This is a genomic window from Deinococcus misasensis DSM 22328, assembly GCF_000745915.1.
Classification (GTDB): Bacteria; Deinococcota; Deinococci; order Deinococcales; family Deinococcaceae; genus Deinococcus_C; species Deinococcus_C misasensis.
The window spans coordinates 1-55,316 of the sequence record NZ_JQKG01000021.1; the positions used below are offsets into that span (position 1 = coordinate 1).

Genomic DNA, 55,316 nt, shown 5'->3' on the forward strand with positions numbered 1-55,316 from the left:
CGGACCGTCAACGAGAAAACCAGCCATGAGAGACGTTTTTACCTGAGCAGCCTTGCAGGTAGACCTGAACAGATCTTGGCAGCGGTTCGTCAGCACTGGGAGGTGGAAAACAAGCTGCACTGGATGTTGGATGTGGTGTTTGGGGAAGATGATCACCGTTATGCGAAGGATCATGGGCCAGAAAATCTAGCGGTGTTGCGGCACATGGCGTTGAATCTGCTGAATCGCGAACCGTCCAAAGGGGGAATGAAGCGCAAGAGGAAACGAGCTGCGTTGAGTGATGAGTTTCGCTCCACCCTCCTGATGCTTCTCCTTCAGCCTTAACGTGCGTCACCCCTGCCGCCACCCACCGGGACACTTGCTCATCTGCGTTCCATGGTGTATACTTAACAGGTTGCCCAGAAGATGTAACAGCAGAAGCTGTTGCCATGTCAGGCAGTGGGTAAGATTGTCCCTTGATTTCTTTGCTTTCTTGGGGAAGCACTTACCCAAGAAAGGACACAACCGAATGCTTTTTACCGATTTCGACCTCCAATCCGAGGTCATTGTACGTTTGACCGCTCGCGGCATCGTCACCCCCAGCCCCATCCAATCCGAAAGCCTCCCACACACCCTCAACGGGAAAGATGTGATTGGACGGGCCCGGACGGGCACTGGCAAAACCCTTGCCTTTGCGCTTCCCATCATTGAAGGTGTGGCTCCCAGCAGAGAATATGGTCGCGCTCCCCGCGCACTGGTGCTGGCCCCCACCCGCGAACTCGCCAAACAAATCGCTGAAGAATTCAACCAGAGTGCCCCCGGGCTCTCCATCGCCACCATTTACGGTGGATCCAGCTATGTGCTTCAGGAAAAGGCCCTGACCCGTGGCGTGGACATCGTGGTGGGCACCCCCGGACGCATCATTGACCACCTGGAGCGCAAAACCCTCGTGCTGGATGAAGTGCAGTTTGCTGTGCTGGATGAAGCAGACGAAATGCTCAATGTGGGCTTTGCAGAGGCAGTGGAAACCATCCTGCGCCACACCCCAGAGGAACGCCAGACGTTGCTGTTCAGCGCCACCCTCACCCCATCGGTGATTCGACTGGCCCGCAATTACATGCAGAGCCCCGTCACCGTGGACTTGATTGGTGAAAACACCTCCAAGGCTTCCCAGACCGTGGCCCACATGGCAGTCAAAGTGGGACGCAACCGCACCAAAATCCTTGTAGACCTGCTGAGCGTGTACAACCCCGAGCGTGCCATTGTCTTCACCCGCACCAAGCGTGAAGCCGATGAACTCGCCCTTGAACTGGTGGGCCGTGGCATCGAAGCCGAAGGCCTGCACGGCGACCTCGCGCAAGCCCAACGTGAACGCGCTCTGGCTGCCTTCCGCAGTGGGCGCACCCGTGTGCTGGTCGCCACCGACGTGGCTGCCCGTGGCCTCGACATTCCTGAAGTGGACGTTGTGGTGCAGTACCACATTCCTCAGGACCACGAGTCTTACGTGCACCGCTCTGGACGCACCGGACGCGCCGGACGCAATGGTGTGGCCATCGTGATGTACACCCCCAAAGAGCAGTACGCCATCCGCCAGCTGGAAAATGCCACCGGAGCCCAATTCAAAAAGATTGAGCCCCCCACCCAGCAGGAAGTCAACGCTTCCAACATGCACAATGTGGCGAACATGATCAAAAACGTTCCTGATGAAATCTCTGGCATGTTCATGGCGCAGGCACAGGAACTGCTCGCTGAAATGGGCGTCGAAATTCTGGCGAAAGCCCTTGCCCGCATTTCTGGCGTGACTGAAGTGCCCCGTGGCGTCAGCCTCTTGAGTGGCGAAGAAGACTTCGTGACCGTCACCCTGCGTGCTCCCCGCATGAGTGTTCCCAGAGCCGTGGCCCTGATTGCCCGCAGCCTGAACATCGAATCCCGCGCTCTGGGCAGGGTGCGCCTCTTTGAAGGTGGCGCAGTGGCAGACATCCCCACCAACCGTGTGGAAGAACTGCTGGCCCTGAGCCCTCTGGATGAACAGGTGCAGGTCGTGAAAACCCAGGAGCTGCCCGAGTTGTTCGAAGCTCCTCAGCGTGAAGACCGGGGTCCCCGTCAAGACAGAGACCGTGGTGGCTACAGGGGCAACAACGACCGTGGGGGTTCACGTGAAGGTGTCTATGCGGGTCGCGATGGTGGCAACCGCCGTCCACAGGGCCGCAAGCGTTACTGAAGTCCCACCGTTCTGGTCAAACAGAAAGCCTTGATGACCCAGGCCGGTCCAAAACCAAAACACCCCGCCCATGTGATGGGCGGGGTGTTTTGCTGCTGTAAGAGTGAGCGTGTGGGACCTCTGGGGAACAGGGCAAATCAGACCTGTGGAGTGTTGCACCTGACTCCAGAGGTCAGGGTGCTTTAGGAACTGGACCTGTGGATGCCCGCACCATCAGTTCAGGCATCACCCGGGCCAGACGCACTTCTCGGCCTTCCATGAGTTGCAAAAGGGCACGCCCAGCCCGGCGTCCCAGTTCATGCATGGGTTGCCGGATGGTGGTGAGGGGTGGAACTGCGAAAGCAGCGGCCACCGTGTCATCAAAGCCCACCAGAGACACCTGGTGGGGCACCTGTATCCCAAGTTCATGCAGGGCCAGCCTTGCCCCGAGCGCCATCTGGTCGTTGGCCGCGAAAAGGGCGGTGTACTGGACGTGCTGTTCATGCCAGTGCTGCACGGCTTTCAGCCCGGTGGCTTCCTGAAAATCTCCGGTGTAGACCCAGTCCGGGTCTGCATTCAGACCTTCATTGAGCATGGCGTCCTGATAGGCCCGCAGCCGCTCTTGACCGTCCACATGGCCTTGTGGGCCACTGATGTGCACGATCCTCTGGTGCCCGAGGGAGAACAGGTGGTCCATCAGTTGCCGGGTGCTGTGGTACTGGTCCACCTGCACGCACTGGTGCTCGAACTCGGGGATGCTGCGTCCCAGTGCAATGAGGGGAATCTGGCGGGCAATCTGTTGCAGGCGGGTTTCGCCCAGCAGTCCCCCCATCACCATCAGGCCGTCCACCCTGCCCAAGAGGCGCTGGATGGCGCGCTCTTCAAGGTGTTTGTCCCAGTGGGCGTCCAGAAAGATCGGCATGTATTCGGTGCCTTGCAGGGCTTCTTGCAGGCCTTGCAGGGCCGGACCGAAGTAGGGACATCCAAGGTCATGGGTGACCACCCCCACCGTGAGGGTTTTGCCCTGCACCAGACCTTTGGCACTCACATTGGGCTGGTAGGACAGGGCCACAATGGCCTCCTGCACGGTCTGTCGGGTTTGCTGGGTGACCCGGGCGGTGCCGTTGATGATGCGTGACACGGTGCTGGGGGAAACCCCAGCACGCTCTGCCACATCGGCCAGAGTGGTCTTTTTGGGCATGGCGCCTCAGGATTCCACCGGAATCCGCAAAAAGTCACGGTACCAGTTCCCGGACGTTTTGAGGGTGCGCTGCTGGGTGGAGAAGTCCACGTGCACCATCCCGAAACGTTTGTCGTACCCTTCGGCCCATTCGAAATTGTCGAGCAAACTCCACGCGAAGTAACCCTCCAGAGGAACACCAGCCTGGACCACGTTCAGGCATTCTTGAATGTGGTCTTCCAGAAATTGCCTGCGGTCCTCATCGTCCACTTGACCATCCACCATTTCTTCCTCGAAGGTGGCTCCGTTTTCGGTGATGTAGATTTTCTCTGGGGCGTAATCCTCGTGGATGCGTTTCAGAAGCGCGGTGAGGCCTTCAGGGAACACCTCCCAGTCAAAGTGGGTGCGTTTGACGTTCTCAAGGTGGATTTCACGGGCATCGAACAGGCCATGTCCGGGGCTGTCTTCCACCACTTCCCGGAAGTAGTAATTCACCCCGAGGAAATCCAGTTTCGCGCTGATGGTGTCAAGGTCGCCGTCTTGCACGTCGGGCACGTGCTGGCCGTAGCGCTCCCACACGTCCTGCGGGTAGCCTCTGCCGTACAGGGGATCGAGGTACCAGCGGTTGCGGAAACCGTCGTGGCGTCTGGCTGCAAGGATGTCTCTGGGCTGTTCGGAGTGCGGGTAAACCGGGTGGAGGCTCAGGGTGATGCCCACTTGCGCGTCAGGTCGGCTGTGTTCGCGCAGCACCGGCACAGCAAGACCGTGTGACAGGTACACGTGGTGCAGGGCTTGCAGGGCCGAGTGCAAATCCTGAATGCCGGGGGCGTGAGCGCCGTACAGGTGACCCATGATGGCGGTGCAGAACGGTTCGTTGTGGGTGATCCAGTTCGTGACCCGGTCCCCGAGTTTTTCGGCCATGGTGCGGGCATAATCCGCGAAGTGGTAAGCGGTGTCTCTGGAGACCCATCCCCCCTGGTCTTGCAGGGCTTGCGGCAAATCCCAGTGGTAGAGGGTCACGAACGGTTCGAGGTTCCTTTGCAGCAAGCCGTCCACCAGACGGTCATAGAAATCCAGACCCTTGGCGTTCACGGCTCCGGTTCCGGCAGGAATCACCCTTGGCCATGAGATGGAGAAGCGGTAACTGTTGAGGCCCAGGTCCTGCATCAAATCGAGGTCTTCTTGCCAGCGGTGGTAGTGGTCGCAGGCCACATCTGCGTGGTCTCCCCCTTTGATTTTGCCGGGGGTGTGGGAGAAGGTGTCCCAGATGCTGAGGCCTTTGCCGTCTTCGAAGGCCGCCCCTTCAATCTGGTGGCTTGAGGTGGCAGAACCCCACTTGAAGGTGGATGGAAAGAGGTCACGTGAAAGGGTCATGTCAGGCTCCTTGGAATGGATTTATAAGGGTGGCTGCCAGTGGAAGGTCGCCACGGACTGTGCAGGAAGGCTGTACTGGAAATGCTGTCCGGCATTCACCTGGAAAGAGAGCGGAGTGTTCTGGGGGTTCATCACGATGAGGGCCAGAGAGCCGTCAGGGTTCTGGAAGGCCACCGATTCCCACTCGCCGGGCTTGGTGGTGGACTCAATGCGTTTGGCCCCTTTGCGCACCACCTTGCCGTAATGGGAGAACAGGTACGTTTCCACGTTCTTTTCGAGGGTGCCGTCTTTGTGCAGGGTGATCACCCCGCGGCAATTCCCGCAGCCTCCATTGGTGGGGCCGTGTTCTTCGTCGAGGGCCAGATTCCACATCAACACCGTTTTGGCCCAGTTGCGGGTCGCGCCGATCAGCAGGTTCTGGGTGGTCCACATCAGGTTGTTGCTGAACTGCGGGGACCACTCCCCTCCCGAGCATTCGGTGAAGTAGGTGCCGAGCTCCGGGTACCGGTCGTGCACAATGGACTGGTTGCTGACGTCTCCGCCGTAGCAGTGCCATGCGGTGCCCGCCACACTCTGGCGCACTTTTTCGCTGGAGAGCACCGCCAGAGGGTAGTCGGGTTCATTCCAGTTGTGGTCCCACACCAGAATTCCGGTTTTCAGGCCCGCCTGATCCAGTGCAGGTCTCAGGTGCTCCGAAACAAAGCGCCCCTGCTGGTCGAATTCCATGCGCATGGTGGGGTAGCCGTAACTTTCGTGGTGTGGTTCGTTCTGCACAGTCACCAGATGGATGGGAATCCCGGCTTCCCAGTAACCCTGAATGAATTTCACGAAGTACTGTGCGTAGCTGCTTTCAAATTCTGGGTTGAGGCGACCTTTGCCAAGCCCATCTGCCGCGGTGCGGGAGTTGCCGACTTTCATCCACGCCGGGGCGCTCCACGGTGAGGCCACCACGGTGAGGTCCTTGTTGATGCCCAGAGCCTGTTGCAGGGTGGGAATCACCGCCTGCTGGTCCCTTTGCAGGCTGAACTTTTTCAGCTCAGGGTCAGTTTCCCCCCACGGCAGGTCGTTGTGGGTGTAATTCCCGAGAGCAAAGTCACTTGCCCCGATGGGGAGCCGCACCACATCCATGCCGATGCCTTTTTGGGGGTCAAAGAAACCCTCCAGCACCTCTTTTTGTTTTTCGGGGCTGAGCGAGTGGATCAGGTGGGCGCTGGATTCGGTGAGGGCTGCACCCACCCCTTCCATGGTCTGGTACTCGACCTCTTTGTTCACTTCGATGGTGGTGGTGAGGTTGGGGTCTTGAGGGGTGAAGTTGAGTTGCTCTGGGGTCAGCAGGTGGCTCTGGTCTCCGGTGGTCAGCAGCACCTGCACGCCGTTCATGGCACCCGCCTGTGGGTAAAGCAAGGCCAGAGTGAGGAGAAAGGCTGAGGCTTTCAACTGTCTTTCCCCGTGGAGAGCACGATGCCGTCGATGATGCGCCGCTGGAAAATCAGGAACATCACCATCACCGGGATGGTGGCAATCGCGGAGGCGGCCATGATCAGGTTCGGCTGGGGCACCCGGCTGTTGGCCAGCAAGGCCAGAGCCAGTGGAACGGTGTAATTCTCGGGGCTGGAGAGGATCACCAGAGGCCAGGTCAGGTCGTTCCAGTGCCAGATCAGGGCGGAGATGGCGACCACCGAAATCACCGGGCGGGCCAGAGGCAGGTTCACCCGCAGGAAGGTGGTGAAGCGGCTCGCACCATCCATCATGGCGGCTTCTTCCAGCTCTTTGGGTTGCGACATGAAGTACTGGCGCATCAGAAACACATCGAACACCGAGATGCACATCGGCACGATCAGGCCCCACAAAGAGTCGTACATCCCGAGCGATTTGGTGACCAAAAGGCGGGGGACCAGCAGGGCCACCCACGGAATCATCATGGTGGACAGCAGCACCATGAACAGTTGATCGCGGCCCCAGAAGGGAATGCGGGCAAAGGCGTAACCCGCGAGGGCTGCAAGGAACACTTTGAGGGGCACCACCACCAGCACCACCACGAGGCTGTTCACAAAGGCTTTTTTGAGGCCACTGGTTTCCAGCACCTGTGTGAAGTTGTCAAATGTGGCGTAGATTTTCCCGGTGGCTTGATCGGTGGGCAGGAATTGGGGCACCGCAGAGAACACATCTTGAGGGTGCTTGAGGGCGGTGGAGACCATCCACACGAAGGGTGACACCATGATGAGGGTGATCACGAGGAGGAGGGCGAACAGCACCACCTGCAAGAGGCGGCGTTTCTGGGCCTGGGGGGTGGTTTTTTTCTTCTGGTTTCGGATTTCATGGATCATGGGGTCCTCCGCTGCCGTGGGGGTGGTTCAGCTCTGGCGTTGGGGCAAAAAGCGGAACTGCAAGAAGGTGATGATGAAGATGACCACGAAGAGCAGGAAGGACATGGCGCTCGCTGCACCCATGTCGTTGTAGCGGAAGGCGTGGTTGTACAGGGAAAGCACGTAAGTCAGGCCCGACTGCTGGGGTCCGCCCAGTCCGCCTCCGGCTGCCCCAAACAGCACATACACCACCCCGAACACCTGAAAAGCACCGATCAGTCCGGTGACAGAAAGGTAGAAGGTGGTGGGGCGCAACATCGGCAGGGTGACGTGCAGGAAGCTCTTCCAGCCGTCTGCGCCGTCAATGGCGGCAGCTTCGTAGGTTTCTCTGGGGATGCTTTTCAGGCCGGACATGAAAATCAGCATCGCTGAGCCCGACTGCCATGCCGAGATGATCGCCAGAGCAGGCAACACCAGATCCGGCTGTCCCAACCAGTTCTGTCCGGGCAAACCGACTTTTTCGAGTCCAGCGTTGAAAAGCCCGTAAAGGGGGTCGTACAGCCAGCGCCACACGGTGGCCACAGCCGCTTCAGCAGTGATGACCGGCAGGTAAAAGGCCGCCTGAAAGAAACGTTTGCCTCTGGGGGCAGCGTCCACCAAAAGGGCCAGACCCAGAGCGGTGATCAGTCCCAGAGGGACAGCGATCAGGGTGTATTTGGCGGTGACCATCATGGAATGCCAGAAGTATGGATACTTGGTGCGGTCGGAGAGGAGTTCCTGATAGTTTTGCAGGCCCACCCACACCGGTTCGGTGCGCATGTCCCAGTGGGTGAAACTGTAATACAGTGCGGCGACGGTGGGGTACAGCAGGAACACCACGAAGTAAATCAGGACCGGCAGCACAAAAAGCAGTCCTGTCAGGCCATCGATGTTCTGGTGTCTGCCAAGCCACGGTTTTGAGCTTGGCTTTCTGGAGGTTTTGGAGTTCACAGTCATGGTGTCCTCTGGGGTGCATTTGGGCGGAGGGGGGTCCCTCCGCCCGGGTGGGTTCAATCGTTCAGCACAGGGGGAAACAGGGGTTCAGGGGGCAAATCACCAGCCCAGGACGGTTTTGGCTTTGCTGGCAGCGTCCTTGAGGGCTTTTTCGGCGCTTGCGCCTCCATCGAGGGCCTCTTCAAGGGCTTTGGCGACAATTTCATCGTTGACTTTGATCCAGTCTTTGACGGTAGGACGGGCCTGCGCGGTTTTCATTTGCTGAATGAACACGGCAAGGTCCTTGTCCCCTTTGAGCCAGTCGCCTTTGGCGGTTTTGACGTTGATGGGGAAGTTGCCCATCACTTGCGTGGCCAGCTTGGTGTTCTGCTCGGGCTGGGTGATGAACTTCAGCCATTCCCACGCGAGGGCTTTGTTCTTGGCTTTGGCGTACACCACAGCGTTGTCCCCGCCGATGTTGCTGCCGTTGGCTTTGCCTTTGGGGATCAACGCCACCCCGAAGTTGAGTTTGGGCCAGTTGGTTCTCAGTCCGTTCAGTTCCCATGGACCGCTGATCATCATGGCGACCCGTCCGGTCTGGAAGGCGTTCTGGCTGTCGGTGATCATGCGGGGGGAGTAAGCCAGCAGGTCCTTCCAGAGGTTCAGGGCGTCAATGGCGGGTTGCTCTCCGAAGGAAACGGTTTTGGTTTTGGCATCGAGCATCTTGCCGCCTGCGGTGGCCACGAAACCGGGGAACAGCCATGCGCCCCAGCCGTCCCCTCTGGGCACAGCGAAAGCGGCAATTTTCTTCTGGGGATCGTACACTTTTTTGGCCACGGCCAGCAGTTCATTCCAGGTTTTTGGGGGGTTGGGCACCAGATCCTTGTTGTAGTACAAAGCAACGGTGGTCTGGGAGAGGGGCAAGCCGTACAGTTTGGATCCCACCATGTTGGTGTTGAGGGCACCGCGGTAGTAATCGGCTTTGTTGATTAGTTTGGCAGGCATGGCGTCCAGCAGTTTGTCAGAAGCGAAACGGGCCACCAGAGGCTGATCGAGGTAGGAGGCGTCAGGGGCGTTTCCTGCTGCAATGGCGGTGTTGATTTTGGTGTTGAAGTCGTCTTTGGGCACCGGAACGATGTTGATGGTGGTGCCGGGGTGCAGTTTTTCGAATTCAGCTTTCAGGCCGGTCAAAACGCCCATGGCCCCGTGCTCGGGCTGGTACACCCAGAAGTCGATTTTTCCTGTGACGTTCTGGGCAAAAGCGGTGGAAAGGCCGAGGGTGATGAGGGTTGCAGCAACTTTTTTCATGCGTGACTCCTTCGACAGGAAGGGGGCATCCTGTCTGTTTGGGGATCTGGATTGAAGTGCTCGGGTTTGGGGCGTGTTTGCCCGGGGCAGCACCCGGTTGGGCCTGCCTGAGGAAAAGGTTTTTTAGGGGTTACCCGGATCTGGGGGTGATTTCGGCTTTGCTGGACTCGAAATCGAAAAAGTGCTCCACAGCGAGGCTGGCCGCCCCGCGGGTCCATGCATCAGGCCGGTGTTCAACCACAGTGATGGGGAGGTGGAGGGCGTCTTCGGCGTACACCCCTTGCTGGTAGGCTTCCCGCATGGGTCGGAAGAAAGGCTCTCCCCACGCGGTGCCTTCACCGCACAGGATGACTTGCTGGGGGGCCAGCAGGTTCACGTAAGAGGCGATGGCTTCCCCGAGGCGCTTTCCGGCTTCAGCGAGCACTTCACTGGCGGCTTCATGGCCGTTTTCGGCCAGTCGGACCAGTCCGGTGATGTTGGCACCCCTCTGCATGCCAGTGAGGGATTGGTAGTGTTCCAGAATGGCTTTTTCGCTGGTGTAGGCTTCGAGGCACCCGAGGCGACCACATTCACAGGGTCGCCCGTTCCTCTGGACGAGGGTGTGCCCGAATTCTCCAGCAGCCCCGTGCAAGCCGCGGTGGATTTTGTTGTCGATGACGATGCCGCTGCCAATCCCTCTGCCGATGCTGACGACAATGAAGTGGGAGAGGTGCCGGGCCTGTCCGTACAGGCGTTCAGCGGTGGTGTAAGCGTTGACATCATTGTCCACCCACACGGGGAGTTGGGTGTGCTGGCTGATCAAGGAGCTGAGGGAGATGTCCAGCCAGCCGAAGCGTGCGGATTTGATGCAAACCCCACGTTCAGCATCGATCAGGCCGGGCAGGCCCAGTCCGATGCCGACAATGCGCTCAAAAGGGGTGTTGGTGAGGATGGAGAGCTGGGTTTGCAGATGGTGAATGGCGCGGGCCACGGTCAGGGGATCGTGGTTGGGCAAATCCAGGGTGATCTCCTGGATCACCTGGGTGGAGAGGTCGGTGAGCACCCCTTCCAGCCGGTCCTCAAGCAATTTGACACCAATGGCATGGTGTTTTTTGTAGTGGATGTCGAGGGGAACCGGGCGTTTGTGGCCCACTTCGGTGAGGAGTTCTTCTTGCAAAAGTTCGGTGGTGACGGCAGTGATGGCTGCAGGACTGAGTCCGGTGTGTTCGCTGAGTTGACCGCGACTGGACGCGCCGTTTTTGCGGATGTGGTTGAGGATCAGGCGGCGGTTGAGAAGACGGGTGGTGCTCTGGTCTCCTTTCAGCACGGTCATGGTTGTTTCACCTCCCTGAGGTTTTTTTGGGGGTTGGTTTTGATGGGCATACTGTAACACCGCCCAAAAGCGAAGTCAATTCACTGAATGAACAACTGAAGGGGGTCTGAAGGTGGGTTTGCGCTCCTCTTCCACAAAAAAACCAGAAATTTATACTGGGTTCAGATATAAAAAATGTACGCGCCTACATTTTTGATTGACATGACAAATTCGATGCAAAATCCAGCGTTCCATACAAACAATTTACAATTCTGAAAGAAACAGAGGTCGATTCTCCCTCTTCCCACCCATCCCAGAAACCGCCAAACCGTTTGCGCCACCAAAGATTTCTCTGCTGCAACCAAATCCACTGTTTGAAACAGCTTTCCATTGCAGAACCCAAATGCTTGGCTCCAGTTCCGCCACAGAACATGGATTGAGGACCATCAACGTTCAAATCCATGTAAGGCTTTACAAAATCAGAACTTTGATGATCACTCCTGCCTGAAATGCATTTTTTCTTCTTGCCTCAAACAGAACCCGCCCCACTCTGTCCAACACGCCTGACAAGCACCACAAGGCACCACAAGGGCCTTCAAGAACATCATCCCTCCGTACAACTCTTTCCTTCCCTCGAAGGCCGAGGAAGGCCATAAGGCTCCTCAATTGACCAAGCTTGTAAGGCTTTACAAATGCGTACAGAATCAACTTTTTGAGTGGGATCAACCTTGTTCAGAAACCGAAGCAGTCAAAAACCACCCCTTTGGGTTCACTTTCCTCTGGGTGGACAGGTGGACTCCCTGAGCACCAGACGCACCGAGAACTCTGGTGAAACGAATTCCCGGCCAGAGAGCATGTCCAGCACCCCCTGAACAGTCACTTTTCCCATTTCCAGAGTCGGTTGGTGAATGGTGGTGAGCGGAGGACGGCTGTAAGCACTGGAAGGCAAATCATCAAAACCCACCACCGAAACGTCCTGTGGGACCCGCAAACCCTGACGGTAAAGCGCAAGTTGCGCCCCTTCTGCGGCCTGATCGTTGCCAGCAAAGATGGCTGTGAAGTGCACCTCACTGGCCAGCAGCCTTTCGGTGGCGTCCAGAGCGTCTTTCTCGTTGAAGTATCCCTTGACCACCAGATCTTCCTGAACAGGCAACCCGGCTTCCTGAAGGGCCTCACGGTACCCTGCCTCCCGGTCACGGGCATCGATGTGGTCGTCTGGTCCGGCAAGGTGCACGATGTGCTGGTGGCCCAGAGCAATCAGGTGTTTGGTGGCCAGATGCCCACCCCGGAAATTGTCGATGTAAATGCAGTGTTTTTCATGTCCTGGAACTTCTCTGCCCACCACCACCACAGGGACATGGCGGGCAGCCTGCAACACCTGCTCGGTGCGGGGATCGCTGTCCAGCACGATGATGGCGTCCACGCGTCGGGACATCAGGTGGTCGATGGCCTGATAGTGCTGGTCGATGCGCCACTCCTCCGAAACAATGATCGGATGGTAATGGGTGCCCTGCAAGCCCTGCTCGATGCCCTTGAGGATCCTGCCGTAAAACGGAGAACTGATGTCCTGGGTGATCACCCCGATGGTCATGCTCTGGCCTTTCACCAGTGTCTGGGCCAGAGAATTTGGGCTGTAACCCACCTCCTCAATGGCTTTGAGCACCGCCTGACGGCGTTCTTCGCTGACCTTGCCTGTGCCGTTGATGATTCTGGAAACGGTGGCGGTGGACACCCCTGCTTTGCGGGCGACGTGTTCGAGGGTGACGTTCTCTTTCATGGGGGTTGTCTCTACCCTACCCGAGTCCATCGGGTGGGTCAAGAGGCAAGCGCTTGCCTGAAAAGCCCACTGGCCCGGTGCTCCAGACCGGATGAACCGGCATCTGGGACTCCGCATTCCAGATTTGAATGCGCTTACATTTTTTGAACAAGTCCATGCAAAATTCCATTCTGTGAAATTTTGCCCTGACTCTGGACAAAAAACAAAAGCTTTGCAGGCGAAGGTGCATGATCCATCCCACCCAGCAAGCCGTGGATGCTTCCGATCCACACTGAAGGGCAAGAAAAAACCTGCATCTTTGGATGCAGGTTGACGCTCAAACAGGAAAGCTCACCAGAAAACCGTGGCCACCCCTTTGGCAGGCAAAGTCTGCTGGATCGATTTGCCGTTCCAGACCATCTTGAAGGTGGCGGTGCTGCTGCTCTGGTTCAGGACCACCAGGGCTTTGCTGCCGTTGGTGTTGCGGAAAGCCACCCCGGTGAATTTGCCGTCGCTGGAGTCGGTGCTGCCAATCCGGACTGCTCCGGGCCACACAAAACGAGCAAAGTGGGCAATGGAATAGAATTCTTCATTCAAAGTCACTGCGCCATTGGACTGGTTGATGGTGACCACCCCACGGCAGTTGCCGCATCCACCCAGATGGGGGTTGCCGTAAGGGTCCTGTGCAAGGCTCCAGAGCGCCACCGTCTTCGCCCCGTTTTTGGTGCCTCCGATGAACAGGTTCTGCATGTTCCACTTCAGGTTGTCGCCAAAGTTGTTGTGTTCAAATGTCCCCGAGCATTCGGTGAAGAAAATCCCTTTGTTGGGGTAGGTGTTGCGGAAGTAAGTCGTGGTGGAGACCATGGTGGAGGTGTCTCCGGCATAGCAGTGCCAGGCGGAGCCTTCATAGTACGCAGAGCCTTCTCTGAGCACCGCATCTGCATACCAACCGAGGTCCCAGTTGTGGTCCAAGGTAAGGAATTTCACTCCAGTGCCGTTGAATGTGGGAGCCACATTGTAGCGCACCAGATTGAGTTCGTCGTACCACTCATACTTGGTGCCCGGGTAACGCTTGGCAGGGTCTGGATCCAAACCGGGTTCAAAACGGGGCTCGTTCTGCACCGACATGTAATTGAACCTGATGCCCTGCGCATTGTAAGCATCGTAGGTTTTCTTGAGGTAGTTGGCGTAGGTCTGGTAATACTCGGGCTTCAACTTGCCGTAATTCAGGCTGCCAGAGTCTTTCATCCATGCTGGAGGGCTCCAGGGGGTGCCCATGTAGCGGATGCTGCTGTTGATGGTTTTGGCCTGTCTGGCAATCGGCACGATGTAAGTCAGGTCATGCCCGATGGAGAAACGGGACAGGCTGGGATCTGCCGTGCCATCGTTGTAGGTGTAGTGTGTCACGGCCATGTCACTGCCACCCAGAGGAATCCTCAGGAAGCTGATCCCGGCGTTTCCGTCGTTGAAGCCGAACAGGCTCTGGATCAGGTTGTTGCGCTGGGCGGCACTCATTCTGTACCACATCAGCCAGCCTGCGCTGTCTGTGAGGGACGCCCCGAAACCTTCCATGGTCTGGAAGGTCTGGCCTTCATTGATGGTGAGGGTGGAGGCCGTGACATTGCCATCGTTCACAAAGTTTTTGGTGCCATCCCAGGAAATCAGGCGGCTGCGGTCAGGGTGGGTCACCCACACATCCACTGCGGTGCTGGATTGGGGCCGAATGGCGCCTGGGGTAACAGAAGGCTCTTGCGCAATTGGCACGCTGGTGGTGCTGCAAGCAGTGAGGACGGCCAGAGAGATGGAGAGCAGGGCCAGGGCACGGGGTTTGTTCATGAAACACTCCTTTGGTTGGTGCACGCCTGTCCCTGAGGTCGCTGTTTTCTGACAGGCTTGGCACATCAGAAAACAACCCCTGACAGGGCAGACAAATGCTCAAAATGAAAACCATACTGGACAGTGAAAACCGTCCGGTTCAGTTGTGGCGTAAAGCGAATGTACTGCAAAGTGAACAGGCTGTCAAGTCAAATTGAAAGCATGGTTGTACCCCGTTCAAAACGCCAATTGTCTTTCCAGAACAAGAGAATCTGGTCTTGAAAAATTGTCCACCTCTGCATGGAAAGCAGGCTGGCCCCAAGGCAACAGCATTCCCTGCACCTGCACTGCTTTCGTCAAGATGACTTCCACTCTGTAAGATGCAGGGCCTGAAAAACCCCATGTTGTTGCCTGTCTCTGGGGTCGAACAAACCCATTTTTTTGTGCTTTCATGGGAAATTTTATTGTGTGGAAAAGCGAACAAGCGGTTTCACAGCAACATGTGTGCTGCGGTCAGAATGGTTTCTCTGAAGTTGCAGGACAGGATTTCATGTTTTGAATGCGCTTACATTCATCGACTTTCCCATTGTCTGTCAGGCCACTTGCGCAACCTTTCAAGACAGCAAAACTTTCCAGAAATTGAAAAGAAAATGCCGAAGTGCCTTCCATGCCATCACAGCACACCTGTGCACACGCCCCCCAACCAAACTTCCACCTGCATTTGCATCCCTGCCAGCCGGGTCATTTTGCCCCTTTCTCCAGAACGTCTGCCACCTGGACTCAAGGATCAAAGTCACCTTGACAGGCAAGTCATGACTTGCCTATACTCAGGGGGTGCCCGACCTCTTTGAAGCCCTCGCCACCCCTGCCCGGCGGGCCATTCTGGATGCACTGCATGAAAGAGATGGCCAGACCCTGTTTGAGCTGTGTGGACGGCTTTCCACCCACTTCACTTTGACCCGGCAGGCTGTTTCTCAACATCTGGACGTGCTGGAAGAGGTGGGACTTCTCACGGTCCGACGGCAAGGCAGGTACAAACACCACCACCTGAACACCGAGCCCCTCAACCACATCGTTGAGCGGTGGCTGAAAGCGGCCCCCCCGCCACAGGAGGAACAACCATGAAAATTGCAGTGACCAGCATCTTTGTCAGCGACCAGCAAAAAGCCCTGGAGTTCTACACCAAGGTCCTGGGATTCCAGAAAAAAACCGATGTTCCTGCCGGGGCTTACCGCTGGCTCACGGTGGTGTCTCCAGAGTCCCCGGAGGGTCTGGAACTGCTGCTCGAACCCGAGGGACACCCGGCGGTGCTGCCTTTCAAACAGGCCCTGGCAGAAGACGGTATCCCTTACCTTTCTCTGGCCGTTCAGGACGTGCAAGCCGAGCACGACCGACTGACCAAGGCAGGGGTGCACTTCACACAGCCCCCCGTCCACCTTGGCCCGGTGACCACAGCCGTGTTCGATGACACCTGTGGGAATCTGGTTCAGCTCGCCCAGTACCACTGAACCCCACAAAAATGGTGCCCGGGAAAGCACCTCCGGGCACCGTTTCGGCTGCAAGGGCCAACTCAGGACCCAGCCTGAATGCCCTGCTTATTCACAATGCTTTCAGAAGTGTTCAACACCCAGTTCAGCCAGAAAAACAGCACCGGCATCAAGAGGAGTTCTGCCCCCAGAGCACCCACCACCTGAGGTCCAAACACCACATCTGGACGCAACTGTGAAAAGCGGGCCAGACCTCCGAAGAACACCACCACAAACACCAACTTCAGGGCAGACTGTTGCTGTCTGAGGTGACCTGCAGCCCAGATCACAAAAACACCCACTGCCACAAAAAGCCCACCAAAAAAGCGCATGTGGCTGTCCTGCACCTGGTAGACAGGGTCCTGGGTGACCGTGAAGTAAGGCTCTACCCCCTGCCATCCCAGGGTCCTCAGGCCACCAAAACCAACATCTGCACCCAGAAAGACAATGATCAGACCCACGATCACCAGCACTGCCCGCAATCCCCATGCTGCCCCTGTTTTCAAATCCAATGTTTTCATGCCCAGAGTTTAAAGGGGTCCACCAAGAGGGCGCATCGTTCATTTGAGGGGGGTGACCTTCAGAGCAGGCCGTGTTCCAGCGCATGGCGGGTGGCAGACGCCCGGTTGGACACCTGCAATTTGGAGAAAATCGAGCGCACATGGGCCCCCACGGTGTACACCCCAATCCCCAGTTGGGCTGCCACCCCTTTGTTGCTCAAACCAGATGCAAGGGCTTGAAGCACTTCCTGTTCTCTGGGGGTCAGGTCGGTGAGGGGGTTGCGTTTGCTGCCCCCCGGAGGCTGAGCCAACCCCACCACAGCATCCAGTTCCTGAAGGTTCAGGGTGGCCCCTGCCTGCAGGGCTTTTTGATGTTCCAGCTTGCCCAGAGCCTCTGGCAGACCAGACAGGTGGTTCCTGAAAAGCAGGCTGGCAAAACTGGCGGTGATCTGGTGTTTTTCACGGATGGCCTGTGCAGCCCCCAGCAAACGGGCAGCTTGCAGGGGCGCACGGCACACGGCTGACAGGGCAGCAGCGGTTTCCAGCAGGTCTGCCAAAAGGGCTGGATCTCTGGTGCTCCTGACCACAGGCCACAATGCCTTCAGATGCTCGTGGGCCTGCTCAGGGTTTTTCAGCACCACACACTGGACCTGTTGCAAACCATCCCAGCCCATCAACGTCAGGTCTCCCAGCCCTTCACAGAGCCCAGAGGCCAGAGCACTGTGCTGTTCAAAAAGCTCCAGTCGGCCCAAAAGCAGCAGGGCTTGACCTTTCATTTGCAGCAAGGTGGTGGTCAGCCAGAGGTCCTCTTGCTGCTCTGCCACCTTGAAGCCCTCTTGAAAATGCTCCAGTGCCAGCAAGGGATCGCTGGACATTCGGGCAATCCCCAGCATCAACAGCAGAGGGGCCTGCAGGGTGGGGTGGTTCTGGGCTTGCCTCACCCCTTCGGCGCAGGCCTCCACATCCAGAGTGCCCCGTCGCCAATCCTGCGTCAGGCGCACCAGCAGCACCTTCAGGCGGCTGAACTCCGTGAAAAAGCGGTCTGAGGCCAGCAATTCCACCACCACCGAATCATGGGCAGGGTCCATGCGAATGAGCCACGACCAGCCCAGATGTTCACAGAACAGGGCCGCATCATCGGATTGACCGGTGTCCATCAGGAAACGCAGGGCAGCCATCAGGTTTTGCTGCTCCCGGTCCAGCAGGGACAACCACCGGGCCTGCTCTGGTCCCTTCAGGTGGGGAGCGGCCTGAGCACACAAGTCCAGCAGGAAGTGGGCGTGGTTTTGCCTGACCCTCTGGGCCTGCGGGTCCAGAGCAAACAGTTCTGCAGCATATGCCCGAACGGTTTCAAGCATGGAAAAACGGGGCTTGGTTTCCGGGTCAGCAGGATCCATGCCCTCTTGTCGGATCAGACTGCTTTCCAGCAGGATTGACAAAGCCCCGAGCACGTCCTCATCTTCGGTGCATGCACACACTTCAAGGGCAGCTTGCAAGGTCCATCCGCCATGAAACACCGCCAGACGGCTGAACACCTGCTGGGCCAGAGGGTCCAGCAACCTGAAACTCCACTCCAATGTGCCTCGCAAAGTCAGGTGCCGCTCTGGGAAGTCCCTTCCTCCGCCCACAAGCAATGCGAGTGGATCGGTGAGTCCCTGCAAAATCCCTTCCAGAGAAAGCAACCGGATGCGTGCTGCAGCCAGTTCTATCGCCAGAGGCAACCCCTCAAGATGCACGCAGATCTGGGTCAACACTTCGGTGTTTTCAGGGGTGAGGCTGAATTGGGGGAAGACTTTCCGGGCTTGCTGGACAAACACTTGCACTGCCGGAGTCACTTCCAGCATCCCCAAAGCAAATTCCTGCTCTCTGCGGATTCTGAGGGGGGAACGGCTGGTCACCAAAACAGTCAGGTCAGGCAGCTTTTCCAGCAAGCCAGAAAGGTCTCGGGCAGCTTCCAGCAGATGCTCAAAATTGTCCAGCACCAGGAGCACCTGCTGGTCTTTCAAAGACAGGCACAGCAGGTCCAACAGGTCCTGCCCACGGTCCAGACCGGTCCTCTGGAGCCCCAGAGCGCTCGCCACTTGTTCCATCACCTGAGTGGGGTTTTGCAGGGGCGTCAGGTCCACAAAAAACACCCCACCATCGAAGTGGTCCTTCACCAGATGCATCACCCCCAGAGCGAGGCTGGTTTTGCCCACCCCTCCGGGTCCAGTCAAGGTGATGAGGGCCGTTTCCGGGCGACCCAGCAGGTCCACAATGCTGCTGAGGTCTTTTTCACGGCCCAGAAGGTCAGGTTGGCGCATGGGTTCATTGTAGAACCCTGATCCCAGAAAACGGTACAGGTTCTGGAATTCCCTTGCATCAACCCTTGCAATCCAAGTCAACCCTCAGGTCTCTGGTGGTCTTGAAAGGTGTCTCCACTCCGCCTTCAGGAGTCGCTCTGGATTCCCGGCCCGAGCATGCGGTGATCCACCACCTGAAAGCCGTGCCTTTCATACACCCGCACTGCTGCCGGGTTGGCTGCCGTCACGAACACTTCCCGTCCAGCCACCCCCTGCTCTGAAAACCACGAAAAAAGCCCCTGAATCAAGTGGTCTGCCACCCCGAGGCCCCGGCTCTCGGGGTCCACGTAAATCCACGAGAGTTGCCCGATGGGGAGGCCCAAGTAAGGGTCCTGCCGGATCCGTCCGTAAATGATGCCCAGCGGTTTTTCACCGTAAACCTGCACGAACTGGTCTGCCCGGGTGGTGGCGGCCATCAATTCTTCCCAGTCCCTTTCGGCCACCTGAAGGGGGGTGTTTTGGGCGGTGGTCTGGTAGGCGTTTTCCCACCACCTGATGTGCTGTGCAACGTAATCTTCCTGCCACACTTGCACGGTGGCGTGGTCTTCTGCAAGCAGGTTTCTGAGCATAAAGCATCATACCCCCTGGGAAGGTGACAGCAAGCTTTCACCGATGACAGGGTTTTTTGGTGGGATCAAAAAATGCAGGGTCTCTGCAAAACCCTGCACCAGTGGCACAGCTGAATAAGGGCAGCTGTGCCACCCACGCAAGTCAACCCTCAGACGTTTCTGCCACAGGGGTGCCGTTGCCAAGCTGGGTGGCCAGAGACAGGGCCCCCAGCAACACCATCACTGCCCCGGTCCAGTAAGGCGCGCCGTGCCCGGCCCTCGTGTACAACTGGCCCGCAAGCCCGGGACTGACCACCTGACTGAGGGCATTCAGGGCCTGACTCCCCCCTTGCACCCGACCTTGCGCTCTGGGGCCGGCCACTCTGGACACCAGACTGCCCAGAGAAGCATTGAAGATGCCTTCGCCAATCGCAAACCCGGTGATGCTGCTGAACACCAGAACCCCCAGAGGGAAAACGGGAATCAGGGCCATGGCCACCAGACTGAGGAGACTCAAGGTGAGGCCCATCAAGGCCACGCCACTTTCTCCCATCACCCGGATCAACCAGCCGAGCAGCAAACCCTGCACCAGAATGTCGGAAATGCCGACCATCATGAAGGCCAGACTGGTCTGGTCTGGTCCCCAGTGCAGGGTGTCTTTCACCAGCACCGCGAAGGTGGTTTGCATCATCACGAAAGGCACCATGAACAGCACCCCGGAAATCAGGAGCATGCGGATGGCAGGAATCTGAAAAAGCCCGGCGATCTGGGTGAAGGGGTTGAGTTGCTTCAAATGAATCTCTGCGCGGTGCTCCTGATGGTGGCTTTCTGGCAGGAAAAAGAAGCCCCACACCACATTCAGCAGGGTGATGATGGCCGCCAGATAAAACGGAGCTTCAAGGCTGATGTGGGAGGCGAGTCCACCCACCGCTGGCCCGATGATGAATCCACTGCCGAACACTGCACCCATGATGCCGAAGTACTTGCCCCGCTCTTCGGGTTTGGTGACATCTGCGAGGTAACCAAAAATTGCACTGAAATTGCCTGCGGTCAGACCGTCAATGATGCGCCCGAGGAACAGCACCCACAGGGCACCTCCCCAACCGAAAATCAGGTAACCGATGGCCGATCCCAGAAGGGACAACAAAAGGACCGGGCGTCTGCCGTACCGGTCAGAGAGGGCACCCAGCACCGGGGCAGCGAAAAAGGAGCACAGCGAATACGAAATGGTCAGCCAGCCGATGGTGGCCGCGAGTTGGCTCTGGTCGGTGATGTATTTGGAGACCAGAAAAGGGAGCACCGGAGCCACCAGTGTGAAACCCAGAGAGCCCAGAAAAGCACTGATGAACAGAAACAGCAGTGCATGACGGTGTTTGGGGGGTTGTGTGTCAGTCATGGGGTCAATGTAGCAGCACCACACGGAATGACGCTTGAAAAAAAACGACATCCTCTGGTTTTGATGCTGGCTTAAGTCATTTTGCCGATGGGGTCTGGAGTTGAGGGTAAAGCAGGTCCATGCCCTGCATGCGCAGTTGCACATCTCGGGCAAACTGGGAGGGGGTGGTGTGGGTCAAACTGCGGAACTCCCGGCTGAAATGCGCCTGATCGGCGTAACCCAGCTCGAAAGCCAACTCTGTGAGGCTGATGTGCGGATCGGTCCACAGGCGGTTGTGGGCTTCCTCAAACCGGATGATTCTGGAGAGCCACTTGGGGGTGAGGCCCACCACCTCCTGAAACTGCCGTTCAAGGTGACGCACCGAAACCCCTTGCTGCTCGGCCAGTTCATGGACTCTGGCCTGACCCCGCATCTGGTAGAGGCTCAGGGCAGCCTGAATCCCTGCATGGCGGTCGATGTCCCGCAAAGTCAGGCGGCGCAGCAACCAGTCCTCGATGGCTTCCAGTGCACCAAAATCATCGTTGTGGTGAATCCGGTCCATGACCTGCCGGGCCAGTTCTTGCAGAGCCGCGTGCAGGGGTTTGAAAAGGACGTTCTGGATGTCCTCACCAGAGTGCATCAGTTCCTTGGCAGTCCAGGGGTAAAGCTCCACCCCCACCAGACGGGTGAGGCCCCTTGAAACGAAGCGCACTGGTTCCTTCTGAAATCCCAGCATGTACATGTTCGGCAGTGGCTTCAGGAGATGACCAGACTGCAGGTCAGGCAGGTAAGCCTCGCCCTGATAAAAACACAAGCGCACCAGACGCTCTGGAAAAAACCGGTGTTGCTCGGTCTGGGAGGTGTGCAATTCCTCCATGGTCCAGTAGCTGCGCACCCGGTTTTCCAGCACAGGATGGGGTGCATACTCCCGGTGCTTCTGAGGGTAAAGGGGGGTGTGCATGTCTGCATTGAACGGATGGTTTTCAGACAGAGCAACAGGGGTGGGCATCAAGGAATGGTCCTGACCATACACTTATAGATAGCATGTTCATGGGGTGCGTGATGCAAATGGAACCTCAAACTTTGTGAAATTCTCCCTCTGGTGGTGCAATTCTGCCCTGAGTTTTAAAGCATTTGACAGAGAAATAAGAGGTTGATGCTTGAGGTCGTGTTGTTTGAAACAGAAGGATTCAAAAGAATCCTTCTGTTTCACTGTTAAACGCAGTAATCCAAAAAACACTCTGGTGGAATCTGCAGCGTCCGTGCCCATCCAGCCTAAGCCAATTGACAGTGCTGCAAGGGAAACGGATTCCCTATACTGCCCCAAAGAGGACACCCATGGAAACTTTACCCCACCACCATTCTCGCCTCGCCAGACAAGCCCTTGAAGCCCTGCAAACCTTGCCCACCCCAGAGGCGTGGAGGGTGTCCCTGCTGGTCGAAACACCCGGAGTGTCTCTGGAACGCTTCGACCTTTCCACCTCTTCCGAAGAGGGGTTCTGGCGCAGGGTGTGGTGGGACCGGACCGGTGACACGGAACGCATGGAAGCATACCACCACACCCTCGAAGGCATTGAAAAGCTGAGGGAAAAGCACAAACCCCGCCTCTGGGACATCGCCCTCCATGAAGAGAACGGCACAACCCCGATTGAAGTTGCCCAGCCTCTTCTTGAAAGCACAACCCATTTGCCAGAGGGCCTCATAAAAGAGGTGACGGCAGAAGGCATCCGCATGACCCTGACTTTGCACTCAGGTGGCACATTCTGCTGGTTGCAAGGGAACCAACCCTCACTGGACCAGTGGGCAACCCATTTTCAAAGTCTGGTTCAAGAGGCCGTGATGGGAGGCACCCTGAATGCTTCGATCTCAAACACCGGGGTGTGCTTTCAGGTGGATGATGTTGAGCCTGCCACGGTGCTGCTGCAACACCAACCTTTGCACAATCAACTCGCACGTCAACTGAAAGTGGAACTCCTGTGCAGCAGTTTTGATGACCAACAGCAGGTCCTCCCCACCTCAGGAAACCACGCCCTGATTGAAGCCGTGCATCAAGCGTTCAGCCAGCATTACCCCCTCACTTTGTCTCCCGACATCCTCTGGCTCACCCTCAGTCAGGGGGCCGCACTGCACATCCAGAACCACGCAGAGGAACTCCGGCACCTTTTCGTGGACCACTCTGGCAAGAGGGAACTCACGGTCACCATTTCGCAGAAAACGCCTCAGGGCTGGCAACATGCCGTGCAGGCGTGGACGGAACAAATCCGTGGGCATGTCGGAGATGCCACCGCAGACGTGTTCGAGTGCAGTTTCTCCACCTCCACCGAAATCAGCCGTACCGCCAGTCAAATCGTGATGATGGACGGCTTCAGGGAATACTTCGATTACACTGCAATTTGCATCTGTGGCATCCCAGAAATCCACCTCACTGGAAGTGTGGAAGATTGGGTGAAACTCAAACAGAAAGTCCTGCGCTTGGACCACTGGGGCCTCTCCTGGTGGACCCGCCACCTGCTGCCCCTGTGCGATCAGTGGATCCTGACGGCCAGAGGGCGACCCAATCAGGGATTCTGGCGCAACATGTACAAACCCGAGCGGTTTTACGGACCGGAAAAAATCACCGGCTGGTTGAAACTGCTCTTCCCTTACCTTCAAAACCTGCAAAACCCGGACCAATACACCCACAAAAATCCCTGTCTGGAAGGGACTTTCCAGGGGTTTGCTACAGGGTCAACCCTCTCTCCGAAGGACGTTCCAGATGGGATATCCCGTGTGCCCTTCAAACTCAGAGAATTGCACCAAGAGCAAACCTTGCAGTTGCTTGCAGGATGTTTGGGCGTCACGCAAGACAGCAAAACCCTCCACATCGAGCCCTTCATCGGCTGGGCGATGTCCCACCTGTCTCCTCTGGCACGCGGAAACAGCGCACAGGGCCTGAAACGCACCATGGACTTACAAGTGCTCAGGACGCTCGGGGTGCACCCATCGGTGCTCGAAGGGATGGGATGGCTGGAAGACGTGACCGTCATCGGGTCAAGGACAGAATGGTTTTTCCTTCTGGGAGACTTTCAGGACTGCGGCGGGTGGGTGGAAGTCGGGAAGGGCAAACAAGGGAGGATTTTGCTGCACAAATCCACGGGTCAAGTGAAACTCGCCAACCCTGAAGGGGAGGTGTTTGAGCTCAACCAGAGCCTGATGCATTTTCAACGCTGTGTGATGGTGCTGGAAGAGGATTTCTTTGATGTGCGTCTACCTGAAGAAACCTCCGTCCACTGGAAATCCCACTCAAGCCGGATCGGTGATTTCCTCAAGAACAGCGACCCCACCGCCTTCGAAAACCCGAGCTCATTCTGGAATGGCGTTCTGGAACGCATTGCACAGGGGAAAATCTGAGGCCAGAAGCAAGCCTTTGCAACTCAACAAACAGTGTTATCTTGAGGTCACCCTCTGCCACCTCGTCCGCACAGGTCCAATAACTCTGGTCCTGTTGCTGAGTCCATGAACAAAAGGGTCTTTTTCTGAGGTGGGTCAAATTCTGCGTTGGGGGGTGATGGGTTCCCATTCGGCTGCTTTTCGCAAACTCAAGCCCACCTCAGCCACGAAAAATGCTGAGGTGGGCCATGGTCTCTCAAATGGGCTTACTGGCGCAGGCGGTCCGTCCTTGTGGCAGATGCAGCGCCAGAGTGCGTCCTTGGCCATGTCCACGCTGCACGCAGGATGAATGTCAGGAGCAGCACCTCAAGTCCGATGGAGATGCCGTAGAAGGGGGCCCACTCCCAGGTCTCCCCCACCGCGTTGAACACCGAGTAAGGAATGAGCAGTGCTGCAACGATGAGGTTCGTGGCGCGGTTCACCCGAGCGGACAACGCCATGGAAAGCCACACCATCATGGCCGGGATCGACACGGACCCGAGGAAAATGGTCAACAGTGTCGAACTGATGTCGAATTCCCAGACGCGGCCCTCCAGAATGCCTTGGATCACACCGGGCTTGTAGAAATTCAAAACGTCAACGTAAATGTAAAGCAACATGAAACTGGTCCACGCGGCCGCGATTTTGGCCTGCACAGGAATCTCTGGGTTCTGAAAATGGCTGTTGCTGGGGATGTGTCTTGTCATGCGCTGCTCCTTTGTTGGGTGGACTGGTCCGCAAGGTGGTGGCACACCTTGAATCTGCCAACCCCTTATCTCTGCTGAATCAAGTGTGACCTTCAAGCTTCAAGATGCTTTCGGGAAAAATCCAAGATTTCTTCAAGGGAATGCGTGGATCAAAAATCCCACCAGAGAAACACCCTCTTGTGCTTCTGTCCCATGCTTTTCAACCGCCAAGATTTCTTGAAGGTTTCTTGAAACCCTCTTGCAGGAAGCAAATATACTGGAAACTGTGAATGCAAACCCTCTGGTTTTGATTGTCGAGGACGAGCCTGACATTGCCGATTTGCTTGAGGCGTACTTGCGACGCGAACACTTTCGGACCGAGCGGGCAGGGGACGGTCCGGGCGCTGTGCGTTTGCACCAGGCAGCCCGTCCCGATCTGGTGCTACTGGACGTGCATCTTCCCGGATTTGATGGTTTTGAGGTGCTCAGAAAAATCAGGGAAACCGCCCAGACCCCGATCATCATGGTGACGGCCCGGGCCGAGGACCTCGACAAACTGCTGGGGCTCAAGATGGGTGCAGACGATTACGTGGTCAAACCCTTCTCTCCGCTTGAGGTGGTGGCCAGAGTTCAGGCGGTGCTGCGCCGGGTGGGAATGCACTCCCATGCCCAACCCTTGCGCTTTGCTGAACTTGAGCTGGACCCGGTGGCGGTGCGGGTGCGGGTTTCAGGCGTGCGGCTGGACACCACCCTGACCGAGTACCGGATTCTGGAACACTTGCTCCGGCACCCCAACCGCACGTTTTCTCGGGCGGAACTGCTGGAAGTCGCCTTGCCGGATTCCGATGCACTGGAACGGGTGATGGACACCCATCTGGGAAACCTGCGCAAAAAACTGGAGCAGGCCGGAATGCCCCACATCATTGAGACCGTGCGCGGGGTGGGGTTTCGCTTATGGGTCAAGTGAAAGCGTCTGAGACACAAAGTACAGGAAGGCAGAAGGTCCGCCGTTTCTGGCACTCGCTTCGGGCCGAGTTGACCCTGACCCTGTGGGGTCTGGTGCTTTTCACCTCCTTGATGGTTTTTCTGGTGCTGGCCATCATGGCCGAAGCCTATTTCACCAGTGCCTACCAGTACAGCAAGGAAATCCTGTCTGAGCGGTTCGGAATTTCCATGCAACAGCTTGAAGCAGTGGTCCGGGAAGCTGGCATCCGGGCCGATTCCGCTCTGGAATTGCGTTTGACCCGAGGAGAAGAAGGGGACTTCTTTTTGATCCTGCTGGCACTGACGTTTCTTCTCCCTTTCCTGATGGCCTGGTGGTCGTCACGGCGCTTTGCACAGCCCCTCACACAACTGTCCAGAGCTGCACACCTGCTGACCAGAGGGGATTTCTCCGCCCGCGTTCCCTTGAGCAAAAGCCTTGAGGGGCGAGAAGATGAAACCGCCCTGCTGCTCAAAGACTTCAACCAGATGGCGGCGTCTCTGGAACGGCTTGAGCAAGAACGGCGTTACAGCCTTGCAGCCATCGCCCATGAGCTGCGCACCCCGGTGACGGTGCTGCGAGGACGGCTTGAAGGGGTGCGGGACGGGGTTTTGACAGCCAGCCCTGTTGAACTTGAGAAACTGCTCGGCCACGCAGACCTGCTGGGCAAGCTGATTGAAGACTTGCAGTTGCTTTCTCTGGCTGAAGCTGGCGAATTGAGGCTTGAGCGACAAATTCTGGTGGTGCAGGACTTGCTGAAGCGCATTGCTGGAGATTTCACAGCAAAAACAGAAGGGCAACACATCACTTTGCATCTGGACATGCCCATGGAGCCCATTCAAGTGAACGGAGACCCGCAGCGTTTGTATCAGGTGCTGGGCAACGTGCTGGGCAATGCGCTGCGCCATACCCCACCCCACGGAACCATCCGCATTCAGCTGAAGGTGGATGCACACATCGTCATCTTGGAGGTTGAGGACTCTGGTCCGGGATTCACCCCCGAGGCCCTACAGAGGGCCTTCGAACGCTTTTACCGCAGCCCGGACCGGGGACGCCAGAGTGGAGGCAGTGGTCTGGGACTGGCCCTTTCAAGGTCACTCATCGAGGCCCATGAGGGAAGGATGGAACTGCTTAACAGGGCTTCGGGGGCGTGTGTGCGAATCACGCTCGGGATGGCTTGAACACCCCATCTGGCGTTGAACCCCCCGGAGGAACAGGGGTCCCAACTTAATGCAGGATCACAGAAGAGGGTGTGCTTTCAGGATCTCGCTCGGAAAAGTTCACAGTTTACAGTAGACAGTTCACAGCGAGAAGTGTTCCTGAATTGCTCCAGAGATGATCCACCAACATCATTTGTGAAAATTCATTAAAAAGGAAAATATTCCCCGCATGGAGCAATTCAGCGGTTGACCAAGTGGGAATGTGGAATTGCTGTTCCAGCCCGGCAACGATTCAATGGCAGTACCATCAAGAGGTGAAAGCAAAACGGGTGCCCAGGCGTGTTTACGGGATGTTGGGGATTTGCATTGTTTATTGGATCTGGAGCCATCCACGCCTGAACAGCGACTTTGGTTTTTTGTTTCCTGAGCGGAAAGGCAGGGTGTACATCACCGACAAATGGTCTGGTTGGTTTGAGCATGGCTACAAAATGAGTGTCATCTCAAACCAACCATTGAATCTGCATGTTCCAGACTACCCCTATGGCAGTTGTATGGAAAATTGCAAGACCACAGAGGATGGAGGCTTCATCAATGTCTTCCCGAGCCTTGAGGTGGAATGGGACCTCATCCAACCCTCTGGAAATGCAAGACGTCCGTTCACAGTGCAATTGGGTCAAAAGGGGTGGATGTCTCACAAAGAATGGGACACCCGTTTTGTTGCTTCGCAAATGTACAGCGATTGTCCTTTGCTTGAGTCAAAACCATCCTCTTTGAACCACATAGAGGTCATGAAATACGGAAAGTTTGCTTATGAGATATTGTTCAATCCAGAGAAAACAGCCTTTTGCATTGATGTGACACGCTTTTGACCCACTTTGAATTCCCCATCAAAGGTTTTTCAAAAAGTTGGGGTTTCTCTTTCTCGGGGTGTGGCGCTTCCGGCTGTTATTGGCTGCGGTTGTAAGCCAGATAAACCCGAGAGAACAACGCAGACAGGTCGTAACGGGTCACGTTGGACAGCAGCACCACACTGAGGTCATCTTCCGGGAAATAGGCCATGTACGAACTGCCCCCCGGGAGTTCACCCGAGTGGGTGATTTGATCCTTCCCAAGGAATTTCACCACCGCGACACCATAAGCGTAATGTCCTCCAGCGACCGGAACATGAGGACTTGCAAAAGCCTGAATGGACTGGGGACCGAGCACCTTGCCACCGAAAATGCCGGGAAGCCACTGCACCAGTTCTCTGGGGGTGGCGGAAAGTCCACCTGCAGCCTGCACCACTTCGTAGTTGAACACGTCTGCTTTTTGAAAGCCTTCTCCATCGGGGGTGTAGCCCTGTGCCCGCTCTGGGAGCTGCACCTCATCCCTATAGAAGTTGGTTTTCTGGAAGCCCATGGGGGTGAGCACTTTCTGTTGCAGGTAGGTCTCGAAAGGGAGTCCAGAGGCTTTTTCGATCACCTGTCCCAGCAGGATGTACCCAGAGTTGCTGTAACGGTAGGGACCCCCCGGAGCAAAATCCACGGGTTCATTGGCGAACTTCTGGATGAGTTCTTGAGGGGTGGGCCTCTGGGTCCTGAGGGTGGCGAGGTCTGCCCGCTCAAAGTAATTGAAGATTCCAGAGGTGTGGGTCAGCAGTTGGTGCAGGGTGATGTTTGCCCCGTTGGGGTAATCCGGAAGGTACTTGCTGAGGGGGTCACTGACCTTGAGTTTGCCTTCTTCTTGCAGTTTGAGGATCGCCACCCCAACGAAACTCTTGGTGACCGAGGCCACCCGGTAAAGGGTGTCTGAGGTGTTGGGAATGGACTGTTCAAGGTCTGCCATGCCCACCGATTTCTCGAAGGTGGTTTTGCCTTTTTCTGCGACGATCACCGTACCCATGAACTGCTGGGTCTCAAACAGACGGTCCACCAGTTGGGACAGCCTCGGTTGTGAATCGTTGGACTGTGCAAAAGCACTGGAAAGGATCAGGGGCAAAGTCAGCCAGTAAGGTTTTCTCATGTGGGTCTCCGTGAAACAGTGGGTGTGCATGTTGGGAATGAAAGGACGGATTTCTTTGGGTTCTGGGTGGGACCGGGTCAAAGGGAAGTCCACCACAAGAACCATGCGGTCTGTGGTCTGTGGAAAGGGGCTTTCCCGGTGCTGTTTTGATTAAAGGCCATGCCCTGATTTCTGTCAATGGATTTCCGGAATCGATTCCGGAAATGGGATGATCTTCGACCATGTCCTCATCTTCATCATGAAACCGGCTGTTTTCTTTGATTCCATTTCTGCACAAATCCAGCTGCTCCTGCACCCACCACAATCCACCCCATGGGACAACCGTCAATCGCAATTTGCCATTGTGGCTTTGCACCAAATCAAAAATTGCTTAAGACAATTGTTTTTCAGTTGTCTCTTCAAAGTCTCCACCAGAGGCTTTCTGTTCCACAGCCCTCTGGACTGCTGGGCTGATGCATGCAGGATCACCTTGACAGCAGACAGCCCTTGGTCTAAGTTGAGATCAAACATTCTGGAATCGATTCCGGAATGTTGCCCGAAAGACAAGCCGTCCATGTTTTTTCTTGATCTGCACCAAAATTCCACAGCCAGAAGGTCCCATCGGACCCATGGCACAAAGGACCCAATGGACCGAACTCAACCTCCAGTGGTTTGCCCCAAGAATCCAAGTGTCCACCTGTGGGCAGGCCACATCCACCGAAGATCGGGGATGGACCGGACACCCACCCGGGGGTTCGAAGTGTTCACCTCTCCTCTGGATCAAGCGTGGATGACCTGGGCTTTTGATTTGCCCCCCAACAGCCCCTGTCAGGTGATCCACTGGAAAGAAGGGTCGGTGCAGGAAGCCTTGATGAGAAGCGGATATCCGCCAGAGGCAGATGTGCTGCTGGCCCTGCAGAAATCCGCATGGACCCACCGGATCAGCAAGCTGAATGTTTTGGTGCTGGTGACCGGACTGAGGGAGGCACCCGTAACCCAGATCCAGAGGGCGCAGGACTGGGTGGTGTTCCATGTGGGCAATCTCACCCGTTCAGCAGCAAACCTCGCGCAGGCCAGCGATTGAAAGCATCTGTAAAGGCTGTCCAAAACAAGCATCCCATCTCCACCCCTTTTTGCCCTTTGTACAAAGTGCTGGACGCACAGCAGCTTTCCTGACCTTCTCATCCGCTTCCCTCAGCCTGAAGGATACAGTCCTTTGGGCCTAAATCAAGAACATGAGGCAACATGGCCAAAATCACCATCAAAGATGTCGCCAGACGTGCAGGTGTGCAACCCAGCACCGTGTCCCGGGCCATCCACAACCACCCAGACATCAAACCGGCCACCCGCGCCCGCATCCTGCAGACCATTGAGGAACTCGGGTTCATTCCAGACCGGGCGGCCCAGAGTTTCCGCACCGGCAAAAACCACTCGGTCAGCGTGATGCTGCCGTCTCCGGGCAATGATTTTTACATCCGGCTGATCAACGCCATCGATGAGGTTCTTGAACAGCACGATTATGACGCTGCCGTCTTCCCCATGCTCTCCCAGCGCAGGCTGGCCCGCTACCAGAACCCGCAAGCCCTGCCGTACCAGACCGACGGACTCATGTTGGTCTCTCTGGACCCCGAGCAGCTTTATGACGACCTGCATACCTTACAGGGTCTGCCCACTGTGGTGCTGGAGGTGCACTCCCGGCATTTTGACAGCGTCACCCTGAACAACCCTCTGGGGGGAAAGCTGGCTGCCCAGCACCTGCAAGAGCGTCCTGCCGAGACTTTTGTGATGTGTTATGCCCCAGAGCCACAAGCTGCGGGTGTGCCTTCCAGTGGGGTTTTTGAAGAACGCCTGCAGGGCTTCTTGCAGTTCTTCGAGAAGGTCGGAACACCGGTCCCTCTGGACCACCAGGTCAGGGTCAATTTTGATTGGCCCAAGGTTCAGGAGGCTGCCCGCACCGTGCTCAGCCGCAGGCAAGCTGAACCCTTCAATGTCTTTGCAGTGTGTGACCTGTTTGCCCACGCCCTTCTTGAGGAAATCCGGGAACAGGGACTCACTCTGGGGGAAGATGTGAGACTGGTGGGGTACGATCTGGAACCCCACCCTTCAGGAACCGCCAGTGTGCATCAGGCTGCAGAGGAGATGGGAAGGCGGGCCACCGAAATGCTGATGGAACGCATCCTGCAGCCTGACCTGCCCATCCGACATGTGCAGGTGGATCCGGTGCTGAAAGTGGGCCGGTCTTGATTCTGTGGGTGATTCGATCTCAGCGTGTCAGGGCAACACCTTGCACATTGGCGGTTTGAAGGGGATTGTGGGAGAGGTTCTGCGAAATCGGCTCAACTGCAATTGAGTTGATGTTGGGTTGGTGGTCTTTCTGGAGTGAAGGATCTTGCGTGAAGGACAGGCCCGTCCTTGTTGCACAACCCAGCAAGATCAACATCAAGCGAAAACTCCACCCGCAACCGGGTGGAGTTGTTGTTCAGGGATTTGATTTCAGTGGAACTCACTGGGTGAGTTTCATGGCCTCCAGAAGCTCGTCCACCAGTTCGGTGGCATCTCCGCGTTCACTGGCCGTGGCCACGTGGGCTTCCAGATGGCCTTTCAAGACCACGCCTGCCACTCCGCTCAGGGCCCCTTGCACCGCCTTGATCTGCCTCAGGACATCCATGCAGTAGACGTTGGGGTCTTCCAGCATGCGCTGGATGCTTTCCACATGCCCCCGAGCGATGGCCAAACGACGGTTCGCGCGCTTGCGTACATCTTCTGGCATGCACAGGTGCGTGTCCGTGTGGGTGGGATGGCAGCCCCCATCTGCGGTTTTGCCTTCGGTTTTTTTCATGCTCAGTTCCGGAGGGACGCGCCGTAACCCTCTTCGGTGACGGCAGCGATCAGGGCTTGCACATCGGCATTCCCTTCCACGGTGGCGGTCCCTGCAGAGAGGTTCACTTCGGCGTTCTCTACGCCAGAGACGCTTTTGAGTGCACTTTTGACGGCTTTTTCGCAGTGTCCACAGCTCATTCCGGTGATGTTCAGTTCAACAGTCATGGTTTTTCTCCTTCTTCCCCCTCGGGGGGATATGGACCCATTATAGAACCTTGCAGGACTGAACACAAGAGGGCAGGGAAAACAAAGGGGGATAAATGTCGCTTACAGCACATGCATTTCTAGGAATTTTGAGATCCCAGAGAAGTTGCCTTGGTCCCTTGACCAATCCCCCCCAAGGGGATATAGTGACTTTATACCCCCCACAGGGGGCAGGAGGCAAGCATGAGCACAACCATTGAACTGGGCGTACAGGGCATGACCTGCGCTGCCTGCGTCGGAAGGGTCGAACGGGGCCTCAAAAAAGTCGAAGGGGTGGAAGACGCCACCGTCAACCTCGCCACCGAACGGGCTCTGGTGACCTTCGATCCCACCAAAACCAGCCCCGCTGCACTCATCGAAAAAGTCAAAGACGTGGGCTATGAAGCCGTGGTCAGCGAAATCGAACTGCCCATCTCGGGCATGACCTGCGCCAACTGCGTGTCCAGAGTGGAACGTGCACTCAAGAAACAAAATGGGGTCCTTGAGGCCAACGTCAATCTGGCAAGTGAACGGGCCACCGTGAAATACCTTCCCACCAGCATCTCCCCTGCTGGTCTGAAAAACGCCATTCGGGACGCCGGTTACGAAGTCATCGAAACCCAGAGTGGCATTCAGCAGGAAGACGCCGAGAAAGCCGCCCGAGAACTGGAAGTCAAAAAACTGCGTTCCAGCCTGACTCTGGCCGCTGTGTTCTCCATTCCCCTGTTTCTGATTGCCATGGTCCCGATGCTCTACCGCCCATGGGAAATGGCCCTGATGAATACCCTCGGGCACTGGGGTGACATCATGGGCATGAACCTCTTGATGCTGGCTCTGGCCACCCCGGTGCAGTTCGGACCCGGCATGCGGTTTTACCGGGGCGGGTGGAAAGCCTTGAAACACAGAAGCCCCGACATGAACACCCTCGTGATGATCGGCACCACCGCAGCCTACCTGTACAGCGTGGTGGCCACCTTCTTCCCACAGATCTTCCCAAAAGGCACCGCACACGTGTACTACGAAGCCTCTGGCGTGGTGATCACCCTGGTGCTGCTCGGCAAGTACTTTGAGGCCATCGCCAAAGGCAAATCCAGCGAAGCCATGAAAAAACTGCTGTCCCTGCAAGCCAAAACTGCCAGGGTGCTCAGAAACGGTCAGGAGATGGAGGTTGCTGTCGACGACGTGCGCCTGATGGAACAGATTCTGGTGCGACCCGGCGAAAAAATCCCTGTGGACGGTGAAGTCCTTGAGGGCAGCAGTTTCGTGGATGAAAGCATGATCACCGGCGAACCCATCCCCGTGGAGAAAACCACTGGCAGCAAAGTCACGGGAGGCACCATCAACCAGCACGGGGTGCTGACCTTCAAAGCCACCCGCATTGGCGCAGACACCGCTCTGGCCCAGATCATCAAACTGGTGGAACGGGCACAGGGCAGCAAACCCCCCATTCAGGGTCTGGCAGACAAAGTGGTGGCGGTGTTCGTGCCCATCGTGCTGGGCATCGCTGCCCTCACCTTCTTGATGTGGATGCTGCTCGGTGGTCAAGACGCCCTCTCCCTCGCTCTGGTCCACACGGTCGCCGTGCTGATCATCGCCTGCCCCTGTGCCATGGGCCTCGCCACCCCCACCTCGATCATGGTGGGGACCGGCAAAGCAGCGGAACTCGGGGTGCTTTTCAAGAACGGTGAAGCTCTGGAGATGCTCCAGAAAGCCGACATCGTGGCCGTGGACAAAACCGGCACCCTCACTGAGGGCAAACCCACCCTCACCGATTTTGTGGTTCAGGCAGGTTTTGAGGAAAGAGACGTGCTGGTTCTGGTCGCCAGTGCAGAAAAAATGAGCGAACACCCCGTCGCGGATGCCATCGTCAAAGGGGCAGAACAGCGCGGAGTGGATCTGATCAAAGCCGACACCTTCAACGCTGTTCCCGGATTCGGTCTGGAAGCCACCGTACAGGGCAGAAAAGTGCAGGTCGGTGCAGACCGCTACATGGTCAAGCTCGGGCTGGACGTGAGCAGCTTTTCCCAGAAGGCCCAGAGCCTCGGGTCTGAAGGCAAAACCCCGCTTTATGCAGCCATCGACGGGAAACTCGCTGCAATCATCGCCGTGTCTGACCCCATCAAAGCCAGCACCCCCGAGGCCGTCAGGGCCCTGCACAGCATGGGCCTGAAAGTCGCCATGGTCACCGGAGACAACCAGAGCACCGCTCAGGCGATTGGACGGCAACTGGGCATCGATCAGGTGCTCGCAGAGGTGCTGCCCTCTGGCAAAGCCGACGCAGTGAAAAAACTGCAAGAGCAGGGCAAAGTGGTCTTCGTGGGAGACGGCATCAACGACGCTCCAGCCCTCGCTCAGGCCGATGTGGGTCTGGCAATTGGCACTGGAACAGATGTTGCCATCGAGACCGCCGATGTGATCCTGATGGCTGGAGACATGCGCGGGGTGCCGAACGCCATCTCCTTAAGCAAATCCACCCTGAAAAACATCAAATTCAACCTGTTCTGGGCTTTTGCCTACAACATCATCCTGATTCCTGTCGCAGCAGGCGTGCTGCAATCCACTCTGGGCTGGACCCTCTCTCCGGTGCTTGCAGCAGCAGCCATGGGCCTGTCCAGTGTGTTCGTGCTGACCAACGCCCTCAGGCTCCGTACCTTTCAGCCACCCGTGAAACTGCAAGACGCTGCACAAACCCTCCCTCAGGGTCAGACCGTGCAAGCCTGATTTTCCAAAGATGAACAAAACCCCAGAGAGAACTCTGGGGTTTTTTCACGGCTGTACGGGCGTGCAGATGTTGCTTCAACTTCGCTTCCTTGTCCTGAGCTTTCCATTCGTTTTGCTCAAGCAGCAAGCCCAGTGCAAAGCCACTGTGGAAGCAGACGCTGAAAAACCCGAACGGGTGGCTTTCTTTTTGTCTGAGAGCTGAAAGCTGCACCATTTTTGGTGGCCATGCCTGAAGTCAGACTGCGCGTTTCCCTTGAGGACACTTGGGCGGAATTGAAATGTCCAACCCCTGAAAACAGCAGAATTGATACGCTGGAAGCATGGCACTTGAATTGCGACAGTTGCGCTACTTCGTGGCGGTGGCCGAGGAAAAGAACTTCACCCGGGCCGCTGAGCGCCTGTTCATGGCCCAGCCTCCCCTCAGCCAGCAAATCCAGAAGCTTGAAGAGCAACTCGGGGTGAAACTCTTCGAGCGACACACCCGAGAAGTCAAACTGACCCGGGCCGGCAAAGCCCTGCTTTCACAGGCCAGACCGATTCTGGAGAGCGTTCAACGGGCCGTGGTTTACACCCGCAAGGCGGCTCTGGAGGAGGTCGGGCATATGGGCATCGCCTTCGTGGGGTCTTCCATCCACGGCACCCTCTCCAGGGTGCTGGCCGAGTACCGCCGCACCCACCCGGAGGTGGAGATTGAATTGCTGGAACTCACCGCCGAAAGGCAGTACGTCAACCTGAAAAACGGCCGACTGCGCTTGGGATTCAACCGGGTGCTCCCAGCGGACCCGCAATTGCAGAGCGTGCAGGTGGAGGCCGAACCCTTCTTGCTCGCCCTCCCGAGCACCCATCCTCTGGCCCACAAAGCGGACCTCGAACTCTCCGACCTCGGTCAGGACACCTGGGTCACCATCCCCCGCCGGTACACCCCCTGGTTGCATGACGCTCTGGTGTCGTTGTGGCACGGGGCGAACATCACCCCCAGCACCCTTGAGGCCGAGAATTTCCACACCATTGCTGGACTGGTCAGCAGTGGTCTGGGTGTGGGTTTCGTGGTGCAGTCCGTGGCCAGCATGGGCTTCCCGGGGGTGGTGTTCCGCACCCTGCAGGTGCAGTTGCCTCCAGCCCCCCTCTACATGACTTACCTGCGCGACGATCCCCCCGCCCAGCTGACCCTTTTTGCTGACCTGTTTGAGCGTTTGCAGGACCGGAACACTTGAGGAAACCTGCACAGAAAATGGGTCCTGCAGGGCAGTGGTTTTGGACTCAGGGTTGAATGCCATATTCCCCATCCCACGCCCACACCACGTGGGGGATCTTCAGGCTCTCGGCGACTTCTTGCACGTCACTGAGCCACCGCACACGGTCTGACCCTGGGGCATTTCGGTGCACCGCATCAGCCCCGAGCAGCACCTGCACCCCGTGGTCTTTGTTGGATCTGGTTTCAGTGGGATGTGTTTCCGATGGGGTGTTCTTCGAGAAAGGCATTCCGTTTGCCCTGTTCAGTTGCGGTAATTTCACCGCAACTGTCGGTTTGGGTGCTGGGATTGGCACTCGGGCCATGTGCTTTTTGCAGGTCTGGCTTGGTGTTCACTCACACCAGGGTGGGGGTGGGTTTGCATTTGAACCAGACACACTGGGTTGACTCAGGCATCAGCATGTTGGTTTTGTCCTCACACCAGATGTGGGTCCAAAAAGCATATACTCAAATCCATGGGAACCACAGAGATCCATCAAATGGAGTTTGTCTCAAGTGAGACTTTCAACCTGCTGAAAGCCATCACCCATGAAATCCGCTACGAGATCCTCTCGATTCTGGCCCAGCGTGAAGCATGTGTCTGTGATCTGGAGTTCTTGCTGGGCCTCAACCAGAGCAAAGTTTCTTACCACCTGGGCATCCTCAAAGAGGCAGGACTGGTGAAAAGTGAGCAACGTGGCAAGAACAGTTACTACCGTCTGGTCGTCACCCCGCTTTACCACCTCGGGGGCAACCTCCTGGAAGAAATCCTGACCAGACGACTTGACCTGCCGATGATGAATCAAAATGAATCGATGTGTTAATCTGGTTTCATGTCAAGAATATTGATCCTTTGCACCCACAACAGTGCCCGAAGCCAGATGGGCGAAGGGCTCCTGCGCCACCTCGCAACCCAGCACGGCCTCGAAGCCGAGGTGCACAGCGCAGGCACCGAAGCCACTTTCGTCAAAGACGGGGCAAAACAGGCCATGCAAGACATTGGCATTGATCTGTCCGGCCACACCAGCAAAACCCTGTTTGACCTCCCTGACCCCTGGAACTTTGATTATGTGATCACCGTGTGTGACAGTGCCGCAGAGGCATGCCCTGCTTATCCCGCCCGGACCACCAGACTGCACTACCCCTTCACCGACCCCTCGGGAGGCAGTCAGGAGAGGTGGAATGCCGTGCGCGACCAGATGAAAGAACAACTTGAAAAGTTCATTCTGGCCCTCAAAAACGGCACGACCATCCCTGAAACCTACGAGAAAAGCCCAGAGGTCACCGTGTCGTGATGCAGAAACTGGTGGCCGAATTTCTGGGCACCTTCATGCTGCTCCTCTGTGGGGTGGGAGCCATTGTCCTCACCGCCACAGGAACCCTGAATGCGGGGCTGCTCGGGATTGCCCTCGGCCACGGCATGGGTGTGATGTTCATGGCCTACAGTGTGGGCAGCATCTCCGGGGCGCATTTCAATCCTGCGGTCAGTTTTGCCTTTCTGGTCACCCGCAGGCTTCCGGTCAAGGACTTCTTCGGGTACGTCCTTGCGCAACTGCTGGGGGCTGCATCTGCGGTCTGGACGCTCCAGAGCCTGCTTCCCGAAGCGGCAAAAAAAGTGAATTACGGCACCCCGGGATTCTTTGCAGGACTGGACCTCAACGCAGGCCTGAGGGTGGAGATCCTGTTTACGGCCATCCTGACCTTCGTGATTTTCCGGGTGGGCACCCACCAGAACCACCCCCAGGCCCCATTGATCGTTGGCCTGATGATCACGGCCCTGATTTGCGCAGCTGGACCCCTGACAGGTTTGATGCTCAACCCGGCCCGTGCCTTTGGGCCAACCCTGTTCTCAGGCCAGTGGACAGACCACTGGGTGTTCTGGTTGGGGCCTTTTGTCGGGGCTTTGCTCGGGGCCTTTGTTGCCGAGTCTCTCAAGGAGAAAGACCATGCGTAAACTGAAAGTGCTTTTCCTGTGCACTGGAAACAGTGCCCGCAGTCAAATGGCCGAAGCCCTGCTCAGGCACCACAAGCCAGACCGCTTTGAGGTGCAAAGCGCAGGACTTCATCCCAGTGAACTGAACCCCCTCACCCTTCAGGTCATCGAGGAACTCGGGATCAGCATGCAAGGACACCATGCCAAAGCCCTCAAAGGCTTCCTTGGAGAAAACTTCCACTTTCTGATCACCGTGTGTGACCGGGCTGAAAAAGAATGCCCGATCTTTCCAGGAGTCAGCACCCGCCTGAGTTGGCCCTTCGAAGACCCCGCAGCGTTTGAAGGTACAGCGGAAGAAAAATTGGAGAAATTTCGTCAAGTCAGGGACCAGATTGAAGCCAGAATCCTCGGCTGGATCTACGAAACAGAACAAGCATGAGAATCGCCATTTTTGGAGACACCCACGGCAACCGCTTCGCCCTTGAAGCGGTCCTCAAAGACATCGAGCGGCACACCCCGGACCTGATGGCCAACCTTGGAGACGGGGTGTTTGGCGGAGCAGACCCCCGAGGGGCATACGACCTCCAACAGGCTTTGAAGGTGCCCACCGTTCGGGGCAACACCGATGAACGCCTCGGAACCCCTCTGGACGAGGTCACCGAAAAGAAAGCGTACCTGGAATGGTTGCATGCTTTGCTGCCCGAGGGGGCAGGGAAACGGCTGGGTGAACTGCCCACAGTCGTCTCCCTGCTGGATGGAGAAGTCCTTTTGGGGCATGGGAACCTTGAATCTCCATGGGAAGCCCTGCTTCTCGACGGCAAGCACTGGGCCAGCAATGAACAGGTTCTGGAACGCACAGCAGAGCACCGTGACGCCAGAGTGGTTGTGGTGGGTCACACGCACCTCGAACACCTGCGGCAAATCGGCGGGCAGACTTTCGTGAACGCTGGCAGTGTGTCCCGTCCCAAAGATGGCAACCCTGCCGCCAAATGGGTGTTGCTGGAAAAGCAGGCCGGGCTCTGGAGTGTCACCTTCAAACGGGTGAATTATGACGTGGAAGCTGCCGCAAACTGGGCCAGAATGCACGCTCCAAAGGGAGAAGAGGAAGCCCAGCAACTGTTGACCGGAAAACCTGTCAAGAAAAAGTGAAGCTTTCTGACCCCACTGGAGGGATGGCCTGTGTTTCCAGAGCCCGCCCCGAGTCTGAATGACCTGTTGAAAGGGGTGTATGGGCCAGCAGATCGGCCTGCTGCTCTGGGTTTGGTTTCCATTGGATTTGCGGGCAAGTGGGCGTGTGGCAACCCTACAGGCAGACTTGCCGTACACTGTGTAAGCTGTGAAACCCGCCGATGAAACACCTCCAATTTGCAGGACGCGGGATTCCGGGTACCAGAGGACCTTGCTCTGGTGGGTTTTGATGACATCCCAGAGTGTAAACTGGTCCGGCCCCGCCTGACATCCATCCAGCGTGCACGAGGAGACAGCATTGAGGCGATCATGGGCATGCTGCTGGAAAGGCTCTCTGGGTTTCAGGGTCCGGGACGGGTGGTGGAGTTCACCAGGGAACTGATTGTCCGCGACATCGGTTGATCAGCATGCTGGATCAGGTGATGGAGGGGAAGTCTGCTGTTCACTCGAGGGGTGCAATGGAAGCACAGGCCATCCATTACAATGGGACACATGAAAAGTCTCATCTGTATGGTTTTGCTGGTGATGGGAAATGCATTCTCTCAATCCGCTCCAAAAAATCACGAAAATTTGGGTGCAAGCAGTTGGTCTGGATTTGAGCTGAAAGGCAAAGTCAAAAGCATTCGTGAGTGCAAGGGAAAATCTTGTCAACTCATCAAATTCAACCAGTACGGCATTGATCTTCGAAGCCTTGAAGAACGCAAATTAAAACAACAGGGTACTGATTTCTTGATTTTTGAAAGACCGATTCGAGAAGATGGTCAGAACTACATTCTGATTGAAAAATTTGAAAAAATGAATCTGGTCCGCACAGAGAAACATGATCAAAAAACGAACCTCATCAGTATTGGAGAAATGAAATACAATGATTATGGAAAACTCAAGGAATACGTCACTTATGAGGTCTCAAACGGACGAAACACCATTTCTTCGATTACAGAATTCGAGTACAAGAACGATGAATTAATCCAAGCCCAGTTTAAAATGTTCTCTCCAAATTATTTGGTGAAAACCACTTATAAAGATGGCTTTACGTTTGAAATCATAACAAATCAAGGAGCAAAAATAAAATATAATTACCAATTGGACCTCAAGGGCAACTGGATTGTCAGATCATCCAATTTGGGAACAAAGACCACGCGAGAGATTGTGTATTACTGAATTTGTAAATCTAAAATCATAAACCACACTTGTCTTGCTTAATTTGCCAACAGCCACTCAACGCAAATATCTATATTTAATTACACAATCAATAAATAATATAAATCAGTAACCACCAATCATTTCCTTATTGTCTTCTAGCCAACTCGACAGCTGAAGATTAAAAACATCATCTTGTATAATATTTAGCATCTGAGCAACAGCAATTCTTGCATCAGAAAACAACCACCCTTCGGAGTTCAGAGTCAACCATGCATACTTTATATTTCCTTGCTTAATGTAATGATTATATAACTCTAATTTGTTTTCATTTGTCAGCCAAGCTGGTTTATTTAAATTAAAAAGTTGCTCAATTTTATTTTCCTCGACCTCTAATCCAGCAAGATCATGTAGATCGCTATTTTTATTCGAGCCCAGCAGAATCTCTTTGGTGTTTTCAAAATTTGGCCCTTTAACCTCATTGGGATGACCATATTTCGAATAATAAGAGATAAGATCTTTAATATTAAAAATACCAAAGTTATTAGCAAGATTTTCTAAAATATCAAAATTTATCCCTAGATCCAGCATTTCAAATAATAAATATTTGATAAATTCCTCTTCTGTATTTGCAATCCTTTTAACTTTATAAGATTCACATAAATGAGACACCACAAAGTAGGGGGTTCTGTCTGAATACCATGGAATCCACAAGGCATAGTACACAGGACCTATGCCCATCCACGACATCAGAGGAATCATCCCAGGGACGGACCCATAAGGATAATAAGGTATTTCGAACACTTCCCCCATACCGAATTCTTTATGCAGCAACAAGTGGGCAAACTTCTTGCTAAAAAGCAACTCGTACATATCACTAAATGCCATCAAGACTCCCTTTTAGACCCCGAAGGAACAGCAAATCATTATCCACCATGAAAACCAAGGCAAAATAGGATTTTCTTGAGAAAGGGGTCTGATTTCCAAAAAGAAACATGGTCGGTTGGCTCGGAGTGTCTTTCGGGTGGAGATTTCTCTGCTGCTGGAGTGCTTCAGAACACCATTGCGGGCTTTATCGGAAGGCCTTCAGCTTTTGTTCTCCAAACTTGTCGGGCGCTGAGTAGAAGTCGGTCAAAGTGACTTCCGTTGGAGTAAGGCGAATGAAAGACCAAGACATTGAAGCAAGGTTTCAACACATTCTGTAGAGATCGGCAAGCAAGAATCTCCAAGAACAGTTGGTTTGCTGTAATTTTATGACTTTGAACGGCGTGCTGTCGAATGCCATCTCAGACCGTTGCAAAAATTCTGTTTTCCTTGTGGGCCTCCATGAAATCAGTGGTGTGACTCCAGAATGGTTATACGCATAACCTGACCCTCAACTGACACTCCCCTTAACCTCTCCTCAAAAGCAATCAGGGAAATCCCTGTCCAGAGGTGCATGCACTGCACCCTGACCCTGCTTTGCTGGAGGAAGGCATGATTCGATTTGAGCAGGTCAGCCACACTTTTAAAAGCGGAACCCGCGCCCTCAGTCAGGTGAATTTTGAAGTGCAAGCCAGAGACTTCACGGTGTTCATGGGTCCCATTGGGCCGCAAAAAGCACCCTGCTTCGCATGATCAACGGCCTGATTGAACCCACGTTCGGTCGCAGGTGGGCCATGTGAACCTCAGGCAGGCCACCAGAAAAGAGGTGCTCCTCACCCGGCGCAGCATTGGGATGGTGTTTCAGCAGTTCAATCTGGTGAAACGCCTCTCGGCCCTTGACAACGTGCTGCTGGGCCGACTCGGGTACTTGCCTGCATGGCGCTGATGGTCAACTTCATATATGAATGAAAAACAACAAGAGCTTCCGCTTCAACCGCCCCTATGGGGCGCGGTCTTTTCCTCCCACGACTGAAGTCGCGGGTCTTCAAGGCCACAAGATGAACCGTCAAGTCCTTGGAACCCTTTTTGAGGTGATTCCCTCTATTGATCTACCCACAAAGAACTGTAGGTGGTCTGGGTGTCCTGACCGTTCCATTCGCGTTGCTCAGCCAAAAGCACCTGCAGTGCTTTTGGCGAACATCAACAAGGGAGAGGGTGAACCCCTGCTGCCCGCAGATCGATTGCATGTTCTTCCCGCGTCATGCTGTTCTGGTTCCTTGCACCTCAGCCCGCCGTGCAGCTTCATGATTGCCACCGTCCCATCACAACCAGAGTGTAAAATGTTTGCAGGTGTCTTACCTCCCAATTGAACGAATCATTGGCACGTTTCCTTCACCCTTAAGGCATGCTTCCATCCCTCTGGCCAACCGGTCACCGGGACACCCCGCAGCCCGCGTGACAGGAAGGACCCACAAACATGCAAAACCCGGATGCCCACAGGCACGGCACCCCCGTGTCGATCGGTCAGCATTTGACTTTTGAGCTGCACACCCGAGCAGAAACCCCTGAAGGGCTCAGCCAGAAACTGGATTGCCCCGAGGAAGTGCTCCGGCAGATCCTGAACGACACCACCCCCCTGAGGGCAGAGATGGCCCTGAAACTCCAGAACTGCTGGGGAATCAGCATGAAACTTCTGCTGGAGCTGCAATTTGAGCACCAGCAGTGGATGGCCCGAGGGCATCCTGCTTCTGCAGCCCCATCTCCCGAGGCCCGCTGATGGGTCGGGGGCGCAGCATGGATCCTGCAAGGCTACAGGTGCTGGAACAGCAAGCCGAGCACTTCCAGATTCAGCCGACCTTGCCAGAGGAACACTGGCCTGAACGTGCAGAGCACCTGCAACTCACCCTGTACCTCGATCAGCAACCCCGCATGGATCAACTGGAAGCCCAACTTGAACAGCACCTCGGGAAACTGCTGCATCAAGAACGCATCACCTTCAGAACCCTCTTGATGGGACGGCTCAGAAGATGGACCGAACAGGCCTGTCACGCAAGGAATGTGCAGTGAACCCTGCATTTGCAGGACTTGTGCACCCGGTCTTACCGTTCTTCATGACCTCCGGGGTTACACTGACCCCATGCCTCCCATGCCTGATCGGGATAACCACCTGTCCGTCCATCAGGTGCTGGCCAGCATGGGATTCTCCAGACCGGGGCAACTCTGGAAGCAACTCCTTGCCCGGTATGGGACAGAAGGGGTTCCTCACATCCACAAACAGTTCAACATGTCCGATGGACGCAAGGGACGCAGGGTGCCAGCCGTGCATTTGCAGGACCTGCCGATTTTGCTGCAACAGGTGGGCGAGATGAGTGGGCATGGGCAGCCCCAGCGGATGCACTTGCCTGCAGAAAAGCAGGTGGTGGAGGTGTTGATGGCGGCTTTTCAGGACCACAAGCCCGAGGCATCCTTTGAGGTGAATGGGGTGAGGGTGGATGTGTTTTTTCACAAATGCCAACTGGCGGTGGTGTTGCTGTCGGTGACAGAAAGCCCCTCTTTGCGGGTGTTGAAGCTGGAACAAGCCGGGATTCAGGTGGTGCAGGCGAGGGTGGACCACAGAAGTTTTCAGTTGGGCGGATTGATTCGGGAACTCCGGGTGAGGATGGACCCCTCTGGAAAAGCTTGAGGAACGCAGGGGGCATGGACGCGGTGAAAGAGGGGTTGGTGTTCGTGCTGCAATTCGACCTGAGGGGCACTTCGAACAGCATGGTGAGTGGTTGCACCGATCCCAAAACCACCATCCCGTGGCACACAGGCACCCGGGTGGGTTTCCGAAGGCCAAACGGGCAACCCTCCAAGCTGGAACTGTTCACCCGTTTTCTTGACACCCACGATTTCCAGTGAACCCTGCCCTGTGAGAAGGTGAGAAGGCCACCCCGTGGGGTGGCCTTGTGGCTCTGGAGGTTCGTTCAGCAGCCGCATCCACCTGTTCCGGTGGTGCTGGTGGGACCGCAGCAGGCGTTGGTGGGGGTGTTGCTGAGCAAGGCCGCTTCACGGGCCCGATCTGCAGCTTTGCACCGCACACCCACCCAGTCCAAGTGGACTTGCAGTTGTCCGTCTGACAAGCGAAGGTCAGCAACTTCAAAATGCACCGCGGGCTGGCCGTCATCGCCGTATTCGAATTTGATTTCGGCATCTCCAGAGATGTTGACCCGGGAGGCCACCTGTCCGTAAATTTTCAGGAATTTGCCTGCAGTCATGTGCTGGTCGTCTTTTTCGGTCTCGGGTCTCCAGAGCTGCACGATGGTGTCTTTCCAGGTGTTGGTCTGGCCTCCGCAGTCCACCGTTTCGAACGTCACGGCTTTGATTTCGGTGACGTGGTAGCCCACCGGAACGATTTTGCCGTTGCCAAGGTGAAAAACCAATGGCAGGTCTTTCTTCTCTTCGAGGACTTTGAGGAAACGGCTGGTGGTGAGGTGTTCTTGAATCTGGATCATGGGAACTCCTGACTGATACATTGATTCATATCAATGTATCTGAGCAAAAAAAGAGGGGTGTTCAACCACCCACACGGGGCAAAAACCGCTGAACAAACTGCACTCCTGAAGGGTTGATCCGGTAGTACATCCACTTGCCCCGCTTGTCCCCAGAGACCAGTCCTGCGGAGATCAGGCACTTCATGTGGTGGCTGACGGTGGGCTGGGTGAGTCCGGTGACCTCTTCCAGGTCGCAAGCACAGGTTTCCGGACCACAGCATTGATCGCCGGGGCGGTGCAAGAAAAGCAGGATCTTCAGACGCATGGGGTCCGACAGGGCCTTGAACACCCAGGCCACCTGCTCCAGCTGTTCTTTTTCCAGTTCAGCAGCATCAAAGGTGGTGTCGAGTTGCACAAGGGGCACAGTCGGGCTCATGGGTTCACTGTACACAACACATAGACAAATGTCAATGTATACTCGGCACAGAGATGCATGTCGCCCAAGGCATGTGGATGCCCCGAAAAACCCACAATGGGACACCCACACCAAACCCATCTGGTGTGGGGTCACATGGGAGGGTGTGATTGTGGTCCTCTTCCAGAGAAGATCCACCAACATCATTGGTGAAACTGCACTAGGGGAATAACGCATTGAACTTGATCGATCTGAGAAAATATACTCCTACCATGGCCACCCCCATCCCTCTGGAATCCGCTCCTCCTGACCTGCTTCACACCGACGGGACTGTGGGCATCTTGAAAGCCCTCGCAGACCCCATGCGCCTCAAAATTTTGGGGTTCATTGCCCATCCACCGAAAGACAACTGCTGTGGCCCAGAGATTTGCGCCTGCGACCTCGAAGGCTACACCGGACTCACCCAGCCCACCGTCAGCCACCACATGAAAGTCCTCACCCAGGCCGGACTGGTGTGCAGCCAGAAACAGGGCCGCTGGATGTACTACACCGTCAACACCCACGTCCTGGAGTCTGCCATCCACCTCCTCCAGCACCTCAAACCCTGCCATGCGGAGTGACCCATGAAAAACTTTTACGGCTGGCGCATCGTTTACACCCTGGCCATCACCAACATCCTCTCCTACGGCATCCTCTATTACACCTTCAGCGTGTTCGTGGAACCCATGGAGCACGAACTCGGCTGGAGCCGCGCCCAGACCAGCCTGGGGGCATCCATCGCCCTGCTCGTTTCCGGCATGATTGCCCCGCTGCTCGGCAAGTGGGTGGACCGCCACGGAGCACGGCTCTTGATGACCGCTGGAAGCATCTTCGGGACCCTCTTGATGTTCTTGTGGGCAAACGTGCACAACCTGTACCTGTATTACCTCCTGTGGGCCCTGATGGGCCTCGCATGGGGAGCCGTGCTCTATGAAGTGACTTTCACGGTGGTGTCCCAATGGTTCAAGAAAAACCGCTCCAAAGCCTTCCTCACCATCACCCTGATTGCCGGACTGGCCAGCACCGTCTTCATCCCCACAGCCACCTGGTTGCGCGACACCCTCGGCTGGCGTGAAGCCCTGCAGGTGCTCGGGGTGGTGTTGGGTCTGGGCACCATCCTTCCTCACTTCCTGGTGGTGCGCCGCAGGCCAGAGGACCTCGGTCTCACCGTCGATGGCCTTCCCGAGGAGTCTTCCACATCCACCCAGGCTACCCCCACCCTGAACGGAAAAACCGCCCTGAAAAGCCCGGTGTTCTGGTGGCTCACGGTGGGCTTCACCCTGCTGGCCTGCAACGTGGTGGCCCTCGGGGCGCACATGGTGCCGCTGCTGACCGAACGCGGATTTTCCAGCGGAATGGTGGCTGCAGCAGCAGGTGGTCTGGGTTTGATGGCGCTTCCCGGACGGGCCATTTTTGCTCCCCTCAGCAACAAAATGCCCACCCTGACCCTCACCATCGTCACCATCTTCTTGCAAGGTCTCGCCCTGCTGGTGCTGCTGAACGTTCCCGGCCTTGTGGGCTTGTGGACGTTTGTGGTGCTGCTGGGCATGAGCAACGGGGCAGCCACCCTTGCCCGGGCCAGCGTGATTGCAGAACTGTTTGACAGCAAATCCTACGGGGTGATCAACGGCACCATGGTGGCGATGTCATCGTGGCCCAAAGCCCTGTTCCCGGTGTTCATCGGGGTGCTCTACTCGGTGTGGCACGGCTACACCCCGGTGCTCTGGTTGATGGCAGGACTGTCCCTGCTGGCCTGCCTGACCGTGTGGTGGGCACAGAAAAGCAAAAACCAACCGGCCGCTCTGGCCGCTGGTGACTGAAACATTCCAGAACATTCCAGAGAAACACAAACCCCCCGATGAAACATCGGGGGGTTTGTGTGGTCAAACTGTTTCAAGTCGCATTTTGCGCACCAGGGTCACCCTGGACCACACACTGGCCACGCCGACCAGCACCCCGAGGAACACAAACAGGTACCTCTCGGAGAGCACGTCGCTGAGGTGACCCATCCCGAGGTAAATCACCAGCGATAGCAGGCCGAACATGGTGTTGAAGGTGGCATGCACCCGGCCCTGAAACTCGGGCAGCACCTGCTCTTGTGCCACGGTGACAAACAGGGAGTACACCGAGAAAGACAGCCCAATGAAAAAATACCCGACCATGGCCATCCACAGGGTGCCCGCCTGTGAGAACAGCAGCAGGCTGAAGGCCATGGTGATCAGTCCGGCGCTCATCACCATTCCGCGGCCTTTCTGCTGGACCATTTTGGGGATGAACACCCCGCCGAGCACCGCCCCGAGGGCGAAAGTGGCGTCAATGTACCCGGCGGCCTCGGGTCCAAGGTGGAGTTGGTGGCGTGTGAAGGGCACCAGCAGCACGTTGACGGTGTAGAGGCTCATCACCAGAAAGGCATTGATGATGTAAACGGTGATGATGTTTTTGTGGTTTTGGATGTATGAGAAGCCGTCCAGCAGGTCTTTTTTGAAGGTGGCTTTGGCCAGCACCGGCGCCTGACTGCGGTGGTACTGGAGTTGCGCGAGGAACACTGCAGAAAGCAGGAAACTGACGCTGTTGAGCACCATGGCAGCAGGTGCAGACACTGCTGCAATCAGCAGGCCGGAGACGGTGGCCCCCAGCCCAGTGCCGAGTTGCCCGGCGATGGATGCAGCGGAGTTGGTGTGCAGGAGTTGCTCTTTGGGGATCACGTCGCGCACCATGGCGCGGGTGGCGGGCTGAAAGACCTTGTCGCAGAAGGCCACCATGAACGACATCAAGTAGATGTGCCAGGGTTGCAGACCGTGGGTCCAGTACAGCACCGGCACCATCAGGATGATCAGGGCCCGCACGATGTCCATGGTGACGGCGATGTTTTTGCGGTTGAGCCGGTCCACGTACACGCCCATGAACGGTGAGAGGAACACGGTGGGGATGCTGGAGAAGAACAACACCCATCCCACTCCGGCAGCGGACCCGGTGAGTTGCAGGGCCAGCCAGCTGTTGGCGATGAATTGCACCCCATCGCCGATGCTGCTGAGGAACAGACCACTGACGTAATTGCGGCTGGGTTGGTGCTGCCAGACAGCCCTGAAGCCCATCAGGGTTGGCCTTCGAAGTACACCGGGCTGAGGAAACTGCCGTTGGCGTAGTTGATGATTTTGCTGCCACTGGCCGGGCTGGCCCGCAGGAAGGCACCGCTGAAAGTGCCGTTCATCATGAAGGCCCCGTACAGCAGGTTGAAGCTGTCCTCCTGAAATCCGGTTTGGGGGGACCATGCGACCAGCTGGCCTTGTGAAGGTTTGATTTGTTTTTGCAGGACGTGTCTCTCGCTGGATTTAAGGCGTTCGATGAGCGTTTGCTGCCAGGCTTGTGGGGTGAGGTCCTGTCCGAAGATCACCCCGAGTCCACCAAGACCATCGGTGGGTTTGAGCACCAGTTCGCCTTGCAGTTTTTGGGCTTCGGGGAGGTTCTCTTCGGTGAGCATGCGGGTCCACGGCAGGTGGTTTTCGATCACTTTGATTTCTTCATCGGTGAAGTGCCCGTGGTTTCTGGGGTCGCTCATCAGGGCAAGCATGGCTTTGGAGCCGTACATGCGGGTGCGGAAGTCCACCGGCATTTGAATCAGGCCTTTTTGCCAGGCTTCGATGACCAGCTTGACGTCTCTGGGGCTGTGCAGGATGTCCAGCAGGTTGAAAAACCGGTAGATGAAATCCAGTCTGGTGCTTCCGGCGTACAGTCCATCTTCTTGCAAGGTGAGGTCTCTGGGAGCACACACCTGAGCGGGAATGCCATGTTTTTCGGTGAGGTCGTGGGCATGCGGGCTGTACATGTGGAGGTATTTGTCCACGCTGTCCTGGGTGTCAAAAATGGCGGTTTGCCCCTGGGGTTTGTGGTGGTCTTGCAAGAATCCCTTCACCATCTCGGCCCACAGCCATGCGGATTCGTACCGCTGCTGGTGGGCTTTGAGGCTCTGGAATGCCGGGGTCTGGTCGAGGGAGCGAAAGATGTGGTCGATGTGGTGTCCGCCAATGGCGCTTCCGACGTTGAGTTCGGTGAGTTTCCAGCCGTCCTCGGTGTGGTAGAGGTCACCGCGCAGGAAGGTGCGGTTGTGCTGGGCGTTGTGTGGGTCGAGAAAGAGTTCGGTGATTTGTTCGCTGAATCCAGCGTACCGGGCAAGTTTCTGGTGGCTGCCTCCGAAGAGGCGGTCCTGGAGGGAGAACAGCAGGGTGTTGAGGGTCTGGTGGATGTGCCTGAGTTCCTGGTGTTGCATGGAGGTGAGCACCGGGGGTGTGACGATCAGGCGTTCTTTGGTGTGGAGGGTGCCGTCTTTGAGGTGTTGTTCGAGCACATTTTGAATGTTCTGCAGGTATTCCCTGGGGTGGCTGTGGTATTGCTCGAGGAAGGGTTGGTGGTGTGTGTGGGTGGCTGTGGTCATGGTTCCTCCGGGAACAAATGCATTGGTCTGTATTTTTATTCGCGAAACGAAATTTGTATACATTGAATCCCTTGTTTTGACCAAGGGAAAACCCTTGCTTTCTTTACATCTCTGCCATCTTGACACGGCAGCATCAGGGTCTTGCTTCCCATCATCTGGATTGCTGAATCCATGTCAAATAGGGGTTTTCCCTTATAAACGATCTTTGCCATGTGGGACGAAACTTGCCCTGGACCACAATTCGAATGTAACGAAATTTAGACTGGATCTAGACAAGTCTATGGACGCATTGAAGTATGTCTATGTAAATTCCCTGTATAAAACTTCACGGTATTCGCATCCCACTGCACCCCAGGAGACCACAATGCTGAACACACTCCTCGTGTCCGTCTACGAAGGCGGATACCAACCCATCACACTGGCATCCGCAGCCCGCACCATCAAAGACGCCGGATACCCCGTCACCATCCTCGACACCTATGTCGAAGGGGTCAACGAAGACAAACTGAGGACCCCCGAGCTGGTGGTGATCTCCCTGCCCCTCTTCGACGCCGTGCACCCCGGCATTGAAGTTGCCCGGCGGGTCAGGGAACTCAACAAAGACGCCCACATCACCTTCATCGGGCAACACGCCACCATCCACCAGAGCCGACTGGTTGGGCCATACGGTGACTCCGCCATCAGTGGCGACTGGGAAGAACCCCTGCTGCAACTGATCGAACAGCTCAGCGGCAAAACCCAGCACCCCGTCATTCCCGGACTGGCCAACGAAAACACCCTCACCCTGCAAGGTACAGTCAGCCCGGTCATCAACCGCAAGCACTTCAAAGTCCCGGACCGCACTGTGCTGCCCGACCTGAAAAAATACCCGAACCTGCAAATCAACAAACTGCTTGGAGCCGAACAGGTGGTGGGCAGCACCGAAATGGCCCGGGGATGCCACCACAAGTGCATGTACTGCTCGGTGTACGCCGCCTATGACGGCAAAGTCGGCCTGATTCCCCTCGAAGTGGTGGTGGAGGACGTGCAGAACCTGATGAAGATGGGCATGACCCACCTGACCTTCATTGATGCCGACTGGTTCAACGCCAAACACCACGGCATCCAGATCCTGCGCGAACTGCACAGCCGCTTCCCCAGTCTCACCTACGACATCACCACCCGGGTGGACCACATCCTCGAGAACGAGCACCTCATCCCAGAGCTCGAAACACTCGGGGTCAGGATCATCACCTCCGCTCTGGAATTTCCCAAAGAAGACATCCTGCGCATCTTCAACAAAGAAATCACCATGGAGCAAACCGAACAGGCCCTGAGGGTGATGCAAAAGAGTGGCATCAAACTCAACCCGACGTTCATCATGTACAACCCATGGATTGACGTTTCCGACCTGTCTCTGTTTCACGAATGGATCAAAAAAGTGGGTCTGGAAGACATTGTTGACCCGATCCAGTTTGAAACCCGCCTGTCAATCTACAAAGGCAGCCCCCTGCTGCAAACCAGAGAAGTCCAGCAGATGCAACTCGAAGAGCACGAATTCCACTACACCTGGAAGCACCAGGATCCCTGGGTGGATGAACTGTACCAGGCCAGCCTCACCCCCCTCGAAGATGGGGTCTTCAAGCGCTGCTGCCTCAAGTGCTGATTGAAGTGCTGAGCTGACGGAGAAAAAAACATGCTGAAAATGCCCGAAACCACCCAGAACCAGTACCAGCATTTCATCAACGAAGCCCTCACCTCCACCACCCTTCCCCTCCGCGAACAGGCCCTGATCCAACTCACCCTTGCCATCGCCAGCCACAACATGGAAGAGGTGCGTCAAGCGGTGCTCAGGGCCAAAAACGAAGGCATCACCACCGCTGAAATCGAACAGGTGACCGCTCTGGTGGTGGCCCAGCACACCCGCCGGGTGCTCGGAGAGTACGGCCAGCTGCAAGTCACCGAAGTGGCCGAATCCAGTTGCTGCAGGTGAAACCCATGAAAACAGACGCCATTGTGGTGCTGGGACGCCGTGACCTCACCGATGACCTGAGAACCATCCTCACCTTCAACCTGCCGGTGGTGCTGCTCAACCCCCACATCACCCTGCAAGACGCCCTGCTGGTTGACTGGCCCATCGAAGTGGACCTCAACGATGAACCAAAAGCCTTCCAGGCTCTGGAACGGGTGCGGGAACGCCACCACATCAAAACGGTGTTCACCATCAACCAGTACCGCCTGACCCTTGCTGCCAAAATGCGCGAACATCTCGGGATTTCGCACGGCATGTCCGTCAAAGCCGCCGAGCAGTCCGGCAGCAAAGTGCTCACCCGCAAAGTGCTCCAGGAGCACCACCTGAGTCCCATCGAATACCGGGTGGTCACCTCCCCTGCCGAGGCCCTCAAGGTGCTGCCCAACCTCACCTTGCCTGTCATCGTGAAACCCGCCAATGATGCAGGCAGCAACCTGGTGCAGAAATGCGAAACCATGGAAGAGGTGTGGGAGGCCGTCTCACGGATCCGCTCGCAAGGGCAGAACTGGGTCAACCAGCCCTTTGACCGTGAAATCCTGCTGGAAGAATTTCTGGAAGGCCCCGAGTACAGCGTGGAAGCCGCCAGTGACCAGAGCGAGACCCGCATCGTTGCCATCACCGAGAAGCACACCGTGGGAGCCATCGAAGCCGGGCATCTGGTGCCTGCTGCGCTGAACCCACAGGATCAAGAAGCCATCGGGCAACTGGTGGTCGATGTGCTGAACGCTCTGGGCATTCAAGACACCGTCACCCACACCGAAGTGAAACTCACCCCACAAGGCCCGAGGATCATCGAAGTGAACAGCCGGGTTGGCGGGGACCACATCCACGAACTGGTCCATCATGTCACCGGCACCCACCTGGTGCAGCTCTCCCTGCACCTGCACCTCGGGGGAACCCTCAGGGACCACCTGCCGGATCTGCCCCGCGCCCCCTCAGCCATGGCCCGTTTTCTGGTGGCTGAAGCGTCTGGCGTGTTCGATTACCAACCGGAAGCCCTGGAACACTCCGATCAGGTGGTCGGCTGGCACCTCACCCACCTGCCGGGCCGCACAGTGAAGCAAAGCACCAGCAATTACGACCGGTTGGGGTACTTCATCTGCCACGGTACACCTGACCAGAGTGCCCTAACCGTCGCCCATCAGGTCCTGCAGGACCTCCAACTCACCGTCAAACCACCCCAACTGACCTGAACGAAAGGAAACACCCATGACCACTGCAAATGCTGCCAACACCGTTCCTTGCTGCTCCGAAGAGAATGAAGCCCTCAGCCCCCAGATGCAGGCCATCCGTGACTTTTATGATGCTGCCGCTGCCGAAATGGACCCCAACTACCTTGCGGGCACCGACAAGTTCTCCCCCTCGGGTCCCACGCAGCGCATCAAAGACATGGTGCTCTCCAGCAGCAAAGTCCGCATCCTCGACATTGGTTGTGGGATGGGCACCACCCTGCTGGAACTCGTCGATGAGCACACCCGGGGCTTGCAGTTCATTGGGGTGGATTTCAGCACCCAGATGATCAAACGGGCCAAGGAGCGTGCTGCCAGCCTCGGTGATGTGCTGCGCCGCAAAGTGGGGTTTTTCACTGCCGATGCACAAGAACTCCCTTACATGGACGGCCAGTTTGACTTCGTGTACTCGGAGTGCGTTTACAACCTGGTGCCAGACCGCCAGCAGGCCCTCTCGGAAGTGTACCGGGTGCTGGCTGTGGGAGGGGTGTTCGTGTACACCGACTTCGTGGCATACCGTCCCGTCCCTGACGTCATCAAAAACGACCTGACCCTGGTGAGCGGTTGCCGTGCAGGCAGCGTCCCCATGAGTGAAAACATGCTGGCGCTGGAAAACCTCGGGTTTGTGGATTTCAAGATTGAAAACTTCACCGAAGACAAAAACCACCGTTACCAGCAAATGCGTGAAGAGAACGAAACCTACCGTCAGGAGTATGAGGACTTCAAACGGGAGAAACCCGAATCCCACCAGTTCCTGGAAGACGGCATCGGCTACTACCTGATTTCCGCTGTGAAACGCTGAATTTCACGCTTGCCGACAATTCCACAACGGGATTGTCGGACTTTTTTGAAGTTGAAGGAGACCTGTCATGTCCAAAATCAAAGTGATCACTCTGGGTGGGTTCCTGGGGGCCGGAAAGACCACCACCGCCATCACCACCATCGAGGCTTTGCGGGAGCAGGGCATCAAGGCGGTGTACATCGCCAACGATCAGGGGGACGGTCTGGTCGACCGGGCTTTGAGCGAAACCCGCAACGTCACCGCCGGTGAAGTCACCGGGGGGTGCTTTTGCTGCAAGTTTGAAGACCTGATGCAGACCATTGAAACCCTGGTGGCCGAACACCAACCAGAGGTGATTCTGGCCGAAGCGGTGGGCAGTTGCACCGACCTGATGGCCACCGTGATTCGCCCGTTGCAACAGTTCCACCAGGACCGTTTCGAAGTCGCACCGTACACTGTGTTGCTGGACGCCCAGCGTTACCAGGACATGAAAAAAATCATTGGCACCAAACTGCAGTACCTGTTTGCCAAGCAACTCGAAGAAGCCCAGGTGGTGGCCATCTCCAAACAGGATGTGCTGACCGACGCTGAAATCGAAGACCTCAAAGCCCAGGTGCAGGTCCTCGCCCCACAGGCAACGGTGCTGGCTTTTTCTTCGGTGACCCGCAAGGGACTGCCCGAGTTGCTCTCGGTGTGGACGGACCTGAACACCAGCTTGCTGCCCGGGCACAGTCTGGATGTGGATTACGACACCTACGCCGATGCCGAAGCCCTGCTGGGCTGGGTGAACATCACTGCCCAGATCCAGCCCACCGAGGGAGGCTTCCATCCCCACACCTGGAGTGAGACTTTCTTTGAGTGCCTCAAGCACGGCATCCAGCGCAACAACACCATCGTCGGGCACATCAAAATCCAGCTCAGCGACGTGCTGGGTCACACCAAAGCCAGCCTGGTCAGCACCCACGGAAGCCACCGCTATGACGTGCAGCACACCGGCAGCAGCGATGGGGTGAGTGCCTTGATCAACGCCCGAGCCGAGGCCAGCCCGGATGACCTGGTGCGACTGATCCAGATTTCCATCCAGTACGCCGATGAGACCTGCCAGACCACCACCGAAGTGGGGGACCTTGCAGCTTTCCGTCCCGGTTACCCCACCCCGGTGCACCGCATCGTCACGGAGGTTTGAATGAAGCGCTTCCGTCTGTACACCTCTGAATCCGTCACCGAAGGCCACCCCGACAAAGTCGCAGACCGCATTTCCGACAGCATCCTGGATGCCTTGATCATGCAAGACCCCCAATCGAGGGTGGCGGCAGAAACCCTGCTCGGGCGGGGACTCGTCACCATTGCCGGTGAAGTCACCACCCGGGGATACGTGGACACCGCACGGCTGGTCCGGGACACCCTCAGGGACATCGGTTACGACGAGGCCAGTTTCGGCATGGATCCCGAGCAGGTCGGGGTGACCTCCCTCCTGTCCAGCCAATCCCCCGAGATTGCCTCTGGCGTGAACCGCAGTTGGGAAGCCCGAAATGGGGACACCAGCGTGTTCTCCCAGCGTGGAGCTGGAGACCAGGGTTTGATGTTCGGTTACGCCACCAACGAAACCGAAGAGTTGATGCCTGCACCTCTGGCCATTGCCCACCGCATCACCCGCAAACTCGCAGAACTCCGCAAAAACCGCACCCTGCCTTACCTGAGACCGGACGGCAAAGCCCAGGTGACGTTGCGGTACCACGAGGTCGCTGGTCGCCTGCTGCCCCATGCGGTGGACACCGTGGTGGTCTCCACCCAGCACTCCAGTGAAGTTCTGCAAAGCCAGATCGAACGGGACGTGATCGAGCAGGTGGTGCTCCCGGTGATTCCAGAGGGCCTTTCCACCCAGCACACCCAGTACTTCATCAACCCCTCGGGCAGTTTCATTCTGGGTGGCCCTTACGCCGACGCGGGCCTCACTGGACGCAAGATCATCGTGGACACCTACGGCGGAGCTGTCCCACACGGAGGGGGTGCCTTCTCGGGCAAAGACCCCACCAAAGTGGACCGCAGCGCTGCTTACTACGCCCGTTACATCGCCAAGAACCTCGTGGCTGCGGGCCTTGCTGACA

Annotated in this window: 59 protein-coding genes (1 of these 59 running past the window's edge); 33 read left to right on the top strand and 26 right to left on the bottom strand. The window is 56.5% G+C overall.

Annotated features, from left to right (window positions below; all coding sequences use genetic code 11):
• The coding region (locus tag Q371_RS14195; protein WP_034341697.1) for an ISAs1 family transposase at positions 1 to 324 on the top strand (324 nt) is incomplete at its 5' end.
• A gap of 184 nt (positions 325 to 508) precedes the next feature.
• Positions 509 to 2,200 carry a DEAD/DEAH box helicase gene (locus Q371_RS14200; RefSeq protein ID WP_034341698.1) on the top strand — a complete coding sequence of 564 codons (1,692 nt, stop codon included), beginning with the start codon at positions 509 to 511 and terminating at the stop codon, positions 2,198 to 2,200.
• Between the two features lie 172 nt (positions 2,201 to 2,372).
• Here the strand turns inward: Q371_RS14200 and Q371_RS14205 are convergent, their stop codons facing one another.
• From Q371_RS14205 to Q371_RS14260, 11 genes are all read right to left on the bottom strand, one after another.
• Positions 2,373 to 3,380 (bottom strand): LacI family DNA-binding transcriptional regulator, encoded by a 1,008-nt coding sequence (locus Q371_RS14205; protein ID WP_034341699.1) that lies wholly within the window; start codon positions 3,378 to 3,380, stop codon positions 2,373 to 2,375.
• Between the two features lie 6 nt (positions 3,381 to 3,386).
• Complete coding sequence (locus tag Q371_RS14210; RefSeq protein WP_034341700.1) at positions 3,387 to 4,733, bottom strand: GH1 family beta-glucosidase; 1,347 nt, start codon at positions 4,731 to 4,733, stop codon at positions 3,387 to 3,389.
• A gap of 21 nt (positions 4,734 to 4,754) precedes the next feature.
• A complete protein-coding gene (locus Q371_RS14215) occupies positions 4,755 to 6,170 on the bottom strand; it encodes a glycoside hydrolase family 30 protein (protein WP_034341701.1) in 1,416 nt (471 codons plus the stop codon).
• A complete protein-coding gene (locus tag Q371_RS14220) occupies positions 6,167 to 7,060 on the bottom strand; it encodes a carbohydrate ABC transporter permease (protein ID WP_051964422.1) in 894 nt (297 codons plus the stop codon). The genes Q371_RS14215 and Q371_RS14220 overlap by 4 nt, the downstream gene beginning before the upstream one ends.
• 27 nt (positions 7,061 to 7,087) lie before the next feature.
• The gene (locus Q371_RS14225; protein WP_034341702.1) at positions 7,088 to 8,035 is read right to left on the bottom strand and encodes a carbohydrate ABC transporter permease; all 948 of its coding nucleotides are present in this window, start codon (positions 8,033 to 8,035) and stop codon (positions 7,088 to 7,090) included.
• 96 nt (positions 8,036 to 8,131) lie between these two features.
• Positions 8,132 to 9,319: an ABC transporter substrate-binding protein gene (locus tag Q371_RS14230; RefSeq protein ID WP_034341703.1), complete on the bottom strand. Its 1,188-nt coding sequence runs from the start codon at positions 9,317 to 9,319 to the stop codon at positions 8,132 to 8,134.
• A gap of 130 nt (positions 9,320 to 9,449) precedes the next feature.
• Complete coding sequence (locus Q371_RS14235) at positions 9,450 to 10,631, bottom strand: ROK family transcriptional regulator (RefSeq protein WP_034341704.1); 1,182 nt, start codon at positions 10,629 to 10,631, stop codon at positions 9,450 to 9,452.
• A gap of 748 nt (positions 10,632 to 11,379) precedes the next feature.
• Positions 11,380 to 12,387, bottom strand: coding sequence for a LacI family DNA-binding transcriptional regulator (locus tag Q371_RS14245; protein WP_034341706.1), 1,008 nt, complete (start codon positions 12,385 to 12,387; stop codon positions 11,380 to 11,382).
• 16 nt (positions 12,388 to 12,403) lie between these two features.
• Entirely contained in the window at positions 12,404 to 12,544 is a 141-nt protein-coding gene (locus Q371_RS27060; RefSeq protein WP_157442712.1) for a hypothetical protein, read from the bottom strand.
• Between the two features lie 173 nt (positions 12,545 to 12,717).
• Positions 12,718 to 14,202, bottom strand: a complete 1,485-nt coding sequence (locus tag Q371_RS14255) for a glycoside hydrolase family 30 protein (RefSeq protein WP_034341708.1) — start codon at positions 14,200 to 14,202, stop codon at positions 12,718 to 12,720.
• Between the two features lie 216 nt (positions 14,203 to 14,418).
• Positions 14,419 to 14,634, bottom strand: coding sequence for a hypothetical protein (locus Q371_RS14260; protein WP_034341709.1), 216 nt, complete (start codon positions 14,632 to 14,634; stop codon positions 14,419 to 14,421).
• Positions 14,635 to 15,015: 381 nt separating this feature from the next.
• Between Q371_RS14260 and Q371_RS14265 the strand changes: the two genes are divergently transcribed.
• A complete protein-coding gene (locus Q371_RS14265; RefSeq protein ID WP_034341710.1) occupies positions 15,016 to 15,306 on the top strand; it encodes an ArsR/SmtB family transcription factor in 291 nt (96 codons plus the stop codon).
• Entirely contained in the window at positions 15,303 to 15,689 is a 387-nt protein-coding gene (locus tag Q371_RS14270) for a VOC family protein (protein WP_034341711.1), read from the top strand. Before Q371_RS14265 ends, Q371_RS14270 begins: the two co-directional genes overlap by 4 nt.
• 62 nt (positions 15,690 to 15,751) lie before the next feature.
• On the opposite strand, the gene Q371_RS14275 is transcribed toward Q371_RS14270, so the two are convergent.
• The 5 genes from Q371_RS14275 to Q371_RS14295 all read right to left on the bottom strand — a co-directional run bounded on the left by Q371_RS14275 (position 15,752) and on the right by Q371_RS14295 (position 21,481).
• Complete coding sequence (locus Q371_RS14275; RefSeq protein ID WP_034341712.1) at positions 15,752 to 16,228, bottom strand: DUF4345 domain-containing protein; 477 nt, start codon at positions 16,226 to 16,228, stop codon at positions 15,752 to 15,754.
• 59 nt (positions 16,229 to 16,287) lie between these two features.
• On the bottom strand, positions 16,288 to 18,510 hold the full coding sequence (locus Q371_RS14280) for a LuxR C-terminal-related transcriptional regulator (RefSeq protein ID WP_157442713.1): 2,223 nt from the start codon (positions 18,508 to 18,510) through the stop codon (positions 16,288 to 16,290).
• A gap of 125 nt (positions 18,511 to 18,635) precedes the next feature.
• A complete protein-coding gene (locus Q371_RS14285) occupies positions 18,636 to 19,118 on the bottom strand; it encodes a GNAT family N-acetyltransferase (RefSeq protein ID WP_034341714.1) in 483 nt (160 codons plus the stop codon).
• Between the two features lie 142 nt (positions 19,119 to 19,260).
• The gene (locus Q371_RS14290; RefSeq protein WP_034341765.1) at positions 19,261 to 20,493 is read right to left on the bottom strand and encodes a tetracycline resistance MFS efflux pump; all 1,233 of its coding nucleotides are present in this window, start codon (positions 20,491 to 20,493) and stop codon (positions 19,261 to 19,263) included.
• A gap of 76 nt (positions 20,494 to 20,569) precedes the next feature.
• The gene (locus Q371_RS14295) at positions 20,570 to 21,481 is read right to left on the bottom strand and encodes an AraC family transcriptional regulator (RefSeq protein WP_051964425.1); all 912 of its coding nucleotides are present in this window, start codon (positions 21,479 to 21,481) and stop codon (positions 20,570 to 20,572) included.
• A 329-nt stretch (positions 21,482 to 21,810) separates the two neighbouring features.
• Between Q371_RS14295 and Q371_RS25805 the strand changes: the two genes are divergently transcribed.
• The gene (locus Q371_RS25805; protein WP_051964427.1) at positions 21,811 to 23,862 is read left to right on the top strand and encodes a DUF4419 domain-containing protein; all 2,052 of its coding nucleotides are present in this window, start codon (positions 21,811 to 21,813) and stop codon (positions 23,860 to 23,862) included.
• A gap of 245 nt (positions 23,863 to 24,107) precedes the next feature.
• Here the strand turns inward: Q371_RS25805 and Q371_RS14305 are convergent, their stop codons facing one another.
• The gene (locus Q371_RS14305) at positions 24,108 to 24,587 is read right to left on the bottom strand and encodes a DUF6326 family protein (protein WP_034341715.1); all 480 of its coding nucleotides are present in this window, start codon (positions 24,585 to 24,587) and stop codon (positions 24,108 to 24,110) included.
• A gap of 265 nt (positions 24,588 to 24,852) precedes the next feature.
• Between Q371_RS14305 and Q371_RS14310 the strand changes: the two genes are divergently transcribed.
• The 3 genes from Q371_RS14310 (at position 24,853) to Q371_RS14320 (ending at position 27,577) form a co-directional block, all read left to right on the top strand.
• Positions 24,853 to 25,533 (top strand): response regulator, encoded by a 681-nt coding sequence (locus tag Q371_RS14310; protein ID WP_245618348.1) that lies wholly within the window; start codon positions 24,853 to 24,855, stop codon positions 25,531 to 25,533.
• Complete coding sequence (locus Q371_RS14315; protein ID WP_084571440.1) at positions 25,521 to 26,729, top strand: sensor histidine kinase; 1,209 nt, start codon at positions 25,521 to 25,523, stop codon at positions 26,727 to 26,729. The genes Q371_RS14310 and Q371_RS14315 overlap by 13 nt, the downstream gene beginning before the upstream one ends.
• Positions 26,730 to 27,022: 293 nt before the next feature.
• Positions 27,023 to 27,577: a hypothetical protein gene (locus tag Q371_RS14320; RefSeq protein WP_157442714.1), complete on the top strand. Its 555-nt coding sequence runs from the start codon at positions 27,023 to 27,025 to the stop codon at positions 27,575 to 27,577.
• A 76-nt stretch (positions 27,578 to 27,653) separates the two neighbouring features.
• Here the strand turns inward: Q371_RS14320 and Q371_RS14325 are convergent, their stop codons facing one another.
• On the bottom strand, positions 27,654 to 28,709 hold the full coding sequence (locus tag Q371_RS14325) for a serine hydrolase domain-containing protein (protein ID WP_169743859.1): 1,056 nt from the start codon (positions 28,707 to 28,709) through the stop codon (positions 27,654 to 27,656).
• A 709-nt stretch (positions 28,710 to 29,418) separates the two neighbouring features.
• Between Q371_RS14325 and Q371_RS14335 the strand changes: the two genes are divergently transcribed.
• Together Q371_RS14335 and Q371_RS14340 are read left to right on the top strand one after the other, a co-directional pair.
• Positions 29,419 to 29,772 (top strand): hypothetical protein, encoded by a 354-nt coding sequence (locus Q371_RS14335; RefSeq protein ID WP_034341719.1) that lies wholly within the window; start codon positions 29,419 to 29,421, stop codon positions 29,770 to 29,772.
• Positions 29,773 to 29,933: 161 nt separating this feature from the next.
• Positions 29,934 to 30,932: a LacI family DNA-binding transcriptional regulator gene (locus tag Q371_RS14340; RefSeq protein ID WP_034341720.1), complete on the top strand. Its 999-nt coding sequence runs from the start codon at positions 29,934 to 29,936 to the stop codon at positions 30,930 to 30,932.
• A gap of 259 nt (positions 30,933 to 31,191) precedes the next feature.
• Here the strand turns inward: Q371_RS14340 and Q371_RS14345 are convergent, their stop codons facing one another.
• Positions 31,192 to 31,527, bottom strand: a complete 336-nt coding sequence (locus Q371_RS14345) for a metal-sensitive transcriptional regulator (RefSeq protein WP_034341721.1) — start codon at positions 31,525 to 31,527, stop codon at positions 31,192 to 31,194.
• A gap of 2 nt (positions 31,528 to 31,529) precedes the next feature.
• The gene (locus tag Q371_RS14350; RefSeq protein WP_034341722.1) at positions 31,530 to 31,733 is read right to left on the bottom strand and encodes a CopZ family metallochaperone; all 204 of its coding nucleotides are present in this window, start codon (positions 31,731 to 31,733) and stop codon (positions 31,530 to 31,532) included.
• 222 nt (positions 31,734 to 31,955) lie between these two features.
• Here Q371_RS14350 and Q371_RS14355 point away from each other — a divergent pair, with 222 nt between their 5' ends.
• Both Q371_RS14355 and Q371_RS14365 read left to right on the top strand, forming a co-directional pair.
• Positions 31,956 to 34,472 carry a heavy metal translocating P-type ATPase gene (locus Q371_RS14355; protein ID WP_034341723.1) on the top strand — a complete coding sequence of 839 codons (2,517 nt, stop codon included), beginning with the start codon at positions 31,956 to 31,958 and terminating at the stop codon, positions 34,470 to 34,472.
• A gap of 320 nt (positions 34,473 to 34,792) precedes the next feature.
• On the top strand, positions 34,793 to 35,686 hold the full coding sequence (locus Q371_RS14365; RefSeq protein ID WP_034341725.1) for a LysR substrate-binding domain-containing protein: 894 nt from the start codon (positions 34,793 to 34,795) through the stop codon (positions 35,684 to 35,686).
• A 46-nt stretch (positions 35,687 to 35,732) separates the two neighbouring features.
• Here Q371_RS14365 and Q371_RS14370 read toward each other — a convergent pair whose 3' ends face one another.
• Positions 35,733 to 35,954 carry a hypothetical protein gene (locus Q371_RS14370; protein WP_034341726.1) on the bottom strand — a complete coding sequence of 74 codons (222 nt, stop codon included), beginning with the start codon at positions 35,952 to 35,954 and terminating at the stop codon, positions 35,733 to 35,735.
• Positions 35,955 to 36,179: 225 nt separating this feature from the next.
• On the opposite strand from Q371_RS14370, the gene Q371_RS14375 reads away from it, so the two are divergent.
• The 7 genes from Q371_RS14375 to Q371_RS14405 all read left to right on the top strand — a co-directional run bounded on the left by Q371_RS14375 (position 36,180) and on the right by Q371_RS14405 (position 39,985).
• Positions 36,180 to 36,527, top strand: a complete 348-nt coding sequence (locus Q371_RS14375; RefSeq protein WP_245618349.1) for an ArsR/SmtB family transcription factor — start codon at positions 36,180 to 36,182, stop codon at positions 36,525 to 36,527.
• Between the two features lie 9 nt (positions 36,528 to 36,536).
• Positions 36,537 to 36,998, top strand: a complete 462-nt coding sequence (locus Q371_RS14380) for an arsenate reductase ArsC (protein ID WP_034341727.1) — start codon at positions 36,537 to 36,539, stop codon at positions 36,996 to 36,998.
• Positions 36,998 to 37,657: an MIP/aquaporin family protein gene (locus tag Q371_RS14385; protein ID WP_051964435.1), complete on the top strand. Its 660-nt coding sequence runs from the start codon at positions 36,998 to 37,000 to the stop codon at positions 37,655 to 37,657. The genes Q371_RS14380 and Q371_RS14385 overlap by 1 nt, the downstream gene beginning before the upstream one ends.
• Complete coding sequence (locus Q371_RS14390; protein WP_034341728.1) at positions 37,650 to 38,075, top strand: arsenate reductase ArsC; 426 nt, start codon at positions 37,650 to 37,652, stop codon at positions 38,073 to 38,075. Before Q371_RS14385 ends, Q371_RS14390 begins: the two co-directional genes overlap by 8 nt.
• The gene (locus Q371_RS14395) at positions 38,072 to 38,785 is read left to right on the top strand and encodes a metallophosphoesterase family protein (protein ID WP_034341729.1); all 714 of its coding nucleotides are present in this window, start codon (positions 38,072 to 38,074) and stop codon (positions 38,783 to 38,785) included. The genes Q371_RS14390 and Q371_RS14395 overlap by 4 nt, the downstream gene beginning before the upstream one ends.
• 216 nt (positions 38,786 to 39,001) lie before the next feature.
• On the top strand, positions 39,002 to 39,226 hold the full coding sequence (locus Q371_RS14400; RefSeq protein WP_034341730.1) for a substrate-binding domain-containing protein: 225 nt from the start codon (positions 39,002 to 39,004) through the stop codon (positions 39,224 to 39,226).
• 90 nt (positions 39,227 to 39,316) lie between these two features.
• Entirely contained in the window at positions 39,317 to 39,985 is a 669-nt protein-coding gene (locus tag Q371_RS14405) for a hypothetical protein (RefSeq protein WP_157442715.1), read from the top strand.
• Between the two features lie 105 nt (positions 39,986 to 40,090).
• Here Q371_RS14405 and Q371_RS14410 read toward each other — a convergent pair whose 3' ends face one another.
• On the bottom strand, positions 40,091 to 40,852 hold the full coding sequence (locus Q371_RS14410) for a hypothetical protein (protein ID WP_034341732.1): 762 nt from the start codon (positions 40,850 to 40,852) through the stop codon (positions 40,091 to 40,093).
• Between the two features lie 588 nt (positions 40,853 to 41,440).
• Here Q371_RS14410 and Q371_RS25810 point away from each other — a divergent pair.
• The 6 genes from Q371_RS25810 to Q371_RS14435 all read left to right on the top strand — a co-directional run bounded on the left by Q371_RS25810 (position 41,441) and on the right by Q371_RS14435 (position 43,729).
• Positions 41,441 to 41,581 carry a hypothetical protein gene (locus Q371_RS25810; RefSeq protein WP_157442716.1) on the top strand — a complete coding sequence of 47 codons (141 nt, stop codon included), beginning with the start codon at positions 41,441 to 41,443 and terminating at the stop codon, positions 41,579 to 41,581.
• Positions 41,582 to 41,624: 43 nt separating this feature from the next.
• On the top strand, positions 41,625 to 41,774 hold the full coding sequence (locus tag Q371_RS27065) for a hypothetical protein (protein WP_157442717.1): 150 nt from the start codon (positions 41,625 to 41,627) through the stop codon (positions 41,772 to 41,774).
• A gap of 531 nt (positions 41,775 to 42,305) precedes the next feature.
• On the top strand, positions 42,306 to 42,605 hold the full coding sequence (locus Q371_RS14420; protein WP_034341733.1) for a hypothetical protein: 300 nt from the start codon (positions 42,306 to 42,308) through the stop codon (positions 42,603 to 42,605).
• A gap of 17 nt (positions 42,606 to 42,622) precedes the next feature.
• Positions 42,623 to 42,895, top strand: a complete 273-nt coding sequence (locus tag Q371_RS14425; RefSeq protein WP_157442718.1) for a hypothetical protein — start codon at positions 42,623 to 42,625, stop codon at positions 42,893 to 42,895.
• 70 nt (positions 42,896 to 42,965) lie between these two features.
• On the top strand, positions 42,966 to 43,511 hold the full coding sequence (locus tag Q371_RS14430; RefSeq protein ID WP_034341735.1) for a hypothetical protein: 546 nt from the start codon (positions 42,966 to 42,968) through the stop codon (positions 43,509 to 43,511).
• A 14-nt stretch (positions 43,512 to 43,525) separates the two neighbouring features.
• Positions 43,526 to 43,729 (top strand): hypothetical protein, encoded by a 204-nt coding sequence (locus tag Q371_RS14435; protein WP_034341736.1) that lies wholly within the window; start codon positions 43,526 to 43,528, stop codon positions 43,727 to 43,729.
• Positions 43,730 to 43,794: 65 nt separating this feature from the next.
• Here the strand turns inward: Q371_RS14435 and Q371_RS14440 are convergent, their stop codons facing one another.
• Positions 43,795 to 44,322, bottom strand: a complete 528-nt coding sequence (locus Q371_RS14440) for a DUF6428 family protein (RefSeq protein ID WP_051964441.1) — start codon at positions 44,320 to 44,322, stop codon at positions 43,795 to 43,797.
• Between the two features lie 61 nt (positions 44,323 to 44,383).
• A complete protein-coding gene (locus Q371_RS28080; protein ID WP_051964448.1) occupies positions 44,384 to 44,737 on the bottom strand; it encodes an ArsR/SmtB family transcription factor in 354 nt (117 codons plus the stop codon).
• Between the two features lie 251 nt (positions 44,738 to 44,988).
• Between Q371_RS28080 and Q371_RS14450 the strand changes: the two genes are divergently transcribed.
• Both Q371_RS14450 and Q371_RS14455 read left to right on the top strand, forming a co-directional pair.
• Complete coding sequence (locus tag Q371_RS14450) at positions 44,989 to 45,336, top strand: ArsR/SmtB family transcription factor (RefSeq protein ID WP_084571441.1); 348 nt, start codon at positions 44,989 to 44,991, stop codon at positions 45,334 to 45,336.
• A 3-nt stretch (positions 45,337 to 45,339) separates the two neighbouring features.
• Positions 45,340 to 46,575 (top strand): MFS transporter, encoded by a 1,236-nt coding sequence (locus Q371_RS14455; protein ID WP_051964450.1) that lies wholly within the window; start codon positions 45,340 to 45,342, stop codon positions 46,573 to 46,575.
• 63 nt (positions 46,576 to 46,638) lie between these two features.
• Here the strand turns inward: Q371_RS14455 and Q371_RS14460 are convergent, their stop codons facing one another.
• Both Q371_RS14460 and Q371_RS27575 read right to left on the bottom strand, forming a co-directional pair.
• A complete protein-coding gene (locus Q371_RS14460; RefSeq protein WP_034341737.1) occupies positions 46,639 to 47,850 on the bottom strand; it encodes an MFS transporter in 1,212 nt (403 codons plus the stop codon).
• The gene (locus Q371_RS27575; protein ID WP_034341738.1) at positions 47,850 to 49,187 is read right to left on the bottom strand and encodes a hypothetical protein; all 1,338 of its coding nucleotides are present in this window, start codon (positions 49,185 to 49,187) and stop codon (positions 47,850 to 47,852) included. The genes Q371_RS14460 and Q371_RS27575 overlap by 1 nt, the downstream gene beginning before the upstream one ends.
• Positions 49,188 to 49,551: 364 nt before the next feature.
• Here Q371_RS27575 and arsL point away from each other — a divergent pair, with 364 nt between their 5' ends.
• The 6 genes from arsL to metK all read left to right on the top strand — a co-directional run.
• Positions 49,552 to 50,832, top strand: coding sequence for an arsinothricin biosynthesis radical SAM protein ArsL (gene arsL / locus Q371_RS14470; protein WP_034341739.1), 1,281 nt, complete (start codon positions 49,552 to 49,554; stop codon positions 50,830 to 50,832).
• Positions 50,833 to 50,862: 30 nt separating this feature from the next.
• On the top strand, positions 50,863 to 51,159 hold the full coding sequence (locus Q371_RS14475; protein WP_034341740.1) for a carboxymuconolactone decarboxylase family protein: 297 nt from the start codon (positions 50,863 to 50,865) through the stop codon (positions 51,157 to 51,159).
• Positions 51,160 to 51,164: 5 nt separating this feature from the next.
• Positions 51,165 to 52,391, top strand: a complete 1,227-nt coding sequence (locus Q371_RS14480; RefSeq protein ID WP_034341741.1) for an ATP-grasp domain-containing protein — start codon at positions 51,165 to 51,167, stop codon at positions 52,389 to 52,391.
• Positions 52,392 to 52,407: 16 nt separating this feature from the next.
• The gene (gene arsM, locus Q371_RS25815; protein ID WP_051964452.1) at positions 52,408 to 53,229 is read left to right on the top strand and encodes a putative arsinothricin biosynthesis methyltransferase ArsM; all 822 of its coding nucleotides are present in this window, start codon (positions 52,408 to 52,410) and stop codon (positions 53,227 to 53,229) included.
• A gap of 67 nt (positions 53,230 to 53,296) precedes the next feature.
• Entirely contained in the window at positions 53,297 to 54,394 is a 1,098-nt protein-coding gene (locus tag Q371_RS14490) for a GTP-binding protein (protein ID WP_051964455.1), read from the top strand.
• Positions 54,395 to 55,316, top strand: partial view of a methionine adenosyltransferase gene (metK, locus tag Q371_RS14495; RefSeq protein ID WP_034341742.1) — the 5' portion only. 284 nt of this gene lie beyond the right edge of the window; only the first 922 of its 1,206 coding nucleotides appear in the window; its start codon is at positions 54,395 to 54,397; its stop codon lies beyond the right edge, outside the window.

What these genes read in the sequence shown, in the direction of transcription:
- Q371_RS14200 (WP_034341698.1), top strand. Translation starts at nt 509, where the DNA reads ATGCTTTTTACCGATTTCGACCTCCAATCCGAGGTCATTGTACGTTTG.
- Q371_RS14205 (WP_034341699.1), bottom strand. Translation starts at nt 3,380, where the DNA reads ATGCCCAAAAAGACCACTCTGGCCGATGTGGCAGAGCGTGCTGGGGTT.
- Q371_RS14210 (WP_034341700.1), bottom strand. Translation starts at nt 4,733, where the DNA reads ATGACCCTTTCACGTGACCTCTTTCCATCCACCTTCAAGTGGGGTTCT.
- Q371_RS14220 (WP_051964422.1), bottom strand. Translation starts at nt 7,060, where the DNA reads ATGATCCATGAAATCCGAAACCAGAAGAAAAAAACCACCCCCCAGGCC.
- Q371_RS14225 (WP_034341702.1), bottom strand. Translation starts at nt 8,035, where the DNA reads ATGACTGTGAACTCCAAAACCTCCAGAAAGCCAAGCTCAAAACCGTGG.
- Q371_RS14230 (WP_034341703.1), bottom strand. Translation starts at nt 9,319, where the DNA reads ATGAAAAAAGTTGCTGCAACCCTCATCACCCTCGGCCTTTCCACCGCT.
- Q371_RS14235 (WP_034341704.1), bottom strand. Translation starts at nt 10,631, where the DNA reads ATGACCGTGCTGAAAGGAGACCAGAGCACCACCCGTCTTCTCAACCGC.
- Q371_RS14245 (WP_034341706.1), bottom strand. Translation starts at nt 12,387, where the DNA reads ATGAAAGAGAACGTCACCCTCGAACACGTCGCCCGCAAAGCAGGGGTG.
- Q371_RS27060 (WP_157442712.1), bottom strand. Translation starts at nt 12,544, where the DNA reads ATGGACTTGTTCAAAAAATGTAAGCGCATTCAAATCTGGAATGCGGAG.
- Q371_RS14255 (WP_034341708.1), bottom strand. Translation starts at nt 14,202, where the DNA reads ATGAACAAACCCCGTGCCCTGGCCCTGCTCTCCATCTCTCTGGCCGTC.
- Q371_RS14260 (WP_034341709.1), bottom strand. Translation starts at nt 14,634, where the DNA reads ATGAAAGCACAAAAAAATGGGTTTGTTCGACCCCAGAGACAGGCAACA.
- Q371_RS14270 (WP_034341711.1), top strand. Translation starts at nt 15,303, where the DNA reads ATGAAAATTGCAGTGACCAGCATCTTTGTCAGCGACCAGCAAAAAGCC.
- Q371_RS14275 (WP_034341712.1), bottom strand. Translation starts at nt 16,228, where the DNA reads ATGAAAACATTGGATTTGAAAACAGGGGCAGCATGGGGATTGCGGGCA.
- Q371_RS14280 (WP_157442713.1), bottom strand. Translation starts at nt 18,510, where the DNA reads ATGCGCCAACCTGACCTTCTGGGCCGTGAAAAAGACCTCAGCAGCATT.
- Q371_RS14285 (WP_034341714.1), bottom strand. Translation starts at nt 19,118, where the DNA reads ATGCTCAGAAACCTGCTTGCAGAAGACCACGCCACCGTGCAAGTGTGG.
- Q371_RS14290 (WP_034341765.1), bottom strand. Translation starts at nt 20,493, where the DNA reads ATGACTGACACACAACCCCCCAAACACCGTCATGCACTGCTGTTTCTG.
- Q371_RS14295 (WP_051964425.1), bottom strand. Translation starts at nt 21,481, where the DNA reads ATGCCCACCCCTGTTGCTCTGTCTGAAAACCATCCGTTCAATGCAGAC.
- Q371_RS25805 (WP_051964427.1), top strand. Translation starts at nt 21,811, where the DNA reads ATGGAAACTTTACCCCACCACCATTCTCGCCTCGCCAGACAAGCCCTT.
- Q371_RS14305 (WP_034341715.1), bottom strand. Translation starts at nt 24,587, where the DNA reads ATGACAAGACACATCCCCAGCAACAGCCATTTTCAGAACCCAGAGATT.
- Q371_RS14315 (WP_084571440.1), top strand. Translation starts at nt 25,521, where the DNA reads ATGGGTCAAGTGAAAGCGTCTGAGACACAAAGTACAGGAAGGCAGAAG.
- Q371_RS14325 (WP_169743859.1), bottom strand. Translation starts at nt 28,709, where the DNA reads ATGAGAAAACCTTACTGGCTGACTTTGCCCCTGATCCTTTCCAGTGCT.
- Q371_RS14335 (WP_034341719.1), top strand. Translation starts at nt 29,419, where the DNA reads ATGGACCGGACACCCACCCGGGGGTTCGAAGTGTTCACCTCTCCTCTG.
- Q371_RS14340 (WP_034341720.1), top strand. Translation starts at nt 29,934, where the DNA reads ATGGCCAAAATCACCATCAAAGATGTCGCCAGACGTGCAGGTGTGCAA.
- Q371_RS14345 (WP_034341721.1), bottom strand. Translation starts at nt 31,527, where the DNA reads ATGAAAAAAACCGAAGGCAAAACCGCAGATGGGGGCTGCCATCCCACC.
- Q371_RS14350 (WP_034341722.1), bottom strand. Translation starts at nt 31,733, where the DNA reads ATGACTGTTGAACTGAACATCACCGGAATGAGCTGTGGACACTGCGAA.
- Q371_RS14355 (WP_034341723.1), top strand. Translation starts at nt 31,956, where the DNA reads ATGAGCACAACCATTGAACTGGGCGTACAGGGCATGACCTGCGCTGCC.
- Q371_RS14365 (WP_034341725.1), top strand. Translation starts at nt 34,793, where the DNA reads ATGGCACTTGAATTGCGACAGTTGCGCTACTTCGTGGCGGTGGCCGAG.
- Q371_RS14370 (WP_034341726.1), bottom strand. Translation starts at nt 35,954, where the DNA reads ATGCCTTTCTCGAAGAACACCCCATCGGAAACACATCCCACTGAAACC.
- Q371_RS14375 (WP_245618349.1), top strand. Translation starts at nt 36,180, where the DNA reads ATGGGAACCACAGAGATCCATCAAATGGAGTTTGTCTCAAGTGAGACT.
- Q371_RS14380 (WP_034341727.1), top strand. Translation starts at nt 36,537, where the DNA reads ATGTCAAGAATATTGATCCTTTGCACCCACAACAGTGCCCGAAGCCAG.
- Q371_RS14385 (WP_051964435.1), top strand. Translation starts at nt 36,998, where the DNA reads ATGCAGAAACTGGTGGCCGAATTTCTGGGCACCTTCATGCTGCTCCTC.
- Q371_RS14390 (WP_034341728.1), top strand. Translation starts at nt 37,650, where the DNA reads ATGCGTAAACTGAAAGTGCTTTTCCTGTGCACTGGAAACAGTGCCCGC.
- Q371_RS14395 (WP_034341729.1), top strand. Translation starts at nt 38,072, where the DNA reads ATGAGAATCGCCATTTTTGGAGACACCCACGGCAACCGCTTCGCCCTT.
- Q371_RS14405 (WP_157442715.1), top strand. Translation starts at nt 39,317, where the DNA reads ATGAAAAGTCTCATCTGTATGGTTTTGCTGGTGATGGGAAATGCATTC.
- Q371_RS14410 (WP_034341732.1), bottom strand. Translation starts at nt 40,852, where the DNA reads ATGGCATTTAGTGATATGTACGAGTTGCTTTTTAGCAAGAAGTTTGCC.
- Q371_RS25810 (WP_157442716.1), top strand. Translation starts at nt 41,441, where the DNA reads ATGATTCGATTTGAGCAGGTCAGCCACACTTTTAAAAGCGGAACCCGC.
- Q371_RS14420 (WP_034341733.1), top strand. Translation starts at nt 42,306, where the DNA reads ATGCAAAACCCGGATGCCCACAGGCACGGCACCCCCGTGTCGATCGGT.
- Q371_RS14425 (WP_157442718.1), top strand. Translation starts at nt 42,623, where the DNA reads ATGGATCCTGCAAGGCTACAGGTGCTGGAACAGCAAGCCGAGCACTTC.
- Q371_RS14430 (WP_034341735.1), top strand. Translation starts at nt 42,966, where the DNA reads ATGCCTCCCATGCCTGATCGGGATAACCACCTGTCCGTCCATCAGGTG.
- Q371_RS14435 (WP_034341736.1), top strand. Translation starts at nt 43,526, where the DNA reads ATGGACGCGGTGAAAGAGGGGTTGGTGTTCGTGCTGCAATTCGACCTG.
- Q371_RS14440 (WP_051964441.1), bottom strand. Translation starts at nt 44,322, where the DNA reads ATGATCCAGATTCAAGAACACCTCACCACCAGCCGTTTCCTCAAAGTC.
- Q371_RS28080 (WP_051964448.1), bottom strand. Translation starts at nt 44,737, where the DNA reads ATGAGCCCGACTGTGCCCCTTGTGCAACTCGACACCACCTTTGATGCT.
- Q371_RS14450 (WP_084571441.1), top strand. Translation starts at nt 44,989, where the DNA reads ATGGCCACCCCCATCCCTCTGGAATCCGCTCCTCCTGACCTGCTTCAC.
- Q371_RS14455 (WP_051964450.1), top strand. Translation starts at nt 45,340, where the DNA reads ATGAAAAACTTTTACGGCTGGCGCATCGTTTACACCCTGGCCATCACC.
- Q371_RS14460 (WP_034341737.1), bottom strand. Translation starts at nt 47,850, where the DNA reads ATGGGCTTCAGGGCTGTCTGGCAGCACCAACCCAGCCGCAATTACGTC.
- Q371_RS27575 (WP_034341738.1), bottom strand. Translation starts at nt 49,187, where the DNA reads ATGACCACAGCCACCCACACACACCACCAACCCTTCCTCGAGCAATAC.
- arsL (WP_034341739.1), top strand. Translation starts at nt 49,552, where the DNA reads ATGCTGAACACACTCCTCGTGTCCGTCTACGAAGGCGGATACCAACCC.
- Q371_RS14475 (WP_034341740.1), top strand. Translation starts at nt 50,863, where the DNA reads ATGCTGAAAATGCCCGAAACCACCCAGAACCAGTACCAGCATTTCATC.
- Q371_RS14480 (WP_034341741.1), top strand. Translation starts at nt 51,165, where the DNA reads ATGAAAACAGACGCCATTGTGGTGCTGGGACGCCGTGACCTCACCGAT.
- arsM (WP_051964452.1), top strand. Translation starts at nt 52,408, where the DNA reads ATGACCACTGCAAATGCTGCCAACACCGTTCCTTGCTGCTCCGAAGAG.
- Q371_RS14490 (WP_051964455.1), top strand. Translation starts at nt 53,297, where the DNA reads ATGTCCAAAATCAAAGTGATCACTCTGGGTGGGTTCCTGGGGGCCGGA.